Source organism: Geomonas limicola (assembly GCF_014193675.1).
In the GTDB taxonomy this organism is placed as follows: Bacteria; Desulfobacterota; Desulfuromonadia; order Geobacterales; family Geobacteraceae; genus Geomonas; species Geomonas limicola.
On record NZ_BLXZ01000011.1, the window covers coordinates 114,037 to 170,969 of the forward strand.

The following is a 56,933-nucleotide window of genomic DNA, read 5'->3' on the forward strand; positions in this document are numbered from 1 at the left end:
CGGTGACGATTACCCGGCGCCGTTCGGTGATGCGAACCTGGCCGATGGCGATACCGGCCGAGGCGCCCATCCCCTGGAATTGTCTGGCTTCACTCTTCACCAAATCCATTGCGGATCAGTTCCCCGATTGCCTCGAAGGCCTCGGCTTCATCCGGCCCCTCGACCTTAAGCGTCACGACGCTCCCTTTGCCGGCCGCCAGCATCATGATCCCCATGATGCTCTTGCCGTTCACCTCGACACCCTCGCGCTCGATCTTGATCTCCGAGCCGAAGCGGCTCGCGGTCTTCACCAACAATGCGCTGGCCCGGGCATGCAGTCCGAGCTTGTTGGGTATCACGAATTCACCTTGATTCATATGCCTCTCTTCGTATCCTGTCGGCTTGGGGCCGGTGTCGGCCCCGGCCGCTACCTTTTCAGGTAGTCTCCGGCCACCGAGATCCCCTCGCGGCCGCTCTCCTTGAGTTTCAAGGCCAACTCGCCCACCGCCAACCGGTTGCGGTCCTGGGTGAACCGGATCAGCATCGGGAGGTTCACCCCAGTCAGCACCTCGACCCTCCCCTCCTCCAGGAAGGAGAGGCTCATGTTGGACGGCGTGCCGCCGAACATGTCGGTCATGATAATGGCGCCGGCGCCGGAGACCCGGCCCACCGCCTCCTTGATGGAAGCCATCACCGTCGCAGCCTGGGTGTCCGGGGCGATTCCCACCACCTCCACCAGCTCCAGTTTCCCGACGATCATCTCCGCCGCAGCGAGCAGCTCGGCTGCCACCCCCGCATGCGTTACTACAACCAGTCCTATCATCCCTGCCCCTTGTCGATATCCCTGTGGGTGATCTTGATATTTACGTTTCTCTGCCTGAAATACTGGTACAGCTCTTCTGCGATGGCGACCGAACGGTGCCGACCGCCGGTGCAGCCAATCGAGACGGAAAGGTACGACTTACCCTCCCGCCGGTAACCGGGGAGCAGGTGCTCCAAAAGACCCCGAAAGCGCTCCAGGAAGACCTCGGTCTCCTTCTGGCCCAGGACGTAGTCGCGCACCCCCTGCTCGAGCCCCGAGAACGGGCGCAGCGCCGGGACGAAGTAGGGGTTCGGGAGAAAGCGGACGTCCATGACCAGATCGCTCTCGAGCGGGATGCCGTAACGAAACCCGAAGGACTGCAGGTTCACCTGCATCTCCAGGGCGCTCTCGCTCCCCTTGATGCTGGAGATCACCACCTCCTTCAGGCGGTGCACGTTCATCTCGGAGGTGTCGATGATGGCGGTCGCAATGCGTCTGAGGCCCGCCAGCTGGTCGCGCTCGAAGCGGATCCCCTCGGGGACCGTGCCGCCGTCCAGGGCCGGGTGCCGGCGCCTGGTCTCGGAGAAGCGGCGGATCAGCACCTCGTCGCTGGAGTCGAAGAAGAAGATCTTCAGGATGTGACCGGCGTGGGTCAGGTTCCTGAACACCTCGTCATACCCTTTCATGAAGTCGCGGCTGCGGATGTCCATCACCAGCGCCACGTCCTTGATATCCTCGCGCGAGTGCTCTACCAGGTCGATGAAGGTGGAGACCAGGGAGACCGGGAGGTTGTCCAGGCAGAAGAATCCTTCGTCCTCGAGGGCACGAACCGCGGTGGATTTTCCCGAGCCGGAGAGCCCGGTGATGATCACGATGCGCATTTCACTCCACCTCGTTGCCCAGGGGCCTCACCTCGAGGCGGGCCAGGAGCTTTTCGTGGAACTCCTTCGCCGAGTGGTACCCCATCCCCTTCAGCAGGAAGTTGCGGGCCGCCACCTCGATGATGGAGGTGAGGTTTCTGCCCGGCCGGACCGGTACCTGCAGGTGCGGCAGGTCCACGCCGAGGATGGTCTTCACCTGCTCGTCGATCCCCAGGCGGTCGTACTCCTGGCTGGCATCCCACTCCATGAGCTCCAGCACCAGGTCGATGATCTTCTTCTCGCGGATCGAGGAGACCCCGTAGAGGTCCTTGATGTTGATGATCCCCAGGCCGCGGATTTCCATGTGGTGCTGGATCGATTCTCCCGCCTGTCCCACCAGGGCCGCAGGCATCTTCTTCTTGATGTGGATGATGTCGTCTGCCACCAACCGGTGTCCGCGGATCACCAGGTCCAGGGCGCACTCGCTCTTGCCGATGCCGCTTTTACCCAAAAGCAGGACACCCACGCCCAAAACGTCCACCAGAACGCCGTGGATGTGGGTCGAGGGGAGCAGGCTCTCTTCCAGGAACTTGGTGACCAGGGAGATGAAGGTGGAGGACTGGTGGTGCGACACCAGAAGCGGTATCCCCGCCCCCTCGGCGGAGGTCTTCAGGAACTCGGGAGGATCCAGCCCCTTGGTGACGATGAAGCAGGCGATCGGGAAGCTGCACAGGGTTTCGATGTGCTTGCGCCCGACCGCGTCGGGAATCTGTCGTAGGTAGGAGATCTCGGTATTGCCCAGGACCTGGACCCGGTCCGGATGCAGGTGTTCCGTGTACCCGGTGAGCGCCAGACCCGGTTTCTGGATGCGGGAACTGTAGAGGCGGTTGGTGAGCCCGACCGCCCCGCCGATGAGCTTCAAGTCGAGCCCGTAGGCCTTGTCCTCGAGAAGGTCCTTGATGCTGAGGCTCATGTTGTTCACTGCTACCGACCTTTCCCCGCTCAAAAAAAGCGGTTCTGCGTTCCAGGTTCTACGTTGTCCGAGTCAAGGGTGGGTAACGTAGAAGCTAAACGTAGAACGGGTTTTAGGTTAGCGGTTCCGCGCTCTACGCTCTACGCAGTCCCCCTTGGGTTTCAACGTAGAGCGCAGAACGTGGAACTGGTTTTTACATCTCTGGCGCCGTTATACGTTTTCCGGTGCGATCAACCCGTAGTTGCCGTCTTTGCGACGGTACACCACGTTGATGGTCTCGGTCGAGGACTCGGTGTAGACCAGGAAGTCCTTGTGCAGCAGTTCCATCTGCATGACGGCCTCTTCCACGCTCATCGGCTTCATGGAGAAGCTCTTGGTCTTGATCACCACCGGGGCGGCGCTGGCCTCCTCGATGCTCTGGGCCTCGACGATGGATTTCTGGACCTGGCGCTCGCGGGCGTCCGAGGCAGGTTTGTGTGCTTTGATGCGCTCCTTGAAACGGCGCAGCTGGCGCTCGATCTTGTCAGAGACCGCGTCCAGCGAGGCGTACATGTCGTTGGTTTCCTCAGCGGCCTTGATCGTGATCCCTTTAGCGGTGATAGTCACCTCGGCCATGTGACGGATCTTCTCGACGGTAAGGAAAACCTGGACGACAATCGGCTCGTCGATGTACTTCTTGACCCTCTCCAGCTTCTCTTCAGCGTAGCTCTTCAGGGCTTCGCTTGCTTCCATGTGCCTAAATGTCGTCGTTATCTGCATGACTTGGTACCTCCCTTTATTGTAATACACGCCGGCTGCCGCCCATGGCCAGGCGGGGACGGACGTTTAGAAATGCTTCTTGCGCTCCGAGGACGAACCGATGCGGAGCATTTCGCGGTACTTGGTGACGGTGCGCCGCGCGATGACGATGTTGTGGGTGGAGAGCATCTCGGCCAGGCGCTGGTCCGAATAGGGGCGCTTGGGGTCTTCCGCGTCGACCAGCTCCTTGATCTTGCTCTTCACGCTCTCCGAGGCGATGAAGTCCCCCTCGCCGGTGGAGATGCCCGAGTTGAAGAAGTACTTGAGCTCGAAGAGCCCCTGCGGCGTCTGCATGTACTTCGCGGTGGTGACGCGGCTGATGGTCGACTCGTGCATGCCGATGTCCTCGGCGATGTCGCGCAGGACCAACGGTTTCAGGTACTCGATGCCGCGGTCCAGGAACTCGCGCTGGAACTTCACCAGGCTCTTGGCCACCTTGAAGATGGTGCGCTGGCGCTGCTGGATGCTCTTGATGAGCCAGATGGCCGAGCGCATCTTCTCGCCGATGTACTCCTCGCACTTCTTGTCCACCGGGCGGGACGCCTTGGTGTCGGGTGCGTAGAGCGGGTTGATCCTCAGGTTGGGCATCCCCTCGTCGTTCAGCATCACCACGTACTCGTCGCCCACCTTGTGCACGAAGATGTCGGCGGAAATGTACTGGACGTCGTCGGAACCGTAGACGCGGCCCGGTTTCGGGTCGAGTTCGGCGATGATCTTCGAGGCGGCCAGGATGTCATCCACCTCGACCCCGAGAACCTTGGCGGCCTGCTTGTAGCGGCGGCTTTCCAGGTCCTTCAGGTGGTCGCGCAAAAGCGCCTCCACGATGGTCCCGCCCATTCCCAGGCTCGCCACCTGCAAAAGCAGGCACTCGCGCAGGTCGCGCGCCGCGACGCCGACCGGGTCGAACTCCTGGATCCGTTTCAGCACCTGCTCGGACAAGGGGACCAGCACCGTCTCGGCGAAGCCCTGGCTCGCCTCCTCCTTCTGGCCGGCATCGGCGTCGGGGCCAAGCCCCGCCCACTCCAGGAGCTCCTCCTGGAAGGGTGACACCTGCACACAGGCCTCGGCCACGTCGGACAAGGTGGCGCGCAGGTAGCCGTCTTCATCGATGTTGCCGATGATCTCGGCGCCGAGCACCATCTCGCGCTCGGTGAACCGGGTCAGGCTCAATTGCCAGAGCAGGTGATCGCCCAGGGTGGATTTCTTGGTCAGGAGGTTTTCGAAAGAGGGGCGATCTTCGTCGTCGTAGTACTGCTCGCCGGAGCTGTAGTTGTAGCCGTCGATGTAGGAATCCCAGTCGGCCTCCCGGGTCTCCTCACCGGTGCGCACCTCCTGGAAATCGGAGGCGGGGCTCTCGGGCTCCACCTCCCGCTCCCGCAGTTCCAGCTGTTCGGGCTCCCGGACCTCTTCCTGCTCGATCGCCTCGTCCAGGATCGGGTTCTCTTCCAGTTCCTGGCGTACCACGTCTTGCAGCTCCAAGCGGGAGAGCTGGAGAAGCTTTATCGCCTGCTGCAACTGGGGGGTCATCACCAGTTGCTGACTCATCTTCATCTGCTGGCGCATCTCAATAGCCATAAATCCTCTTTGAAACCCTACTGAATTCTTCGGTGAACTCTGGAGCTGCCGGGTACCGAGGCAGTCTCATTGGAATTCCCCCCTAAGTGAAGAATACACCGAAAGGGGCTCATGTGCACGGAAACGCTGGTGCTTTTCTTCGGCCCTGCCGCATTGCCGATTTTTTTAGAGACGGAACTTGTCCCCCAGGTAGATCTCGCGCGCCTTCTTGCTCTGGGAGATCTGCACCGGGTCGCCGCATTCGAGCACCTCGCCGGCACTCATGATATAGGCCTTGTCGCAGACCCCCAGGGTCTCCCGCACGTTGTGGTCCGAGATCAGGACGCCGAGACCGCGCTCCTTCAACTCGGTGATGATGTTCTGGATGTCGATGACCGCGATCGGGTCGATCCCGGCAAACGGCTCGTCCAGGAGGATGAAGGCCGGATCGGTGGCAAGCGCCCGGGCGATCTCCACCCGGCGTCTCTCGCCACCCGAGAGGGCGAAGCCGCGGCTCCCCGCGATGTGCTCGATGCGGAACTCGCTCAAAAGCTCCTCGACCCGCTCGCGCCTTCTTACCTGCGGAAGCGGCATGGTCTCGAGGACCGCCAGGAGGTTCTCCCGCACCGTCAAGCGCCGGAACACCGAGGGCTCCTGCGGCAGGTAGCTGATGCCGCGCCGGGCCCTCAGGTACATCGGGAGCTCGGTGATCGGGTCGCCGTCCAGGAAGACCTCCCCCTGGTCCGGCTTGGCGAGCCCCACCACCATGTAGAAGGTGGTGGTCTTGCCGGCGCCGTTGGGGCCCAAGAGCCCCACCACCTCGCCGGAGCTCACGGAGATGTCCACCCCGTTTACCACCATGCGCCGGTTGAATCCCTTGGCGAGCCCCCTGGTGCTCAGGGTGCTACGGTTTGACATCTTTCCCCCCGCCGGGATGGATCACCGCGTTCACGCGCTCGCCGGGACCGCCGGTCACCTCGCTGCGCTGCTCGTTCACGTAGTAGGTGATCAGCTTGCCGGTGATGACGTCACCACCCTGGGTCACCTTGGGGGAGCCGTCCAGGACGATGCGGGCCAGCTTGGGATCGTACACCGCGTGGGCTCCGGTCGCCTGCCGGGGTCCCTGCAGGATCCGGACGTTGCCGAAGGCCTCGGCGCGGCTCAGGTCCTTGCCGTCGCCCGAGTAGCTGATCACCAGGCGATCGGCGTACAGGGTGAGATCCCCCTGGCGCGCCACCACTTTCCCTTCGAAGGTGGCGGTCTTCTTGTCGTTATCGGCACGCAGCGTGTCCGACTTGATAGTTAATGGTTCCCGGCTGGCGACCGGTGTGGCCTGCGCCGTGGCAACCAGAACAATCAGTAGCAGAAACGGAAGGAACCCGCGCATCAGCGTACCCCCTGCGGCCGGTACACCGCGCTTACGTCCTTCATTACCTTAAGCCTCCGTGCCTGGGTCTGAAACTCCATCCCGGTCCCCTTGAGTTCGAAACCGCCATCCTTGAACTGCACCGGCTGGTCCGTCTCCAACTGCGAGCGGGCCGCTACGTAGGTGATCCGCGAGGTGGAGAACTCGAGCCCCGAAGCGCTGCGCCCGAGCACCTTCCCGGAGAGGGTGACGTCGCGGGTTGCGTTGCGGTACTCGGCCCGCTCCGCGGTCACCTCCAGGTCACCGGTGGAGCCGCTGCCCGCTACCACCAGCTTCACTCCGATAAGGGTCGTGGAGTCGGCCTCCTTGTTGTACTCCGCACGCTCCGCGGAAAGGTCCCAACGCTTGACCCCTTTTTTCGTCTCGGTGTAATGGACCCGCTGCAGGGAAACATCGACCTTGAGAGGAAGTTTGGGGACCTTGCGTGAGGGCGCTCCTTCCTGGTGCATCCGGTACGCGATGGTGCCGACCACGCAAAGGGTGACAACTGATGCCAGCATGACGAGAAATCGCCTGATATTATTGACTTTATGCATGATTTCGGACCAAAGTATAGCATCATAAAAAATGGGTGTAAAGCCTATTTTATTAAAAAGCGGGAGTTTGGCACAGAGATTGTAAAAGGGCGTAAACACAGCAAATGTTTTACGGTTTAAAACAGTGAGCTACAGGAGGGAACACCGGGAAGGGGAAGAACTCCGGCCGGAAGGCGCCGGGTGAAAAAAGGGGTGCGGGCTGCCGAAAACCGGCACCCGCACCCCTTGTGGGTTTAACCTTTGGCGCGCTGCTCGCGCTCGGCAAGTTTCAGGTCCCAGTCGGTCATCATCTCGACCAGTTGCGGGAAGCTGGTCTTGACCTCCCACCCCAGCTCGCGGCGGGCCTTGGCGGGGTCGCCTAACAGGAGGTCCACCTCAGCCGGGCGGAAGTAGCGCGGGTCGATCTCGATGACCGTCTTGCCCGAGGTACTGTCGATACCCTTTTCGGCCTCACCGTGCCCCTGCCACTCGATCGGCATCCCCAGGCGGGCGAAGACCAGCTCGGCGAACTCGCGCACGCTGTGGGTCTCGCCGGTTGCCACCACGTAGTCGTCCGGCGTGTCGGCCTGCAGCATGCGCCACATCGCCTCCACGTAGTCGCCGGCAAAGCCCCAGTCACGCTTGGCATCCAGGTTCCCCAGGTAGAGGCGGTCCTGCAGCCCCAGCTTGATGCGGGCGGCGGCGCGGGTGATCTTGCGGGTTACGAAGGTTTCGCCGCGGCGCGGGGACTCGTGGTTGAAGAGGATCCCGTTGCAGGCGAACATGTTGTAGCTCTCGCGGTAGTTAAGCGTGATGTAGAAGGCGTAGGCCTTGGCGCAGGCATACGGGGAGCGCGGGTAGAAGGGGGTGGTCTCCTTCTGCGGGGTCTCCACCACCTTGCCGTAGAGCTCGGAGGAGGAAGCCTGGTAGAAGCGGGTATCGAGCCCGGTCTCCTGGATCCCCTCGAGGATGCGCACCGCGCCCAGGGCGTCGATCTCCGCGGTGTATTCCGGGACGTCGAACGAGACGCGCACGTGGCTTTGCGCACCCAGGTTGTAGATCTCGTCCGGGCGGACCTCGCGCAACAGCCGGTTGATGGAGCTTGCGTCATTCAGGTCGCCGTAGTGCAGGAAGAGCTTGGTGTCCTCCTCGTGCGGGTCGCGGTAGATGTGGTTGATCCGGCCCGTATTGAAGGACGAGGAACGGCGGATCATGCCGTGGACCTCGTACCCCTTCGAGAGGAGCAGTTCGGTGAGATAGGAGCCGTCCTGCCCGGTAATGCCGGTGATAAATGCTTTCTTCATGGGTCCTCCGAAAACGCGTAATTTTCAAATTAACAAAAATACCCGACCGCAGCCGTCAACGCAAGCAGGATCGGGAAAAGGCCTCAATAGGAGGCCAAAATCTTTTCGATGATGCGGCTGGTGGACCTGCCGTCCACGAACTGGACCAGCTCGACCCGCCCGCCGCGGGCTTCGACGATCTCGCGCCCTACCACCTGGTCCAGGGAGTAATCGCCCCCCTTCACCAGGACGTCGGGCTGCACCCCCTCGATCACCCGCACCGGTGTGTCCTCGTCGAAGAGGACCACGAAGTCGATGCAGTCGAGTGCGGCGAGGATGTGCGCCCGCTCGGACTCCTCGATGAGCGGCCGGCGTTCCCCCTTCAGGCGCCGTACCGAGGCGTCGGAGTTGAGCCCCACCACCAGCAGGTCGCCGAACTGGCGGGCCTTCTGCAGGTACTTCACGTGCCCCACGTGCAGGAGGTCGAAACAGCCGTTGGTGAAGACGATCTTCTTGCCGCGGGAGCGCTCGCCGGCGATCAGGTGGGCCAGCACGTCGAGGTTCTTGATCTTGGTATCGGCGTCCTTCTGGCTGTGCCCCACCTCGGCCACGATCTCCTGGGGGAGCACCACCGAGGTGCCGAGCTTGCCGACCGCGATCCCTGCCGCCACGTTGGCCACCCAGGCGGCTTCCGGGAGCTCGAGGCCGCAGGCAAGTCCCAGCGAGAGGACCGAGATTACCGTGTCGCCGGCGCCGGTCACGTCGTATACCTCGCGCGCCACGGTCGGGATGTGCACGGCGGAGAGTCCGCCGCGGAACAGCGACATGCCGGCCTCGGACCGGGTGATGAGAAGGGCGTCGAGTTCCAGAGAACCCAGGAGGCGCTCGGCGGCGAGTTCCAGGCTCTGCTGGTCCACGATGGCGACACCCGAGGCGATCTCCGCCTCCTTGCGGTTGGGGGTGAGCAGCGTGGCTCCCCGGTACTTGCCGTAGTCACTCCCCTTGGGATCGACCACCACCGGGATCCCGAGGTCGCGCCCGGCCTGGCAGACCGCCGCCAGGACATCCGGGGTGAGCACACCTTTCAGGTAGTCCGAGACGACGATGACGTTGAAACGGCCTGCGTTCTCCTTGAGGTAGCTGAGCATCGCCTGCTGGCTCGCCTCCGCCACTTCGCTGCGGCTTTCCCGGTCGATCCGGACGATCTGCTGGTTGGCGGCGATGACCCGGGTCTTCTTGCTGGTCTTGCGTTCGGCTTCCTCGAAGAGGCCGGCGAGTTCCACCCCCTGGTTCTGAAACGCCTGGCGCAGCAGCGCACCGTTCGGGTCCGCGCCGATCACCGAGCAGATCGAGACGCTGGCGCCTAGGGCCACCAGGTTGTGCACCACGTTGCCGGCGCCCCCCAGCCGCAGGTCCTCGCGCACCACCTCAACCACCTGCACCGGGGCCTCCGGCGAGATACGCTCCGCCCGCCCCCACAGGTACTCGTCCAGCATCAGGTCGCCCAGGACCAGCACCCGGACCTGCGTCGCTTTTTCAAAAAAGGATTCGACTTCTCTGCGTTCCATGAAAGCTCCAGTTCCGCCCGAACGTTGTCGCCCAGCCGGCGGGAATCGTCATTGCCCAGCCTATTTGTGCCCCTTGGCGAGGCGGTCCAGCACACCAGCGGCGAAAAGCGGCAGCATGATCTCGTGGTGACCGGTTAGGGTATAGCCGTGGCTCTTCCCCGAGGTCGGACGCTTCACCACGTTGGTGAGCGGGCGGTAGTGCTGCTGCATGTCGAAGTTGGCGGTGGTGAAGTGATCGACGTGGTGCCCCAGGTTCTGGGCGATGGAAAGCGCCTTCAGAAACACCTCGGGAAGCAGCACGGCGCTGCCGATGTTGAGGTACACCCCGCCATCCCCCAGTTCGGAGACGACGGAGGTGAGGATCCGGAAATCGGTGTAGCTCGCCTGACCGATGACGGCCCCATCCGCCGTGGGATGCTGGTGGGTGATGTCGGTTCCCACCGCCACGTGCACGGTCACCGGGATGCCGCGCTCGGCGCAGATGGCCTGCAGGCTCTCGCTTTTGAAGGGGAGCTCGCGCTCGTTGATCATCCGGCCGATCGACTCGCCGTACCCAAGCCCCTTGGCCACACCGGCCTTGAGCGCGGCGTTGATCTGGAACCCGGTCTCCTCGGCCATGCCGAAGGTGCCGGCGTGCAAGACGGCCCCCACGTCCTCGCTGGTCGCGCCGATCAGGGCGATCTCGAAGTCATGGATCGATCCGGCACCGTTTAAGGCCACCGCGGTAATGACGTCCGCCTCGATGAGCGAGCGCAACACCGGCTGCAGCCCGCACTTGATCACGTGCCCCCCCATGGCGAGCACCACCGGCTTCCCCTTGTGCCGCGCGGCGACCACCGCGTCGATTACCTTGTTCAGGGCCTGGGAGCCGAGCTGCTTGGGGAGCGCGGCCAAAAGGTCCGCGACGCTCATCCCGGCCCTGACCGGCTTGGCAAAGTCATGGGCCACCGAGACCTTGTTCTTGCGCTCGGCGATGGGGTAGGTGCTGACACCCGAGATATCCAACGGTTCATATCGTTTCATGCGGGATCCTTTCTGCTTCAGTAGTCCGGGGCGCCGCTTACAGCCCGGCGTAGCGGCTGTAGAGGTACTGCATGTAGGCCTGTGCATCCTTGAGCGTCTCGACCTGGCGGGCTTCGGGGAGCTCAGGGCCGGTCCTCAGCACCACCTTGCGCGAGACGTTGTCGAAGACCGTGGTCTGCTCCGGAGTGCGCAGGGCAAACCCGGTATAGGAGTTGTAGAAGGCGTAGTTGTTGCGGTGCCGGTTGAACAGGTTGTTGCTCCAGGTAAAGCCGTCGTGGGAGAGCCCCAACTGGGCGAGGACGGTCGCCGCAATGTCGGATTGCGCCCCGATCTCGGCGCGGCGCACACCTCGGTAGGAGGGTTTTATCACCTCGCCGTAGAGCAAAAGCGGGATGTGGTAACGCTCCGGAACGATGTCGCTGCGGTGCAGCGGCAGGGAGTGCCCGTGGTCCGCCACGAAGATGAACAGGGTGTTGGCGTACCAGCTCTGTTTTCTCGCCTGCTCGAAGAACCCCTTGAGGCTGCGATCCGAGTAGTGCACCGAGTTCTTGAACAGCGATATCTCGTCGCGTCCCGGAAAAACCGGCTGCATCGGCACCTCGAACGGCTCGTGGCTGCTCAAGGTAAACATGGCGCTGAAAAACGGGGTGCGCTCGCTGTTCAGATCGTCGATCACCCGCTTGAACAGGACGTGGTCCTGGGCACCCCACTTCGAGTTCATATCCTCCTTGCGGAAGGAGTCGCGGTTCACGATCTTCTGGAACCCGGAGTGCACGAAGAAGGCGTGCATGTCGTCGAAGCGGTCGTCGCCGCCGTAGTGGAACTGGGTGGCGTAGCCGGCCTGGGCGAGGCTCCCCCCCAGGGTCGGCAGCCGCTCCATCTTGAGCGGGTGGTTCAAGACGCTCCCCTCGGGAGTGGAGGGGAACCCGGAGAGCACCGCGGCGATGCCATAGGAGCTGCGGTAGCCGTTGGCGTAGAAATCGGTGAAGAGCATCCCGTCCTTGGCGAGCTCGTCGAAGAACGGGGCGACCCCTTTCTCGCCCCCCAAAGAGCCGATCAGGTCGGCGGTCCAGCTCTCCAGGATAAAGAGGACGATGTTGGGGCGCTTGGTGGTAAGCACCTCCTCGGTGTCGTTGGAGGCCCCGCGCCCCATGATCCGCTCCACCCGGCCCTTCGCCTCGTCCTCGGCGAGATAGACGAAGCTGTTCCCCTTGTGACGCAGGTAGTACTTGACGTCGTAGAGGAGGTTCCAGCTCGCGTTCAGTGCCGCGTGGTTAGCGAACTGGTGTTGCGAGAAGTAGACGAAGCTCGGGTTCATGGGGGCGACCCCCACGCTGCCGCGGATCCCCAGGAAGATGAACCCGGCGCCGAGGATGCCCAGGCCCGCGCGGAGCACTCCCGCCCGCACTCCGCGGCCGCCGCGCTCCGAGTAGAGCCCGGTACACAGGGTGCGCTGCAACAGGACGCCGGCCACCACCAAGAGACCGGCCAGGCCAAAGAGCAGCACCAGGGGGGAGGAGGAGATCGAGGCGAGCGCCTCTTTGGGGTAGCGCAGGTAGGCTACCGTCTGGGCGTTCAGCTTGGCGCCGTACTCCTGGTAGGACTGCAGGTCGCCGCCGGTGATGAGCGCGGCCAGCACGAAGCAGCACCAGGTGTAGATCTTCGCCAGGCTCGCCGCCTTGGGGATCGGGTAGTAGCGGTTCGCCAGCCAGAGCAGGTACGGGACGGCCACCAGGTAGCAGGAGCTGGAGAGATCGATGTAGAGGCCGTAGCCGAATATGCCGGCCAGGGTGGCGGCATCCAGGCCGCGCAACTTGTCGAAGTGGTAGCCGACGAAGGCGATGCGGCAGAGCAGGAAAAAGACCAGCCAGGTGATGCCGTAGCGCAGCAGGAATCCGGCAAAGGCCTTTACTTCGGGGAGAAACCCTTCAGGCGCGCGTGACGCCTTGGAGAAATCGTTCATGCGTTGTTGGTTCCAAGTGCTCTCGTCCGGCCGGTGTCCCGGAAGGGGCTGCCGCCGGCGGTGTACGGGCCGCCCGTGAGGGTGTTGGCCCGAGAAATCAGGGTGCTCGTCCCGGGCCGGTCAGGGGATCTCGGCCAGGTAGGAGACGGTGAAGCGTTCCCGCTCGACGCGGTCCGCGCGGGACATCAGGTGAAACAGCGGCTTGTTGCCGTAAAAGGAGCTCCACTGCGAAAAGGTGCTCATGGGGCCGAGGATCAGGTCGCACCCCGCCAGTGCCGTCAGATCCCCCACCGGCGTGCCGGGTCCGAAACCGACCGTGAGACCGGGGAACTCCGCCGGGGTACGTTGTTCGTCGCTGCAGATCAGAAAGGCGAGCCGCTGCCCCGGGAATTGCTCGGCGAGTTCGTGCATCCACTCGGCGTAGCGGCTGGTGGGGTAGTAGAACTGGCCGCCGTTCAGGGTCGGGTAGTCGCCATGGCGCACGTGCACCCCGACCACCAGGTCGGCCTCGCGCCTAAGGGGCTGGACCGAGCGCTCGGCAGCCTCCTCGAAGGCGGCCACCGGGCGGAAGTAGTCCCGGATCACCCCGGCGTGACGTTCCACCCACTCAGGGGCACGGAAGCGCCACCCCTGCACCAGCACCAGGCGCGCCGGGTCCAGGACCGCATCGACCGCCGGGGAATCGAGCCAGGTCACCTCGGCTCCAGGCTCTTCCAGAAGGGTCACCAGCGCGTTTCCGGCGAGCGGCAGCTTCCGGTTCAGCCAGTTGAGCCCGCGCACCGTCTGGTAGGGAAGCCGCGTCTTCTTGAGAAAACCGGCCACCGGCGCACAATCGAGAAGGCTCGAACGCTCAGGAACCGGGTACTGGCAGAAGACGTCCTTGCGGGTGGTCTCAAAGAAGTCGGCATAGGAGTGGAAGCTGAAGTTCACCACGCGGTGCCCCCGCTCCTCGGCAAAGGCCAGGAAGTTGGCGAACAGCACCAACCGGTTGGCCATCCGCCCGCTGCGCGAGGCTATCACGAATGTCTTGGCTGTACCGGCCATCGGTTACCCCTTCACCCGGCGAAAATGGTTCTTGGCAAAATCGATCCCGAAGAGCCTCTCCAGCACCATGAGCACCTTGTGGCGCCGCTCCCGCCAGGTGAGCCGGTAGCCCGGCTGGGTCTGGAACAGGCCGGTGACCTCTTCTCGCAACAGCGGCTGGATGATCTTCGGGTGGGTCCCGGTGAACGGGCGTAGCGAGTCGGGATCGACCTTTTCGTAGACGTCCTTCTTGTTCTGCCCCCCCTGGTGCAGTGCATCGCTGCGCACCCAGCCGTAGTGGTACATCTTGGCCCCGCTGACCACCGCATTCAGGTACCGGGCACGTCTGCTGGTTTTCAAAAGCACGGCGAAGAGCCCGTCCGAGGGGAACATGAGCCTCAGGTTGTTCCGGAAGACGCGCACCTCGCGGCGGTACCAGCGCGGGCTCCAAGCCTGGGTGTTGTGGTTGCCGTAGAAGTGGACGTAGTCAAAGGCGAGCCCTTCCACCTTCGGGTTGTCCAGGTGCTGGTGCATCAGGTCCAGGAGGCGCTGCTGATCCTCCTCGTGCAGGATCTCGTCACCCTGGATGTAGAACGCCCAGTCGCCGGTGCAACTGTAGTAGGCCACGTTGGTCTGCTGGGCCAATACGAAGTTGCCGACCTTGTAGTTCCAACAGCTCCGGAAGATCTTGATCTTCGGCTCGTTGAGCGCGGCCACCGCCTCTGCGGTACCGTCCTCTACCTCCCCGACGACGACGATGAACTCGTCGCACAAGGGGAGCGCCGAGCGAATCGACTCGCGAAAGGGGTAGCCTAGCGTGACCGCCCGGTTGAGAAAAGTGAAACCACTGACTTTCATGTCCGCCCCTCTAGGCTCCATAGTAACTGCGGTACCACTCCACGAAGCGCGGGATCCCCTCTTCGATGCTGGTGGCCGGGCGGAACCCGGTGTCCCGCATCAGGTCGTCGACGTCCGCCCAGGTGACCGGCACGTCGCCGGGCTGGAGGGGGAGCAGGTTCTTCTGCGCCGTCGTGCCCAGGGCCTTTTCCAGCACCTCGATCAGGTGCAAAAGTTCCACCGGCTGGTTGTTGCCGATGTTATAGATCCGGTACGGCGCGAAGCTGGTCCCCGGGTCCGGTGCGCAGCCGCTCCAGGCGGGGTCGCCCCCCGGCACCCGCTCGAGCACCTGGCAGACCCCTTCCACGATGTCCTCCACGTAGGTGAAGTCGCGCTGCATCTTCCCGTAGTTGAAGACGTCGATGGGCCGCCCCTCGAGGATCGCCTTGGTGAACATGAACAGCGCCATGTCCGGCCTTCCCCAGGGTCCGTACACGGTGAAAAAGCGCAGCCCCGTGGTCGGGATGCCGTAGAGCGCGGCGTAGCTGTGGGCCATGAGCTCGTTGGCCTTCTTGGTCGCGGCGTAGAGCGAGACCGGGTGGTCCACGTTCTGGTGCACCGAGAACGGCATCGCGGTGTTGGCGCCGTACACCGAACTGGACGAGGCGTAGACCAGGTGCCCCACCCCGGTGTGCCGGCACCCCTCCAGGACGTTCAGGAACCCGGTCAGGTTGCTGTCGGTGTAGGCATGCGGGTTCACCAGCGAATAGCGTACGCCGGCCTGGGCCGCCAGGTGCGCCACCTGGTCGAAACGCTCCTCGGCAAAGAGGGTCTCCATCCCGACGCGGTCCGCCAGGTTCAGCCGCACGAAGCGGAACCCCGGGGTCGCCTCGAGCCGCTCCAGCCGGGCCCTTTTCAGGGTGGCGTCGTAGTAGTCGTTCAGGTTGTCCAGACCGACGACCTCAGCCCCTTGGTCGAGGAGCCGGGTGGCCAGGTGGAAGCCGATGAACCCCGCGGCTCCGGTTACCAGGATCTTCTTCATATCCCCTCCTCGTGCGGCCACGGTTCGCGTTGCTGCCCCGCCTGCCGACCGCCGATCAGCCTCCTGCCACGATGAAAGCGTCCGGGTCGACCGGGTCCTGCACCGACCTCACCACGAAAAGCGGCACCGAGCCGTAGAACGAGGCCCACAGCGTGTAGGTGCTCGGGGGGCCGAGCAAGAGGTCGCACTGGGCGAAGGAGTACATGTCCTCGAACTGGTGGTTGTTTCCGAAGATGACGTCGAGCCCCGCAAAGTCCTCTTTAGGCTGCGCCTCGTTGGAGCAGATCAGGAACCTGACCCGCTTGCCGGGGTGCTGCCCGACAAAGCGCCGCATCAGCGCGGCGTACTCGTCGCTGCGGTAGTAGTAGCGCCCCTGCTCCCAGGTCTTGTAGTCCCCCTGGCGGATGTGCACCCCCACCAGGAGGTCGCAGTCCTGCCGCGCCTTTTCGATGAGGCGCGCGATGTTCTCGGCGTGCCTGGGGGCCGGGGTGAAGTAGTCCCGGATCAGTGCGGCGTGCTTGTCGAAGAGGGGGGGATCCCTAAACAGCCACCCCTTCACGAACAGGTAGCGGGTCGATTCGCGCAGCCTGAGGTACTCCGGGCTGGACAGGCTGTAGAGCTCGGCTCCCCGCTTGGGGAGGCTCATCACCTTGAAGAGCGCGTTACCGACACCGAGAGCCTTGCAGACCGAAAAGCCCGTCTTGAGCGCCTTGAAGTAGGCGGCGTGCAGGCGCTTGCCGACGGTTTTGCCTGAGTTGCGGCGGGGAAAGCCGCAGAAATAATCCGTCTCGATGTTTGCGAAGTAGTGCGCGTAGTCGAAGAAGCTCGGGTTGGAGATTTCGTAGCCGTACTCCTGCGCATTGGCGATGAAGTGGGCAAAGACGAAGAGCCGGTTGCCCAGTTGGCCCGACTTGTTGCTGATGATTACCATCTACTCCCTCTGAAAAACTGTTGACGGGTCCGGATCCGGTTACAGGGAACCGGTCATCTTGGCCAGGCGGCGGCAGATCTTGCACCAGATCCGCGCGGGCACGATCGGCCAGTTGATGGCCGGGTAGATGAAGAACCAGTAACTGGGATAGGACCTGAAAATCGGCTGCAGGATCTCGGTGAAATCCTCTTTGAGGTAGCTTTTGTAGTCCTCGCGGGCCGACATGATGTACTTGGACAGGTGTTTCTTGAGAATCAGCCGGTTGATGACCTTGAAGCTCTCGGGGTCGAAGCCGTACTGTGAGGTCAACAGGTCGAAGACCCGGTTCAGCTTCCTGCCAAACACCTCGCAGAACCGGTAGCCGCCGGAGTTCTCGTTCTGCGCCGCCACCAGGTACTCGCGGAAGTAGGCGTTCTCTTCCGCCCGGAACACGGGGGGGAGCGTCCAGCCGAGCTGCTGCAGGTTGGTCGCCCCGAACTCCTCCTGCCGGATCGCAGGGTCAACCAGCGTCTTGTTGATCACGTTGCTGGAGATGAAGGTGAACCAGATGTTGACGTCCTTGACGAATCGGGCGCGGTCCCGGTAGACCTTGAGGCCGCGCTGCGGCCGGCGCGGGCGCTCCGCCAGGTGATCCTTCAGGAAAAAGTAGGGTTCGAGGTAGACCACCCCGTACTCGCCATCCCGAAGCGCCGGGACCAGCTTGTCCAGGGCGCCGTCGAGCAGGATGTCGTCGTCCGAGAAGAGCAGGAAGTACTTCCCCCGCGCGGCCCGAAAGCAGCTCAGGAAGTTGCCATCGGCCCCCAGGTTCTCCGGGTGCACCGTGAAACTGATGGGGTGGCCGGCAGCCTGAAGCGAGGCCACCACCTGCGCCGTGTCGTCGCTGGAGCAGTTGTCGAAGACCAGCAGTTCAACGAGGTCCCGGTGCCGGTCGAGCTGCCCCAGGATGCTCTGAAGCGAGCGCCGTAAGAAAGAGGACCGGTTATAGGTCGGCACCGCGATGGTCAAAAGCGGCGTGTTGATCGAATTCATGCCTTAATCCAGGGGAAAATGTCGTAGCCAGCGGGCCAGTTCCGGTAGCCCCGGGGCTGGACGTCCCAGGTGCGGCGTACCCGGCGCGGCAGATTGCGCCGGAACTGACGCACTATACGTAAAACGGCGAGATTTTGCAACGAAAGCCGCGGTTTGTCACCCGAACAGCCTGCGCACCGGCTGCTTCAGGTAGCGCTTGAAGAGCGCGTTGACCCGCTTGATCAGGATGTAGTGCGGCTGGCCGACCTCCCGGTACATCCGGTCCTGCTCGGCCTGCCACTCGGCCGGCGAGGACTGCATGCTGAAGCCGTCCTCGTAGTAGTTGACCAGGGTCGCCTCTAGGAAGCGGGTGTCGGCGAGGCCGCGCTCGCGCACCAGGCGGTAGGTGAGCAGCCTGTCGCTCATGATCCGGAAGCTGATGTCGTAGTGGGGCATCAGGTCGCGGCGGTACAGGATGGCCTGGTGACAAAGCGGCATCCCCTTCAAGAAACGCCGCACCGACTTGAGCCGTTTCCCCTTCACGTAGCTGAGCGTTCCATCCGGGTTCAGCATGTTGGCCCTGCCGTAGAGCAGCGCCTCGCCGTTTCCTGCCGCGGCGAGCCCGGCGACGTCGGCCAGAAGCTCGTCGCCGGCGTTCAGGAACATGAGGTAGCGCCCGCGTCCCAGTCCGGTCCCCTTGTTCATGGCGTCGTAGATGCCCCGGTCCGGCTCGCTCACGAAGCGGTCCACCAGCCCCTGGTGCGCCTCGATGGTCGCCAGGGTACCGTCGGTCGAGCCGCCGTCAACCACCAGGTACTCGACCCGGTCGTTCTTGTGGCGCGCCACGCTCTCGAAGGTGCGCTTGAGACGCTCGGCGTCGTTGCGCACCACGGTGACGATGCTCACCTCGAACCTGGAATCAGTCATGACGCCCCTTGCTGGTACGGTTCATCTCGATCGCCTTGCTGTACTTGTAGAAGGTGTAGTGGGAGTAGAGCTTGGAGAGGATGAAGCCGGTGTACCCTTCCAAAAATCCCCGTCGCAGCACAAACATCTTGAAGAAGGTGAAGGCCGGCTTGTAGACGAGTTGCGGCAGGCTGGGGCGCTTCCCCGCCTTTACCAGTTCCTCGGCGGCGAGGGTGGAGTAGCGGTCCATGCGCTTTAGGTAATCGGCGATCCCGGTGTAGGTGCGGTGCACCAGGTTCCCCTGAAGCGTCCCCACCTCCCCCGGGCAGACCAGCGCCTCGTGCACCTGCCGCTCGCTGAAGGCGCAGCGGGTGCGGTCGTACAGGCGCATGTTGTAGTCGGGATACCAGCCGCAGTGTTTGATCCAGCGCTCCCCGAAGTAGTTCTCGCGCGCCACCTTGAAGCAGGCGGTGCTGCCGGGTTCCGCGGCGAGGATGGACTCCTTCAGGCGCGGGGTAACCCGCTCGTCGGCATCGATGTTGAAGACCCAGTCATTCACGGCCAGCGAGGCCGCCAGGTTCTTCTGCTTGCCGAAGCCGAGCCAGGCGTGCTCGACGAAGCGGACGCGGTCGTGGGCGCGGCAGATCTCGGCGGTGCGGTCCGTGCTCCCGGAGTCGACCACGACGATCTCGTCGGCGAAGTCGAGGCTGGCGAGGCACGCGCCGATGTTGGCCGCTTCGTTCAGGGTGATGATGGTGGCGCTTATCTTGGTCACGGTATGTTGAGGAGTTGCGCGATGCCGGAGAGCACCTGTTCCGCTTTGATGCTCTCGGAGCAGGGACCGTCCTGGTCGCACTGTTTGCGCTTGCACTTGGTGCAGTGCATGGGTGATTGGATGGTGAGGTTACCCTCGCCCCGGGGACCGGTGAGCTTGCCGTCGGTGACCCGGAACAGCGAGACCGTCGGCGTCCCGACTGCGGCAGCGATGTGTACGGGCCCGGTGTCGCCGGCAACCACCAGGTCGACCTTCTTGAGGAGCGCGGTGAGAGCCTTGAGCGGGTAGCGGTCCACCACGCGCGCACCGGGACCGATCCCCCGGGCGATCTCCGCGGAACGCTCGCGCTCCCCCTGGTCGCCCCAGGTCAAAAGGATCGAGGCCTCCGGGTAGCGCTCCAGTACCTGGCGCCCGAGTTCGATCCAGCACTTGGCGGACCAGAGCTTGGTCTGCCACGAGGTGCCGCAGTGGAACAGGAAGACCAGCCCGTCCGACAGCGTGGACAGGAGGGCCGCCGCGTTGGCGTCGTCCTCCGGCGCAGTCGAGATCGTCGAGGCGAGCCGCATGGTCCGGAAGTCCTTACCGAAGGGGACGCTGATCAGGCGCAAGTACTTGTCGGTGACGTGGTAATCGAGCTGGCGCAACGGCACCTTGCGGGTGGTGAACCAGAGGTTCGGCCACTCGCGCACCGCGTCCTTGGTGAAGCCGATGCGTTGTTCGGCACCGGTGGCCCAGGTAACCAGGCCGCTCTTCAGGTTCCCCTGGATGTCGAACACGAAGTCGTAGTTGCGCTCGCGCAAAGTTTCGCGCAGGGCCGCGATCTCGCGCCAGGTGTCGGGCGCGAAGGGGCGCTTGCGCCAGACCTTGGTGCGCACGGTGTGCAGCATGCTCACGAGCGGGTTACCTTCCAGGATCTGGCGGAAGGGCTCTTCCACCACCCAGTCGACCTCGATCCCCGGCACCACCTGGTGCAGGTAATCGAGAGCCGGGAGAGCATGGATGATGTCACCCAGGGCGGATGCTTTTACGATGAGTACGCGCATTATTAGAACCAATTGATAATTGGCAATGGACAATTGACGATTAAAGTCAGTTGCCTACTGGCATTGGTAGTTGTTGTTAAGCTCTTGCTTCAAGTGGCTACTGTTTGATTGCAGTTCATCGTCAATCGTCAATTGTCAATCGTCAATTGCTTCTGCAGTTCTACCGCGGCCGTTACTACATCCTCCGCCGTCACCTGTTTCATGCAACGGTGGTCGGTGGGACACTCGCGCTTGAGGCAGGGGGCACAGTCGACCTCCTTGCGCACCACCACGGCTTTCTCCGACCAGGGGTAGGTGGTGCGGTGGTCGGTCGAGCCGAATACCGCAACCAGCGGGACCCCGAAGGCGGCCGCGATGTGCATGGGGCCGGAATCGTTGCTGATGAAGAAGTTACAGCGCGCGATGCTCGCCATCAGCTCACGCACCGTGAGGGTCCCCGCCAGGTTCAGGCAGTGTCCCTCGAGCGCGGCTTCGATGTCGCGAGCGATGGCAACCTCGCCCGGGCCGCCGAAAACCACCAGCTTGGCGCCCCAGCGGCGCGCCAACTCGGCTCCTGCAGCCGCAAAGCGCTCCGGATACCAGCGCTTGGCCGAACCGTAGGCGGCGCCGGGGTTGATCCCAATCACGAAATCATCGGGGGTAATGCCACCCTCTGTAAAACGTGCCCTGACCGCCTCACGTTCCGCGTCGGTCAGGCAGAGGAGCTGGTGCTTCTGGGTCGACCGGATCCCGAAGTACCGCAACATCTCGAGGTAGTAGTCCACGTGGTGCAGCCGGGGGTTGAGGCTTTTCTGGTTGAAGCCGTGGGTCAGCAAGAAGCCGCGCCCGTCGGTCCGGGTCCCCATGCGGCGCGGAATCCCCGCCAGCGTGGCGATGAGTGCCGCATCGATGGCGTTTTGCAGCAGGATGGCCAGATCGAAACGGCGCGGGCGCAGCTCGCCGGCCAGGCGCAGCCGGCCGCGGATCCCCTGGTGCCGCCCTTTACGGTCGTAGATCAGCACCTCGTCCACCCACTGGTGCGGGGTGAACAGTTCGGCCACGGCGGGGATCACCAAAAGGGTGATCCGGGCCTGCGGGAAGGTCTCGCGGATGGCGCCCAGTGCCGGGGTGTTCATCACGGCGTCGCCCAGCCAGTTGGTGCCGCGCACCAGGATGTTGCGTACCCGGGTGGGATCGAGGGGGGTACTCATAGGGGCTTGGCCGCCTCCAGCAGCAGGACCGGGATCCCGTCGCACACCGGGAAGCTGAGCCGGCAGGCCGGGCAGCACAGGGCCTCAGGCGCCTGTTCCAGGGGGCCCTGGCAGGCCGGACAGGCCAAAATCGGCACGAGGTTTTCCAGATTCGACATCAACCGCTCCACACAAAAAAACGCCGGTTCCACCTTGGTGGTCCGGTTACCTGCCGGTTGCGCCTGAAGCCGCCGCGACCACTCGCCGCCCGGTTCGCTGCTGCACCGGCAGCAGGCAGCATTCTGCCACAAATGAGAAAGCTTAACCACGTTTTTTCATCTTAGGGATAAAAAAGAGGTTCAGATCGGGAAGGTGCTCAATTACCAATGGGTGGGTCACACCACGTGGAATATAGGGGCGTCTGATCATTCGCCCGACCTCTCCCGCAAGGGAGAGGCTCCCGGTGGTCGGCACGCATGCCGAGGCGGCACGGGCAGATCATCCGCGCCTGGCGGCGCGTCGGGCGAATGATATTCGCCCCACCGAGCACGAGCCAGTTGACCCGGTTCAGACGAATCGATCCAGGGCCTGCCGCAGGGCGCTCCCCTCCAGGAGGTCGAGCTCGAGCTGGGCGACGAAGCAAGGCCCCAGCCGCCCGGCAAACGGCGCGAGTTTCACCGCGTCCTTCGCGGTGGTGATCAGGAACTCGGCACCCGAGGTCTCCTTCAACCGGCACAGGGTATCGACCTCGGCGGCACCGTAGTTCACGTGGTCCGGAAGGCCGAGCGTCGCGGTCAGCGTCACCCCCTCCCCTTCGAGGAGCGTGAAGAAGGAGGCCGGCGAGGCGATCCCGGAAAACGCCGCCACCCGAACACCCTGGAAGAACTGGAAACCAAGCTGGTCGCCACCTTCCAAGGGGCGCACCCCGGTGAGCCGGTGAGCCGCCCAGCAGCTGGGAATTTCGGGGAAAAGGTTCGGCACCCCTGGGTGGGCGGCGCGGGTGTAGAGCACCAGGTCCGCGCGTCGCGCCGCGTCTATCCCTTCGCGCAGCATCCCGGCGGGCAAGGTGTAGCCGGTGGCGAAGGGGCGTGCCGCGTCCAGCAAAAGCACGTCGAGATCGCGCCTTAAACGCAGGTGCTGGAAGCCATCGTCCAGGATGAAGATGTCCGGGTTGAGCTCTCTCAGTGCGAGTTCACCTGCGCGATAGCGATCGGCGCCGGTCACCACCAAGAGCCCCGGCAGCTGCCGGGCGAGAAGGTACGGCTCGTCGCCGCACTGCTCGGGTGTCGACAGCAACGTGCTGCCATCGGAGACGACGAGGGGCTCGCCCATGGCGGAGCCGCCGTAGCCGCGGGAGAGGACGGCGACCCGCTTGCCGCGACTCATGAGATACTGGGCGATCCAGGCGACGGTCGGTGTCTTGCCGGTGCCGCCCAAACCGATGTTCCCCACCGAGATTACCGGGCGGGGGAGCCGGTAGGAACGCAAAAGGCCCTGACGGTAGCCGAAGGCGCGCAGGGCCAAGAGGTGGCGGTAGGGGTGCGAAACGGCCTGCAAGGTGCCGAGCAGAAGCCGGTCGCCCAGCCCCCGGCGCTTGCCGTCGACCAGTTCGGTGAAGTAGTGCGCGAGCCCGCTCACCGGCGGCCCCCCGGCGCGGCAGTACCCGGTGCATGAGCGAGCAGGGCGGCCGCAAGATCGAGTGTCCTGCCGGTTGCCCCGGAACACTCTTCCAGAAGCGCCCTCCCCTTTTCACCGATGGCGCGGCGCGCGGCGTGGTCGCCGGCAAGCCGCAGGACCTCGGCTGCGAGTCCGGCAGCGTCGGGGACCTGGAGGCCGGCCCCGGCGTCCAGAAAGAAACTGGCGATCTCCCGGAAGTTCTCCATGTGCGGCCCGAAGAGTACCGCGACGCCGCACGCGGCCGGTTCGAGCGGGTTGTGGCCGCCGGTCGGGACCAGGCTCCCCCCTACGAAAACCAGGTCGCTCACGCTGTAGAGCCGGGCCAGCTCACCGACCGTGTCGAGGAGCAGCACCGATCCCGGGGCAAGCTCGGCGGGGCTTTCGGAAAGCCGGGAGCGCAGGGTGCAGGAAAGGCCGCGCCGGGCCACCAGTTCGGCAACCGCAGCGGCGCGCTCGGGGTGGCGCGGAGCCAGGATCAGGAAGGAACCGGCATCCTTTGCGAGAAGCCGTTGGTAGGCATCCAGGGCCGGTTCATCCTCACCCTCGTGGGTACTGGCGACGGTGAAGACGAAGCCCTGGGCGGGGATCCCGTAGCGCCTCTTGAGAGCGCCGAGTTCCTCGGCACTCGGGTGCTGCAGCGGGATGTCGTACTTCAGGTTGCCAGTCACCCGCACGGTCTCCGGACGGGCTCCGATGGCTGCGATCCGCTCGGCATCCACCGCGGTCTGCATTCCGAGGCCGGAGAGCTGGCGCAACACCGGCCCGAAGAACCAGGCCAGGCGCAGGTAGCGGCCGAAGGAGCGGTCCGAGATGCGGCCGTTGGCGAGCAGGACTGGAATCTCGAGTTCCGCGGCTGCCCTGATGAAGTTGGGCCAGAGCTCGGTCTCCATGAGGACAATCAGCTCGGGGTTCACCTGGCGCAGCAGGGAGCGCACCGCGAACAGGTAGTCGAAGGGGAGGTAGAGGCAGCGATCGGCGAGGTTACTCTTGAGCGCCACCGCGCGGCCGGTTTCGGTCACGTTGGTGAGCACCAGCTTGTGCCCGGGGTAGCGGGAGCGCAGCCCCTTTAAAAGCGGGAAGGAGGCGATGGTCTCGCCCACCGATACCGCGTGCACCAGGATGACCCGCTCGCCGCGCAGCACCGCCAGATCCTCCTGCGGGATCACCCCGAACCGCTCGGAGAGCGCCGAGCGCCGGCCACGGCTTTTGGAGCGGTACCAGTGGTAGGCAACGATCCCTGGGAGCGCCAGGAAAAGGATGAGGTTGTAGAGCAGGCGGATCACGCGGTCTCTCCGGGGACGGGTAGCACGGGTGCACCCGGCTCGTCCAGGCGCAACAGGTAGTACAGGGCGAGCCCCACCAGGTACACGATGCCACCGGCCCACAGGACGTCAGTCGGGAAATGCCCCCCCTGCGCCATACGCGCCACACCCATGATCGCGCCGTAGCAAAGACCGGCGGCGAGCGCCAGGAGGGCCCGGCGCCGGTCGCGCGCCCGCAGCACGAAGTAGGGAGCAATCAGGTAGAAACCGGCCGAGGCGTGCCCCGACGGGAAGGAACGTCCGGCTCCGTCGATACCGCGCTCCCAGGGCTGGTGGAACGGCCGGTCGCCCCCGAAAAGCTGCATCTGGCGCGGCCTGGGCCGGCCCCAGTGGTCCTTGAATACCGCATTGACCAGAAGACCGGGCCCGAGCAGCATGAGCAGCACCATGAAGAGCGCACTCTTGCGGAAAAGCAGTGCCTTTGCCGAGAAAAACCCGGCCACCAGGAGCACGAGCGCCCCGGAACTCAGCAGGTAGGAGGGCCAGATGCCGAAGCGGTAGAGAAAACGCCAGGGGTCGAGGTTGCCGATCCCCCAGTTGGGCGCGGCCAGGTAGAAGCGCTGTTCCAGACCGAGGTCGAGCCCGGTGGCGGCGCAGAGTGCGGTCGCGCCGACCAGAACGACCAGGACCAGCAGGAATTCGCGCATGATGGTGTTACGGCGCATCGCTTCCTCCGGGCACCGGGGCGCTCAGGCCGTCGGTGTTCTTCCAGCGCTTGTGGATCCAGTACCACTCGGTAGGGTGCTCCACGATGTAGCGCTCGATGCAGCGGTTCAACGCCTGGACGTCCTCGGCCGCCGCCCGCTCCGGGTCGCTTGCCGTCGACGGGATCAGCTCGGGGTAGCTGGTCATCACGTGGTGGTTCCCTTCGCGGTGGATGAAAGCGGGAACCATGGGGGTACCGGCTTTCTTGGCGATGTAGGCGGGAAGCTTGGTGGCCCAGGCCGGCCGCCCCAGGAACTCGATCAGGATCCCCTCGTCGGCCCCCACCGCTTGGTCGATCAGCATCCCGACGGTCTCTCCGCGTTTGAAAGCCCCCAGCATGGCGCGCAGCGCGCTCGACTTGTAGAAAACCCGGTTGCCGTAGGCCTTGCGGATCCGCTCCAGCACGTCGTTCAGGTGCGGGTTATCCTGGCGCCTGGCCACCACGGTGAGCTCCTGGATCCGGGCCCCGAAGGCAAGCGCCATAAGGTCCCAGTTGCCGCAGTGCGCGGTGATGAAGGCGACCCCTTTCCCCTTTTCCCGGGCACGCTCGAAGTGCTCCTGCCCCCGGAACTCTACGGTATCGATCAAGCGGCGGCCGTGACCGTGGTAGATCTTGCAGTCCTCCAGGAGCGAGCGCCCCAGGTTCTCGAAGGTCTCGCGAGCGAGCTCGTGCGGCGTGCGGCGCACCCAGCCGGGCTGGGCCTCCAGAAACGGCAGGGCCCGCTCGATGTTTTCCAGCGCTATCCGGCGGCGCTCCTTCAGGAGAAAAAAGAAAAGGCGCCCCAGCCGACGCCCCACCCAGTCCGCACTCCGGCCGGGAAGCCAGGAGATGACCAGGGAGAGCGCCAGAAACAGCGCCAGTTCCAAATACCAACGAATCTCTTTCAGCACCTGCTCTCCAACGATTGACCGTCCAGGTCGTGTAAATTAGTTGCCGCGGTGTTACTCAGCGGCCGGCTGCTCGCCGAACTGCAGCGCGTGCAGACGGCTGTAGGTGCCGCCGTTTGCGATGAGCGCGTCGTGGTTGCCGGTCTCGACGATCTCCCCCTTCTCCAGCACCAGGATCCGGTCGGCATGGGTGATGGTGGAGAGCCGGTGGGCGATCACGAAGGTGGTGCGGTTGGCCATCAGGTTGTTGAGCGCCGCCTGCACCATCTGTTCGCTCTCGGTGTCGAGTGCACTGGTCGCCTCGTCCAGGATGAGGATCGGGGCGTCCTTCAGGATGGCGCGCGCGATGCAGATGCGCTGGCGCTGCCCGCCGGAGAGCCGCACGCCGCGGTCGCCGATGTTGGTCTGGTAGCCGTCGGGGAGCTGGCTGATGAAGTCGTGGGCGAAGGCGGCCTGGGCGGCGCGCTCCACCTCTTCGTCGCTTGCATCGGTCTTCCCGTAGCGGATGTTGTTCGCGATGGTGTCGTTGAACAGGATGGTCTCCTGGTCCACCAGGGCGACCTGGGCCATCAGGCTCTTCAGGGTCAGCTGACGGATGTCGTGCCCGTCGATGAGGATGGCGCCCTCGGTCGGGTCGTAGAACCGGTTGATCAGCGAGACCAGCGTGGTCTTGCCACCCCCGGAGGGACCCACCAGCGCCAGCACCTCGCCGCGGTTCGCCTTGAGGCTCACCCGGTTCAGCACGTTCTCATCCTCGTAGCGGAAGGAGACCCCGCGGAACTCCACCTCGCCCTTGGAGCGCCCCATCTCGTGGGCGTCCGGAGCGTCGGCGATCTGGGGGATCTGGTCGATCACCTCGAAGACCCGCTCGGCAGCACCCATGGCACGCTGCAGCGTGTTGTAGGAGGCGATCAGGCGCTTGACCGGGGTGTAGACCAGCAACATCGCGGTGATGAAGGAGAAGAACTCGGGGGCGCTCATGGTCCCCTTCATGACCGAACGACCGCCCACCCAGATCACCACGGCGATGCCGAGCGAGGTGATGGACTCCATGAGCGGCGTGGAGATGGCCTCGTACTTGATGTTGCGCCGGGTGAACGAGTAGAGCTCGAGGTTGGTCGCCTCGAAGCGCTCAATCTCGCGCGACTCCAGTCCGAAGGCCTTGATGACCTTGATGCCGGAGAAGGTCTCCTGCAGTATCGAAGAGATGTCCCCCATCTTCCCCTGCCCCTGGCGCGCCAGGTTCTTGATGCGCCGGCCGATCTTCTGCGCCGGGACCACCGACAGCGGGATTACCGTGAAGGAGATGATGGCCAGCTGCCAGTTGCGGTAGAAGATGAGCCCCAAGAGCGAGGCCGCCGAGATCCCGTCGCGAAACAGGCCGGTGATGACATTCCCCATCCCCTCCTGCATCATCCCCACGTCGTTCAAGATGCGGGACATGAGCGAACCGGTCGGGTGCTGGTTGAAGAACCCCATGCTGAGCCGGATATTTTTGCGGTAGATGGCGTTGCGCACGTCCTGGACCGCAAGCTGGCCGGCGGTGCGCAGGAAGTAGTCGTTCATGAAGCGGCAGCCGCCGCGCACGGCGTAGAGCACCATGATCCCCACCGGGAGGAACACGAAGATCTGCATATCCTTGCCGGAGAAGATCCGCTTCAACACCGGCTCCACCAAGTAGGCGAGAGCGCCGTCCATCCCGCCGACCGCGAGGGAACCCAACACGGCGAGGACGATGCGCCACCAGTAGGGGCGGCAATAGTTAATGAGTCGTGCAAAGGCATTCATTTAAACAGCGTCCTTTTCCATCATCTGCCGGGCAAGCAGTGCCAGACGCCGTAACGCGCCGCCGCTCCCCAGCTTTTCGCGCACCCCGGCCAGGTCTCGTGCGACCTGCGCCGCGTAGGGGGCGTCGTTTAACAGCGCGTCGACCTCCGCGGCAATCGCCTGCGGGTTCGCCTCGTGCTGAATCAGTTCCTTGATAATCCGCTTCCCGGCGACGATGTTGCAGATCCCGATGTGCGGCACGTTGATCACCCGCTTCCCTATCTGGTAGGTAAGGGGCGAGACCTTGTAGATGAGTACCGTCGGCACCCCGACCAGGGCAAGCTCCATGATGACCGTCCCGGAGACCGAGATGGCGGCGTCGCAGGCGGACATGAGCTCGTGGTTTTTGCCGGAAATCACGGCGACCTCGAGTCCCGAGGCGGAGAGTTCCGGTTCCAGGTCCGCCGGGCGCAGGGTGGCAGCCAGGGGGAGCACGAACTGCAGCTCGGGCATGCTCTTTTTAAGGAGCGCCGCCGCCTCGAGTACCGTCGGCAAGAGGCGCTTCAGGACCCCTTTACGGCTTCCGGGAAAGAGCCCCACGGTGCGCCGGTCGGGGTCGAGCCCCAGGACCTGCCTGGCCTCGCGCCGGTCCAGGGCGGGCGGCACCATGTCGACCAGCGGGTGCCCCACGAAGCTCACCGGGACCTGGGCCTTCTCGTAGAAGGGGACCTCGAAGGGGAAGAGGACTGCCATCATGTCCACGACCTTCCTGATCTGGTGCACCCTGCCGCTGCGCCAGGCCCAAACCGTGGGGCTTATGAAAAAGAGCACCGTGATTCCGGCCTGCTTGGCTACCTTGGCGAGCCGCTGATTGAAATCCTGGTAGTCGATGAGGACCAAAAGCCGGGGCGGCTCGCTCAAAAGGCGCTTCTTGAGGACCGAGAACCCCTTCGCGATGGTGGGGAGGTGACCGATCACCTCGACGAGCCCCATGACCGCCATGTCGTTGGCATCGACCAGCGTCTCGACCCCGGCCGCGCGCATCCGGTCGCCCCCCATGCCGATCAGGCGGGTGCCGGGAGCCAGGGCGACGAGTTCACGGGCAAGTTCCGCCCCGTACAGGTCGCCGGACGCCTCACCGGCTACGATCATGACTGAGTCGCTTTTCTGGGACAACGGGTGAACCTCGAAAAAGTGGACTTCGGGAAGAGCAGGCCCCTCAGAAACAGCACGAGGTCAAGGCTGAGGGGGGAAGACGGCACTGTACCGTTTCTCGACCTCAACCTTAACCTCAACCTGCAGTTACTTGCATACCCCGCGCGGGGAGGACTCGATGAAGGAGATGAAGTGGTCGACCTCCGGACAGGACGGGATCTCCGTCTTCATCCGCTCGATCGCCTCGACCTGCCGCAGTCCCGACATGGTCAACAGCTTGTAGGCTTTTTTGAGCGAGGCGATGGTCTCGGCGGAGAAGTTGCGGCGCTTGAGCCCCACAAGGTTCAGCCCCCGCAGGCGTGCGTCGCGGTTGTCGCCGGTTACGATGGTGTAGGGCGGCACGTCGAGCGCCACCGGGGTCGCACCGCCCACCATGACATGGGCACCGATCCTGGTGAACTGCAGGACACAGCAGAGGCCGCCCAAGATGGCGAAGTCCTCGACCCTCACGTGACCGGCCAAGGTGGCGGCATTTGCCATCACCACATGGTTGCCGATGTGGCAGTCGTGGGCCACGTGCGAGTAGGCCATGAAGAGGTTGTCATCACCCACCGTGGTCTCGCCGTCGCCGGTGATCGTGCCCAGGTGCAGGCTGGCGAACTCCCGGATGGTGTTGCCGTTGCCGATGCGCAGGTAGGTCTCTTCGCCACGGTACTTGAGGTCTTGCGGGACGGCCCCAACCGAGGCCATGTGGAAGATGGTGTTGTTCTCCCCGATCTCGGTCCAGCCGTCGATCACCGCGTGCGGTCCGACCTTGGTGCCACGGCCGATCTTGACGTGTTCTCCGATCACGACGTACGGGCCTATTTCTGCCTCCGGGTGAATTTGCGCGCCCGGTTGAATGATTGCGGTTGGGTGGATCATGTGTTCTCCAGTACTGCGGGGACTAGGGACCAGGGACTGGGGACTCGTGGATCCGAATGGGGACCTGAACCGGGGAAGTTTCACTCCCCCCTAGTCCCTGCCGTTCTCACTTGTCTGCCAGTGTTGCCTTCAATTCGGCCTCGGTCACCAGGGTGTCGCCGACGTAGGTCTTGCCGGCCACGCTCCAGATGCCGCGTTTGTAAAAGAGGGTCTCGATCTCGATCCTCAGGGTGTCGCCCGGCTTCACCGGCTTGCGGAACCGTGCGTTGTCGATGGCCATGAAGTAGCTCACCTTGTCCTTCTCGTTGTCGTCGGTGGCAAGGTACGCCATGATCGCCGCCACTTGGGCCATGGCCTCGATGATCAGGACCCCCGGCATGACCGGGTGCCCCGGGAAGTGCCCCTGAAAAAAGGGTTCGTTCATGGTGACGTTCTTGATGGCCACGACCCGCTTACCCGGTTCGATCTCGAGCACCCTGTCTACCATGAGGAACGGGTAGCGGTGCGGCAGAATCTCCATGATCTGAGTAATATCAAGCATGCCAGCTCCTAGTACTGCGAATAAGAATTTCGCGCCGTAGGCTACCCGGCGCGCGATCAAAAAACGGTACGACTGCGAAAACGGGGGCTTTTAATAGGTTTCCCCGTCGGACGGCTAAGCCTCGGGCTCGGCAGGGACCAGCCTGGCCACCAGGGCCTCCAACTCGGCCACCCGTTTCTCGAGGGTGCTCAGGTTCTTCTTCATCTCCGGCAGTTTCGGGAAGACGCCGGATGCCTTGAGCCACTCCCGGTGCGGGATGCAGGGGGTGCCGCTTACCGTCTGGTTCGGGGCCACGTTCCCCGGGACGCCCGACTTGGCCCCCAGCATCACGTTGTCGCCGATCTTCAGGTGACCGGCCACACCCACCTGGCCGCCCATAATAACATGGTTGCCCACCTGGGTGCTACCGGAGATACCCACCTGCGAAACGATCATGCAATCCTCGCCGATGATGCAGTTATGGGCGATCTGGACCAGGTTGTCGATCTTGGTGCCGCGCCGGATGCGGGTCACCTCGAGGGCGGCCCGGTCGATGACCGTGTTGGAGCCGATCTCGACGTCGTCCTCGATGACCACGATGCCGATCTGCGGGATCTTGTACCAGTTCTTGCCGTCCGGCGCGTAGCCGAAGCCGTCCGAGCCGATCACGGTACCGTCGTGGATGGTGACCCGGTTGCCGATGCGGCACCCCGAGCGCACGCTCACGTTGGCATGCAGGGTGACGTCGTCACCCAGGGTGACCCCCGGGTAGAGCACCACGCCGGGATAGAGCACCACGCGGTTTCCCAGGGTAACCCCGGGAGCGACCGAGGCGCCGGGGTGGATGGTGCAGTCGGCACCCATCCTGACCCCTTCGGCCACCTGGGCGCCGGGGAGAACACCGGCCGGGGCCGGAGCGCTTACGTAGAAGAGGGTAAGCAGCTTCGCGAAGGCCAGGTAAGGGTTGGCGTGGAAGATGGCGTTACGCCCGTGCGGCTCGGCCCCCTCCGGGAGCAGGACCCCCGAGGCGCGGGTGGTGGCCACCTTGCCGGCGTACTTCGGGTTGGCCAGGAAGGTGAGCTGCCCTTCGCCGGCGTCGTCGAGCGTGGCCAGGCCGCCGATCAGCACCTCGCCGTCGCCGGACACCCTGCCGCCCAGGTGCTGGGCGATTTCGTTGAGCGATTTTTTCATAAAAACCCCACAGAAGGCAGTTCTAGGTTCTTCGTTCCAAGTTCTACGTCGAGAGAAAGGAGCACAGGCACCGGACCGGGCAGGTTCCCAAGGGTGCCCTGTACCCGGATCGACGCCTGTTACCCGTCCCCGCGTTTGCCAGGGCGAGAGCCAAAAGAGGCAGATCCCCTAGCCCCCAGTACCCAGTCCCTAGCCCCTGTCCTTTACTTCTTGCGCGCGGCGTTGAAGGACTTCAGCACTTCCTCGGTGACGTCGGCGCTGGGGTCCAGGTAGATGATGCTTTCGCTCTTCACGAAGATGGCGGTGTAGCCGTTCTGGCGGCCGTAGGCCTGGGCCACCCTGACAACCTCGTCCACGATCTTGCCGGTGAACTCGTCATTCTTCGCCTGCAGGTCGTCCTGGGCGTCCTTCAGGAAGCGCTGGTACTCCTTGAGGCGCTGCTGGTAGTCGCGCTCCTTGGCGCCGCGGGCGCTTTCGGAGAGAACGAGCCCCTGTTTCTCAAGTTCGCCCTTGAGCCTTTTCAGCTCGTCTTCCTTGGAGGTCTTCTCGGCTTCGTACTTGGCCGCCTTCTGGCTCAACTGCTCCTTGGCCTCCTTGCCGGCCTCGGACATCAGGAGAACCTTCTGGATATCGACCGACCCCACCTTGGCCCCCTCGGCTGCCGAAGCGGCGCAGGGAACAGCTGCCATCAGGAAAAACGCGAGGATGAAACGTTTCATGTCGTGCTCCTTGTCGAACTAGGAAATTAGAAAATACTGCCGATCGAGAATTCGAGTTTTCCACCGGAGTTGTCGATCCCCGGACGGGGTTTCAGCGGGATGCCGTACTCAAGCCGCAAGGGGCCGATCGGCGAGAACCAGCGGAAGCCGAAACCGTAGCTGGTCAGTATGGTGCCGAAGGTGTCCTTGAGGCTGTTCTGGCAGTTGCCGGCATCGAAGAAGAGGACCCCTTTGAGCCCCGCGTCCTTCAGAAGCGGGAAGGTGAACTCGGCGTTGGCGACAGCTTCGATCTCGCCACCCAGGAACACGTGGTTCACCACGTCGGTCCCGATACCCCCGCCGGACTGGCTGGTGTGCGGCACCGCCCGGTACGGCGAGACGGTGCGCCCGGCGTAGCCGCGCAGGGAACTGATCCCCCCGAGGTAGAACTTCTCGTCGATGGGGATCGTTTTCCCCAGCCCCTGGATGTACCCGAGCGTGCCGCGCAAGGAGGCGACGGTCCCGAGACCGACCGGGTAGAAGGCGCTGTGCTCGGTCAGGTAGCGTATGAAGCGGTTGGTGCCGCCCAGGCCGGCGAACTCGATCGAGAGGGTGTCGATGAATCCGGACGAGGGATCGATACGGTAGTCGGTCGTGTTGCTGGTCAGGCTCCCGGTGACCGAACTGGTGGAGGAGTGCCGGTCCGGGGCGATGATGGAGCCGTTGTGAATGCTCTCGGCAAGGCCGGCGGATTCGTCGAAGATCTCCTTCTCCTCGTACTTGTAGAGCCAGAAGGTGCTCAGGTTGTCCGAAAGGCTGTAGCCCGCCTTGATGTCGCCGCCGGTGGCGCGCCTGGTGTAGTCCAGGTACTGCCGCTCGGTCCGGTAGACGTCGGCACCGACCGTCCACTTGGTGTCCATGAAGTACGGGTCGGTGAGCCCCAGGTTGTAGGTCTGCGACTTGCTGCCGAAGGATACCGCGGCGGTGGCCTTGAGCCCGAGGCCCAGGAAGTTCGCCTGCTGCACGGAACCCTGGCCGATGACGCCGTCCAGCGAGCTGTAACCGGCGCCGACGCTGAAGGTCCCGGTCGGCTTCTCCTTCACCTCGACGTTGAGGTCGAGCAGGTCCGGCCGGCTCCCCTTCACGGTGGTGAGGCTGGCGTCCTCGAAGAAGCCGGTGTTCATCAGGTTCTGCTTGCTGCGCTTAAGGCCCGAGGCACTGTAGAGTTCCCCCTCCTCGAGTCGCAGCTCGCGGCGCAGCACCTTGTCGCGGCTTTTGGTGTTGCCGGCGATGTTGATCCGGTCGATGTGCACCAGCTGCCCCTTCTCCATCTCGAAGGTGATGTCGACGGTGCGGTCCTCCGGGTTGATGTGCAACCCCGGCGAGGCGTTGGCGAAGGCATACCCCTTGTCGGCGTAGAGATCGGTGAGGCCGACCACGTCGGTCCTGAGCGCGCTGCGGCTGAAGAGCTGGCCGGTCTTGGTGGTGAGCTTCTTCATGAGCACGTCGCGGGTCTCCAGGAGATCACCGCCGAAGGCGAGCTTGCCGATCTTGTACGGTTCCCCCTCGGAGATCCCGATGTTCACGGTAAGCCCCGACTTGTCCGGCAAGAGGTCGACCTTCGGCTCGCCGATCTTCACGTTGACGTAGCCGTTGTTCATGTAGAACTCGGTCAAGAGCTGCACGTCGTTTTTGAGCACCTCTTCCTTGTAGGTGCCGGCTCCGGTCAACCAGGAGAACATCCACTTCTCACCGGTCTCCATGGCCTTTTTCAGTTTCCGGTTGCTGAAGGCGTGGTTCCCGGTGAAGTTGATGGTGCGGATCAGGACCTTGTCCCCTTCCTTTACCTTGACCAGGAGGTTCAGTTCGCTGTCGGAGCGCGGCGTGGTGCTGGTCTCCACCTCTGCCAGGTAGTAGCCGTCGTCGGTGTAGAGCTTCTTGACCTTCTTGACCCCTTGCTGCAGCTCCTTTGCCGAGAAGATGGTGTTCGGCTTGATCCCGAGGGCCTCACGCACCTTGTCGGTACTGAGCTCCTTGGTCCCTTCGATCTTCACCTCGCGGAGCACCGGCTTTTCCTGCACCACGTAGAAAAGCGCCACCCCACCGTCGGCCTTCTCCACCTCGGCGCGCACGTCGCGGAAGTGCCCGAGCTTGTAGATGGCCCGCAGGTCGAGGTCGACCTGGCCCTGGTCCAGGGGCTCGCCCGGCTTCAGGTGCAGCGCCGGCATGATGGCCGCGGTCTCGATGCGCCGGTTCCCCTTGATCTGCACCGAAACGATCTTGGCGCCCGCCAAGTCGAGCTTTGCGGCTTCCGCGACCTTGGGCGCCGGACTCTGCTCCGCGGCCTTCTCGGCGGTGGCAGCGGCAGGAGGCGCCGTCTTGCCGACTGCGGCAGTGTCGGTGCCGGCAAATGCCAGTGCGGAGCTGACGGTGAGCTGTGCGACGATGATGGCAGATACGTTTTTGCGGAGCAAATTTCCCCCAAGAGCGCAGTGCGCGGATAAAGAACATTACAAACAGGATGCGGCGTGCCGCTCGGTCGATCAGGACCCGCCGGCTGCGGCACAACGGTATTCGGGGAGGCGCCAGGCCCTAGACGATGCGCCCGTCCACGATCCTGATGGTGCGCCCCATCCCGGCTGCGAGCTTCTCGTTGTGGGTCACGATGACCAGCGAGATGCCGGTGGAGCGCTGGATGGTGTCGAGCAAGAGGTGAATCTCGTCGCTGGTCTTCATGTCCAGGTTGCCGGTCGGCTCGTCCGCCAAAAGCAGGCGCGGCTCGCGCACCAGGGCGCGCGCGATGGCCACCCGCTGCTGCTCGCCGCCGGAGAGCTCCCCGGGCCGGTGCGTGATCCGGTGCGACAGCCCCACGTCGTCCAGAAGCCGGCGTGCCGGGACCTCCGCCTTGCTGCGGCTGGTGCCCCCGATCAAAAGCGGCATCATCACGTTTTCCAGTGCGGTGAACTCGGGAAGCAGGTGGTGGAACTGGAAGACGAAGCCGATGGAGCGGTTGCGGAACGAGGCCAGGGGCTGCTCCGCCAGGGTGAAGATGTTCTGCCCGTCGAAGAGCACCTCTCCCTTGGTGGGACGGTCGATGGTCCCCAGCATGTGCAACAGCGTACTCTTGCCGGCCCCCGAGGGGCCCACCAGGGCCACCGTGTCGCCGGCCTCGATGCTGAGGTCGATCCCCTTGAGGACGTCGACCGCCTGGGAGCCGCTGCCGTAGCTTTTGTGCAGGTTGCGGACCTCGAGAAGGCTACTCATAGCGCAGCGCCTCCGCAGGGGAGAGCCGCGAGGCGGCCCAGGACGGGTACAAGGTGGCGATGAACGAGATCGCCACGGCCGTCACGCTGATGAGGATGACGTCCGAGGGGATCACCAGGGACGGGAAGTGGTCCAGGTAGTAGACGTCCTTGCTGAAGAGCTCGAAACCGGTGACCTTCTGGATCGCGCCGACGATCGGCTCCAGGTTGAGCGCGATCAAAAGGCCGCTTAAGACCCCGATGACCGTGCCGAACACGCCGATGATCACCCCTTCGAAGACGAAGATCCTCATGATGGAGCGGCTGGTCGCCCCCATGGACTTCAGGATGGCGATGTCGCGGGTCTTTTCCATGACCACCATGAAGAGGGTCGAGGCGATGCCGAAGGCCGCCACCAGGACGATGAGCGTCAGGATGATGAACATGACGCTCTTCTCGGTCTTCAGCGCGAAGAGGATGTTCTTGTTCATCTGCATCCAGTCGCGGGCGTGGTAGCGCACGCCGAGCGTCTGGTCGATCTTCTGTGCCAGTTCGCCGGTCTTGTAGACGTCGCGCACCTTGAGCTGGATCCCGGTCACCGCGTCCCCCAGGTCGAGGAACTGCTGGGCCTCGGCTAGGTTCACGTAGGCGAGCGTCGAGTCGTACTCGAACATCCCGGTGTTGAAGATCCCCACCACCTTGAAGCGGCGCAGCTTGGGCATCATCCCGAGCGGGGTGATGTTCCCCATGGGGGAGATGACGTCGACCATATCGCCGGCGATCAACCCGAGGTTCTTGGCGAGTTCCTTGCCGATCACCAGCCCCGGTTTCTCACCTTTGGCATCGAGGTCGTCGAGACTTCCCTGCACCATCGACTTCTTCAGGTTGGTAACCTTGACGTCGGTGGCCACCTCGATGCCGCGCAACACCACCCCGGAGACGTTGCGGCCGCTGGAGAGCATCACCTGGTTGTAGATGAACGGTGTCGCGGCGACCACGCCGTCCATCCCCTGCAGGCGCTTGACGATCGCCTGGTAGTTCTCCATCGGCCCGCCGCCGCTCAAGACCACGATGTGCGCGTTGGTCCCCAGGATCTTGTCCTTGAGGTCCTCTTCGAATCCGGTCATCACCGCGAGCACGATGATGAGCGCCATCACCCCGAGCGCCACCCCGGCAACCGAGATGAGCGTGATCAGCGAGATGAAGGTCGACTTGCGCTTTGCCTTCAGGTAGCGCAGCCCGATCAGGAGCTCGAAAGGCATCTACTTCGCCTCTTTTCTCAGCTGCGGGAACAAGATGACGTCGCGGATCGACGGGGAGTCGGTAAGGAGCATGACCAGGCGGTCAATGCCGATACCCTCGCCGGCAGTCGGCGGGAGCCCGTACTCCAGGGCGCGGATGTAATCCTCGTCCATGTAGTGGGCCTCCTCGTCGCCCTTGGCCTTGGCGGCCACCTGGGCCAGGAAGCGCTCCTTCTGGTCGCGCGGGTCGTTCAGCTCGGAGAAGGCGTTGGCCATCTCGCGGCCGGCGCAGAAGAACTCGAAGCGGTCCACGTAGTCCGGATCGTGGTCGTTCTTGCGGGAGAGCGGCGAGACTTCCGTCGGGTAGTTGGTGATGAAGGTCGGCTGGATCAGCTTCGTCTCGGCGACTTCCTCGAAGATCTCGGTGATCAGGCGGCCGTAGCCGACGTCCTCGGGGAGCTCGAGTCCCAGGCGCTGCGCGTAGGCGTAGGCCAGGTCGCGGTCCTCGAGGCTCTTGGCGTCGATGTCGCCGTAGTGCAGGATCGCCTCCTTGACGGTGAAGCGCTGCCAGGGGCGCTGGAAGCTGATCGGCTGGCCCCCGTAGCTGAAGTCGAGGGTCCCCAGGACCTCCTGTGCCACGTGGCACAAAAGCTCCTCGGTGAAGTTCATCAGGTCCTCGAAGGTCGCGTAGGCCTGGTAGAACTCCATCATGGTGAACTCGGGGTTGTGGCGTACCGAGATCCCCTCGTTTCTGAAGTTGCGGTTGATCTCGAAGACGCGGTCCAGGCCGCCCACCACCAGGCGCTTCAGGTAAAGCTCCGGGGCGATGCGCAGGTAGAGGTCCATGTCCAGCGCGTTGTGGTGGGTGATGAACGGCTTCGCGGTGGCGCCCCCCGGGATCTGCTGCATCATCGGGGTTTCCACCTCGAGGAAGTCACGGTTGGTCATGAATTCGCGGATCAGGGAGACGATGCGGGAGCGCTTGAAGAAGACCTCGCGCACCTCTGGAGAGACGATGAGGTCGACGTAGCGCTGGCGGTAACGGGTTTCCACGTCGGTCAAGCCGTGGAACTTCTCCGGCAGCGGCAAAAGCGCCTTGGTGAGCAGGCGGATCTCGGTGACGGCGAGGGAGAGCTCGCCGGTCTTGGTCCGGAACGGGGTGCCGACGGCGCCCACGATGTCGCCCAGGTCGTAGTCCTCGAACTCGGCGAAGAGGTCGTCGCCCAGGACGTCCTTTTTCAGGTAGAGCTGGATGCGGCCCTTGCGGTCCTGCATCTGCACGAAGGCAGCCTTGCCGAAGGAGCGGCGCATCAGGATGCGGCCTGCCACCACGAAGGTCTGCGGATTTTCCTCTATGACCTCGACAGCACCGTAGGCGTCACGCACGTCCGCCGAGGTGTGCTGCGGTTTGAAATCGTTGGGGTACGGGTTGATCCCGGCCTCCCACAAAGCATCGACCTTGCGTCTTCTCTGCAACAGCAGTTCGCTCAACTCTTCCATAATCGTAGGTAACCTTTCTGAAAACTGAAGCTGAAAAAGCAATCTGTCAAACTAACTATTTCCCAAATGCAAGTCAAGGGAAAAGGGGAACTTGCCGAAGGGGCGCGGGTACGGCAAAGCTGCGCCCCAGCGGCGGAAAGTTCGCTAGAAGCCGTTGACCAGGGTCGGCTGGAGCAGGTATCCGATGGAGCTTGTGGCGATCGGATTGCCGAGCTGGCCGTTACCGTTGTCGCCCCAGCCGTACCAGGTGCCGGGGTTATCCCCCTTCCGGGCCAGGGAGTGGTTGCCAAAGGCCATGATCTGGGTGACCCCGGTGAGCTTGGTGCTGGTAGCAGAATTGGCGTAGACGGGGACGGGCAGGTAGTTGTACCTGATGCTGGTGTTGGCACCGGTGGTGCCGTTACCCACTTGGGCGTACTCGTTGAAGCCCCAGCCCACGACGGTCCCGTCGTTCAGCAGTGCCAGCACGTGATCCCAGCCAGCGGAGATGGCGACAGCCGGCAAGGGGAGCACAACCTGAATCGGGGTGTAGCGGAAGAGTCCCGAATTGCCGCCGTTCCAGGTGGTCGTGGTGGGATCCTGCCCCAACTGTCCCATGCCGTTGTAGCCCCAGGCATAGACATCACCGTTGGACAACAAGGCGTAGCTCGTGCTGCCGCCTGCGGCGATCTGAGATATCGTGGTGCTCGCAGGTAGGGGAATGGTGACCAGCTGCGGATCGATCGGGTTCACATTGGTACCGTTAGAAGGGACTGCAGGGTTGCTGCCCAGCTCGCCATAGGTGTTGTCACCCCAGGCGTACAGGTTACCGTCGCTGGTCAAGGCCAGCGAGTGAATCGCGCCGGCGGCAATCTGCGTCACGTGGGCAAGCTCGCTGCCGCCCAGGAGCACCTGCTTCGGCGCTTGCGAATCGCCGTAGCTCCTGTCGAGGTAGCGGGCACCCAGCTGGCCGTAGGTGTTGTTACCCCAGCTGAACACGGTCCCGTCGACAATAGCCATCGAGTGGTACCAGCCGGCGGACACGGCGCTAACCTGGCCGGTGACCAGGGCAGCGTGTTGGGCATTGTGCAGCCGGATCCGTACCGGGACCTTGCTGTAAGCCTGCAACCCGCTCGTGGTGATATTCGTGGCAGCGTGGGCAGGATCAGTATCGGCGCCCAACTGGCCATGGTAGTTGGATCCCCAGGTGTAGACCGAGCTGTAGTCGTTGAACTTGTAGGCGATGGAGTGCACGCCGCCGGCTGCCACGCCGCTGATCTTGCCGATACTGGTCACCGGAGTGGCCACGGACTGGGTGGTCAGGCTGTTGATGCCGAGCTGGCCAAAGGCGTTGTAACCCGTAACATACAGAGTGCTATGGTTATTGAAAACACTGTGAGCGAAAAAGATGGTGGCAGTCGAGGGGATCGAAGTGTTACTGGACGACCCGCACCCTGAAACCAGTGCGGCAGTGAGCAGCAGGCAGCCGAGCAGAGCTTTGGAATTGCTTGTTTTCATGGAGTGAGTCCCCTCGTCAGAGTATTTGAACCTGCGGATTTAACTATACCTAGTGGAGAAAGTCAAGGATCGACTTGTTAAGATTCCCCTGTTGACACAGCGCCCTGCAAGCATGTAAGAATGGGAAATCTAAATTAAAAACGGAGGCGACGAGACTGCATGGCCATAGATCCGAACAAGGTTATCTACTCCATGATCGGAGTGAGCAAATTCTACGACAAGAAACCCGTCCTTAAAGACATCTACCTCTCCTACTTCTACGGCGCGAAGATCGGCGTCTTGGGCCTGAACGGCTCCGGCAAGAGCTCCCTTTTGCGCATCCTCGCCGGCGTGGACAAGGAGTTCAACGGCAAGACCATCCTCTCCCCGGGCTACACGGTCGGCTATCTCGAGCAGGAGCCGCAGCTCGACCCGTCCAAGACCGTGCGCCAGTGCGTCGAGGAAGGGGTCCAGGAAGTCGTGGACCTGGTCAACGAATTCAACGAGATCAACATGAAGTTCGGCGAGGAGATGAGCGACGCCGAGATGGAGAAGCTCTGCGACCGCCAGGCGAAGGTACAGGAGAAGCTGGACCACCTGGACGCCTGGGACCTGGACAGCCGACTCGAACTCGCCATGGACGCCCTGCGCTGCCCGCCCCCCGAGACCAACGTGGCGAACCTCTCCGGCGGTGAAAAGCGCCGCGTCGCCCTGTGCCGCCTGCTCTTGCAGAAGCCGGACATCCTGCTTCTCGACGAGCCGACCAACCACCTGGACGCCGAGTCGGTCGCCTGGCTCGAGCAGCACCTCCAGCGCTACGCCGGCACCATCATCGCCGTTACCCACGACCGCTACTTCCTGGACAACGTGGCCGGCTGGATCCTCGAACTGGACCGCGGTCAGGGGATTCCCTGGCAGGGGAACTACTCCTCGTGGCTCGAGCAGAAGGAGAAGCGCCTGGCCCAGGAAGAGAAGACCGAAAGCGATCGCCAGAAGACCCTCAAGCGCGAGCTGGAGTGGATCCGGATGTCGCCCAAGGGGCGCCACGCCAAAGGGAAGGCGCGTATCACCGCCTACGAGGATATGCTCAACGACACCAGCGACAAACTGGCCCGCGAGCTGGAGATCTTCATCCCGGCCGGTCCGCGCCTGGGTGGCGTGGTGGTCGAGGCGAGCAACGTCGACAAGGCCTATGGCGACAAGCTCCTCATGGAAGGGATGGAGTTCCGTCTGCCGCCGGGCGGCATCGTCGGCGTGATCGGCCCCAACGGTGCCGGCAAAACCACCTTGTTCCGGATGATCACCGGGCAGGAGCAGCCGGATTCCGGCGCCTTCAAGGTCGGTGAGACCGTGAAGCTTGCCTACGTGGACCAGAGCAGGGAGTCGCTCGATCCCGAGAAGAGCATCTGGGAAGTCATCTCCGACGGGCAGGAACAGATCCAGCTCGGCAAGCAGTTGGTGAACTCCCGCGCCTACGTGGCCCGCTTCAACTTCTCCGGTTCCGACCAGCAGAAGAAAGTGGGGATGCTCTCCGGTGGCGAGAGAAACCGCGTGCACCTGGCGAAGATGCTGAAGGAAGGCGGCAACGTCATCCTGCTCGACGAACCGACCAACGACCTGGACGTTAACACCATGCGCGCCCTCGAGGAGGCGCTGGAAAACTTCGCCGGCTGCGCCGTGGTCATCTCCCACGATCGCTGGTTCCTGGACCGCATCGCCACCCACATCCTCGCCTTCGAGGGTGACAGCAAGGTGGTCTGGTTCGAGGGGAACTACTCCGAGTACGAGGAAGACCGCCACGCCCGACTGGGGACTGCGGCCGACCAGCCGCACCGCATCCACTACCGCCAGCTGACCCGCGCGTAAGCGAAGATCGCAGGATTCCATCCCACTGACGCAAAAGGGGCACCTTCGATCGAAGGCGCCCCTTTTTACGTTATGCGTTATGCCGGAAAAATCAGAAAAACCGTATCCCCCCTCCCTTGACGGGAAGGGGCAGGGGGGTGGGTGAAGCTGCCATCTGCGATAAGGTGCCGCCTTGCCCCTCACCCTGTCCCTCTCCCGCAAGGGGAGAGGGGACGTACCTGGACCGTTTACCGGAATTCCGGGATCAAGCCTTTTTCCTTTCGTCTGTCCCTACTTCACTCCCCAGCCGTACACCACCTCATACGTCGCCGAGATGCCGTCCTGATCTCCGTACTCCCGCCGGTACTCATCCATCATGTCGAGCATGATGCGACGCTCCGAGAGCCCCCGCGATGCCGCCGGCGCCGTGCTTCCCGCGCCGATCCTCTTCAGCGAGCGGAGCAGGTCGGGAACGTCAGCGTGCCGTTCCACCTCCAACTCGACCCGAACCGAGGCGTCCCGGAACCCCGCCCGCTGCAACGCGGCCAGCACCTCCTGCTGCGGCAGAAAGTTGTGGGTGCGGTCGGGGCCTCCCTTTAAGACTTTCCGGTACGAGTCACGCAGCTCGAAAAGTGTCCGAGCCCCGAAGAGGGCGAAACGGAAAGTCCCCGCGGGCGCAAGCACCCTCAGGACTTCACCAAAGGCCTGGTCCAGGGATGGGAGCCATTGGTAGGTGGAAGACGAAAGCACCAGATCAAAGGCCCCCTCCGCAAAGGGAAGCCGCTCGGCATCGGCGTTAACCAGCAGCGCATCGGAGCCGGAGAGGTTGGCCGCCGCGGCCTGGCACATACCGAAGGCAAGGTCGGCTCCCACCGCGAGTGCGCTGGGGTAGAGGCGGCAGAGCGCGCCCAGGAGCCTTCCGGTCCCGGCGCCCACGTCGAGGAGCCGCCCCGGGTGCAGGTCCTGGGACATCAGCTCCTGCGTAAGCTTCTCCACAACCCGGCCCTGCACCAGCGCGTGGCTGTCGTAATTGCCGGCCTGCCGGTGGAACGAGCTCTGCACCTTGTTTCTGTCTATATTGGTAACCATCAATATCCTGTTAGCCCTCGGTCTGCGGAAGGGGGGACTGGCTCCGCAGGTGCCTGTCGCCTTAGGGGCACCTCCGCCTCTCTCCCCTTCTCCCTACCCCAGCCGCGCCAGAAAATCCAGCAACACGCCGTTGAACTCGTCCGGTCGTGTCATGAACGGCGCATGGCCGCACCCTTCCATCACCTTCAACTCCACCTGGGGCAGACGCTGCGCCATGTACTGCGACGCCCCTACCGGGCAGATGCCATCCTCCGCGCCGTGCACCAAGAGCACCGGCCGGTCGATTCCCGCCAGCTCCTCGCGCTGATCGGCAACGGAGAGGATCTGCAGCGCCAGCTGGGCCGCCTCGTGATCCGGCGACTTGCCACCCATGACGATCTCGTGCACGATCCGCTGGTACTGCGCCGGATCCGTCTCGTCTTCGGCAAACATGCCCCGGAAGAAATCCCCCATGGTCTTCTGGTAATCGCGCCGCAGCCGCAGCCCGAGCCCCTTCACCTCGACCGGAGGCTTGCCGTGCGGATAGTCGTCGCAGGAGGTAAAGCGCGGAGTCCCGCCGACCAGCACCAGGCCGGCCAGCCGTTCGCGCAGCTGGGGAAAGGCCTCCAGCACCACCTGCACCCCCATCGACCAGCCGACCAGCACCGCACCCTGCACATCCAGGTGTTCGACGAACGAGACGAGGTCCCCGGAAAAGTCGGCAAGCCCGTAGCCGTTGCCGGTACTCGAATGCCCGTGCCCCCGCTGGTCCAGGAAGATGAGCCGGTGTGACTGGGCCAGGGTGTGCTGGAATCTCCAAACCCGCCCGGACATGGCCCAGCCGTGCACAAAGATCACCGGACGGCCGGTGCCCATCTCATCATAGTGCAGGCTTACGCCGCTATCGATTTCCACATCTGGCATCTTTTCCTCTTACCGCCTTCTCGTTCCCACGCTCCACGTGGGATGCTGCCGGGGTCGCGGACGCTCCAGGGTCCCAACGTGCGACCAGCGTCTGCGCCGCAGCCAATCCTAGATAACCCCAAGCTGGCGCCCTACCGCGGCAATGGTATCCGCCGCCTCCAGCAGGTCAGCAGGTTCATGCGTCGCCATCACCGTGCAGCGCAGCCGGCAGCTGCCAGCCGGCACCGTAGGTGGCCGAATCCCCTGCACGAAGATGCCGCGCTCCAAAAGTACCCGGCTGAATTCCATGGTCGTCTCGGCGGGCCCCACGAAGATCGGGACAATCTGGGTCTCGCTTCCCATGGTGTCGAATCCCGCTTCGGCCAGCCTCTTCTTGAAGAGCGTGGTGTTGGCACTCAGCCGCTCGCGCAATTGAGCCCCCTCGGGCGAATCCACCAGGTCGACCGACGCCAGCGAGGCCGCCAACACGGCGGGAGGGAGCGAGGTGGAGAAGATGAAACTGCGCGAGGTATTCACCAGGTACTCGCAGATCTCCGCAGAGGCCGCCGCATAGGCGCCGAAACTGCCGAACCCTTTACCCAGCGTCCCCATCTGGATGTCGATCCCCCTTTGGACGCCGTAGCGTTCGGCGCTGCCGCGGCCAGTAGCCCCCAGGACTCCGCAGCCGTGGGCGTCGTCCACCATCAGGAGGGCATCGTAGCGCCGTGCCAGGGCGACCAGCCGGTCCAGCGGCGCGATGTCGCCGTCCATGCTGAACACGCCGTCGGTGACGATGAGGCGCCTCCCCTTCCCCCTTTTCTCTTCGAGCAGCTTCTCGAGGGCGGCGAGGTCGAGGTGCGGGTAGCGATAAAGGTTCGCGCGGGAGAGCAGCGCACCGTCCACGATGCTGGCATGGTTCAGCCGGTCCGAGAAGATGGCATCGCCCCGCCCTACCAAGGCAGAGATGATGCCGGTGTTCGCAGCGTAGCCCGAGTTGAAAAGCAGCACCCGCTCGGTCCCCTTGAACTTTGCCAGGCGCGCCTCCAGGCGCTCGTGCAGCTCCATGGTTCCTGAGACCAGCCGGGAGGCCCCGCTGCTGGTTCCCAGCTCGGCCCCCTCGACTGCCGCCCTCTTCAAGGAGGGGTGGTCCGCAAGTCCCAGGTAGTTGTTGGAGCACAAAAGCAGCACCGGCCGGCCGTCGAGCTCCACCCGGCTCCCCATGGCGCCATGTATCACCCGCATGCTCCGGTACAACCCTTGAGCACGAAGCTGTTCCAGTTCTTCCGTGAAACTCTGCACGTCGCCTCCTCCGATTGCCCCGCGAAACGTGGGGGAAATCCGGAAGTCACCTTCTTAACACAGGTGCCGCCACTCGTCAACCAAGGAGAGCTGTACGGTTGACAACAGTGCAGGAGTGACAACGTTCGGTTACGAGGATGCTTTCGCCCGCGGCTCCCTCCCCTTGAAGGGGGAGGGACCTGAGGAAAAGACCTCTCGTTGAATTTGCGGCAGGACCTTGCCAATCGGGGAATGAACGGGTACCAGAAGAGCTTCAAAAGCTAGGTGAGCTAATGTCCTTGGGGAGGGTGCGCCAGGAACATGGAACCTGCTGCGGGACCGGAAACCAAGCCGGGTCCTGCAGCACCCGGATCGCCCCTAGCGCGTTTCGGACGAAACGATGTCGAAGACGGTCACTTCGGGCGGGGCGAAGACCCGTATCGGCGGCCCCCAGGTTCCGGTTCCCCGGCTTACGTAGAGATGGGATCCTGCTCCCGCCTCGGAAAGCCCCAGCTTGGCCGGGTACACGAAGTGCGTGATGAGGTTGAAGGGAAAGATTTGCCCCTTGTGCACGTGCCCCGAAAGCTGCAGATCGAAGCGGCCTTGCGAGGCCTCTTCCACCTTGGGACGGTGCTTGAGCAACAGCACGAAGCGCCCCTGGGGGACTGCGGCAAGCAGGCGCGCTTCGGCCCCCTTGTCACCACCTCCCGGCAGGGCGGGATCGTCCACACCGGCGAGCGCCAGACGATCGCCCACCGGCAGCCACTCGTTACGCAACAGCCTGAACCCGGCCTGTTCGGTAAAGGCAATCGAATGATCCAGACCGGCTATCACCTCGTGGTTGCCGAGCACCGCGAACTTGCCAAGTGTCAGCTGCAGCGCACTGAGCTCCTGGTCCCGGTCCTGCAGACCATCCCGCTGGCCGTCCACCAGGTCCCCCGTCGAGACCAGCAGGTCCGGTTTCTCGGCCCGAACCAGGGCAAGTATTCGTGCCAGACGCTTTTCGCCGACCATCAGCCCCAGGTGCACGTCGGAGACCTGCACGATACGCAGCCTCTCTCCTGCCGGCAGCTTGGAGCTCTTCAGGGTCACGCGCTCTACCCTGATCTGCCGCGCCTCGAAGTAGCCGTACAGCGATCCGGCCAGGGCGAGCAGCAACGCGGCCCCCAAAAGTTGTGGTTCGCCAGGGACCAGGTTGCGCTCGGTCAGCCAGCCGGTCCAGGCCAGCAGCAGGCGCAGCACGTCGAGACCGATGGTGGCGCTCAGAAAAAGGAAGAAGAATCCCATCCAGAGGTAGCCCAGATACGCCACGATCTTTGCCGGCACCTCCAGGTGCCGATGTTCCAGGATGCGCACCAGGATGGGCGCCGCGACCATGAAGACGCCCAGTGCCGTAAGTGCCGCAGGAACCGGTGCACCCAACCCGAAGCAGCGCACCACCCGCAAGAGCAGCCAGGCATGGGCTCCGCCATAAATGGCAAGATAGCAAAGCAGAAACAACAACATAGCTCCTCCAGCCGGGATACTTCGGCACTCTGTTTCATCCGCTGTTGCAGGTGCGACAAAGGCCGCTATACTGTTAAAAATTTTTCATACAGAGTCAAAAGGCGAAAGTGCGTCTGGGCTATGACAGCGGGAGGGCCAGCCCACACTTCCGCTCTTTTTGCTCTTAGGCATAGGGGCCTCCTATCTTTCCCTTCGAAACTGCCGTTTGTCAACCTGTCACAGCGTTGGAGATCATCTATGTCGTACCTCTCGGCGCATCACGGCTACCAGCTACTGATCGATCGGCTAAACAGATACCCACAGGGCGCTCCACACTCCGAGCTGTTCATGAAGATACTTGCGCTCCTGTTCACGGAAAAAGAGGCGCGTCTGGTGAGCCAGGTCCCCTTCGGCCCCTTTTCTTCGGCACGGATGGCGCTCTTGTGGCAGGTGCGCGAGGTGGAAGCGGCCCGCATCCTGGACGGTCTGGCGGACCGCGCCCTCATGCTCGACCTGGAGCGGGACAACGGCGAGAAGCTCTACCTGCTGCCGCCGCCTCTCCACGGTTTTCTCAAGTACGCCCTGATGCGGGTCAAAGGGGACGCCTCGCAGGAGGCGCTGAGCGAGTTGCTCAAGCAGTATCTCAACGTGGAAGATGAGTTCGTGAAATCGCTGCTCGGCGTGGGGAGCACCCGTTTGGGGCGCATCATGGTAGACGAGGAACAGGTCCCGTCCCAGCAGGTGACTCGGGTCTTCGACTACGAGCGCTCCAGTGCAGCCATCCGCGCCGCGCGTGCCATCGCCGTCGGGACCTGCGCCTGTCGGCACCGGCAAATCAACCTGGGACGCGGTTGCAACGCCGAACTGGAGACCTGTCTGGTATTCGATTCGGTTGCCGATTCGCTGGTCCGGCACGGTAACGCCCGGCAGATCGATGCGCCGGAAGGTTTGGATATCCTGCAGCGCTCGCGCGAGCAAGGGCTGGTGCAGTTCGCCGAGAACACCCAAAACGGTATCAGCTTCTTGTGCAACTGCTGCAGTTGCTGCTGCGATCACCTGGCGGCGGCCCGCAAGTTCTGCCACCTGCGCCCGGTGGCCACCAGCAACTTCCTGGCCCGCATCAAGCGCGACCAGTGCAGCGGCTGCGGTAAGTGCGTCGACGCCTGCCCGGTGGAGGCCATCGGTCTGGTATCGGCCCACGATCCGCTGTACCGCTGGCAACGCCGTGCGGTACTCGCTCCGGCACGCTGCCTTGGGTGTGGCGTCTGTGTGCGTGCCTGCGGTGACGCTGCCCTGTTCCTGGTCCCCCGCGCGGAGCGGCTCATCACTCCGGTGGACAGCGCGCACCGGGCGGTGCAGATGGCAATCGAGGAGGGAAAGCTCCAGCACCTGGTCTGGGACAATCAGGCCCTCACCAGCCACCGGGCCCTGGCAGCCATCCTCGGGGTCATCCTAAGGCTACCCTCCCTGCAGCGCTCCCTGGCCGGCAGCCAATTGGGCTCGCGCTACGTCGACGCGCTGGTCCGCAGACAGGCAACCCGGGTCGAGCGGGAACTGGCCATGGTGGAGCGGGCGGCCCGACTGCGGGACTAGCCGGCGAGCGTAGAGCGGGGGATGGAGAGCGGTCCGCGCAGGGGAGCCCGAGCGCTGCGCATCTTTTGGAAAGGGAGCAGGAGGGTCTTTCCCAGGGTGAGTTCGGCCGCGTTCTGGTAGGGGGCGACGCCGATGGTGACCGACTGCTGCGGCACGTTGAGACGCAGGGTACCGTGCAGGTAGTCCGGCCAGGAGAAGATGGTGGACCAGTTGGAGTCGGTTTCACGGCGCACGATGGAGTGGTGAATGCCGTGCATGCGCGGGGTCACGATGATACGACAGAGCCGGCGCTCCAGGCCAAGCGGCAGCCGGAGGTTCGAGTGGTGGAACAGGATCTCCATGAGGGTGAGCGTCTGCCACAGGGCGAGCGGGAACGGAGCGATGCCGAGCAGGCGCACCTGGAACGCACGCCAGGGAACCGAGAGCAGCAGCTCCCCGGGATGAAAGCGCAGGGCCGTCGAAGCATCCAGGTCCAGGTCGACGTGGTGTGCCAGGTGGAAGCGCCACAGGAAGGGGACCTTGTGGGTGAGGTAGTGCCAGATGAAGAGGGTGTAGTCGAGCAGCAGCACCGCAAGGCATACCTCGAGCGGCACCGGGAGGCGGACCAGTTTCAAGAGCCCCTGCTCGCGCCTTTGCACCCTTTTGGCGAGAGGACTCACCACCGGACCTTCGGCGAGTGCCACGGTCCCCGCCGCCAGCAGGGCCACCGCGAGGTTTCTGCGGTCCCGGCTCAGCTTGCTTTGTCGTGGCACCCGCAGCGGGCGCTTGAGCTCCATGAGGGCTATCGCCGTCATCGTCCCGACGATGAGCAACCTGTTGAGCCAGGACGGGAGTTCCCCTGAGAGTGTGCGCGATCGCGAACCCATTGCCGACTCCTTTGGCCCCGAAGCGGCGGCCGCTCTGGCACCGATCAGCGCTTACCCGCGAGCCGGTGCACCATTTCGGAAACTGCGGTCCAGGTGATGTGGTTCCCCAACTCCTTCAGACTCGGCTGCCAGGGTATCCGGGTGAGCGGGGGGGATACCCCGAGCAGCGGTGCGATGCAGCCGTCGCAGGCGAAGAAGAAGGGAACGGCGAAGGGGAGTCCCGCCAGGCGGGTAAGCCGCGGGAAACGGCGCCTGAGGCGGCCGTGCAGCAGCCCCCACCCCAAACCGTAGGCGACGCTGAAGGCGAGTTTGGCCCGTTTCTCGCCGCCCCTGCTGAGGCGGTGTCCCAGCAACTTCTTGGCGAAGTAGGGACCGGCAATCTCGTGCGGCGAGCCTTTACGGACCTTGCGTTCCCGCCGCTTGTGGGCGTCGCTCACCAGGAGTCCCAGCAGCCGGTCGGTACGCCCGGTGACCATCCCTGCGATGAGTCCCGCTGCCGCCCCTACCAACAGAGGATGCCTCGCTACCAGTGAGCTCTTCTCTGCCTGTGACATGGCCGCCTCCTTTGGCAGGACTGACGGTTGCGGAGCTTCCTTCGGCGCCGTCCGCCGTTCCACATTGTAGCGGCGCCTCGGAGTGTGTCAATTTTTTCTAATGCTGGTGCGTACTGCCACAACTTGCGTGGGAAACCGCTCGCAGACAGTCGGGAGGGTACTGTTTGAGGACGGTACTTGACCGAGCGACGCAGAACACTATAATTAGCATTCTGTCATCATACCTGATCGAGCGGAGATTAGCTGTACGAAATGCCCATGTGCCCGTCATCTTTGTCGAAGAGCATAAGGAGGGAGTTCATGTTCATCAAGACCCTGACCACGCTGGTCCATGCCGAGCACGACACGCTGTGGAACCTGCTTCTGGATCGGCTGCAAAACCCGGAGCGCTTCACTCCCGGAGTCACCGAATCAAGGATCGTCGAAAAGAACGGCAACGTCTGCATCAGGGAGCTCATGCTGCACGGCGAGCGGGTAAGGGAGAGGATCACCGTGTACCCTTACGAAAGCCAGATCCAGCACGAATTGCTGGAGCACCCCCAGTTCACCGGGACGATCGTGACCAAGGTGGTGCGCACCGCCCGGCAGAGCCCGGTTGCCCCCCAGAACCTGGAGTACGACATCGACGTGAGCCCCAAGTCGCGCATCATCAAGGGGGTGCTCTACGGCGAGGCCGAAATCGTCGCCGACCTGGAAACCGAGATGCAGCGCCTGAAGTCCCAGGCCGAAGAGATCGAGTCGCGGGCCTGAATCGAGAGGCCGGAGCTTGTGCCGGCAGGGGAGGTAACCATGGTGAACCAAATAGCGAGGTGGGTGGGTAGTGTACTGGCAGCAGCAGCGATTCTGACGACGGGTGCCGCCTGGGCCGCAGCGCCGGACTGGGTGCTCCTCGACGAGAACCAGGACTCGCGCTTCTACTACGACCAAAGCGGCCCCAAGCCGCACGAGGGGATGACGCAGGTGCGCACCCGGGTGGTCTACAGCGACGAGGGGAAGGCCGATGCGGTCAAGATTCTGGGGAATCAGAAGAAATACCAGGCGCTCTTCGAGTCGCACTACCAGCACCAGGTGGACTGCACCGAGGGGCGCAGCCGGCTTCTGGAGGCGACCCACCTGGACGAGCAGGGGGCGGTCCTGAACCGCAGCGACCTCTCCGGGGTGACCAGTTGGGAACAGGTCCCCGCAGGGGAGCGCATGTCGCTGGTGCTGGAAAAGGTCTGTACCCCGGTGGCACCCGGGAAGAAGTAGTCGAGGCCGGGAAAGTTCGGGGCCTCCCATAAAAAAAACCTCTCCGCAATCTGGGAGAGGTTTTTTCGTTTCAGCCTTTGCGGAACTCCTGCCTCAGCAAAAGATCCATCAGCACCAGGGCGGCCATGCTCTCGACCACCGGCACGGCCCGCGGCACGATGCACGGGTCGTGGCGCCCCTTGGCCTCGAGGTCGGTTTGGACGCCGTCGAAGCCCGCGGTACGCTGCTTGAGCCCGATGGTCGCGGGTGGCTTGAAGGCAACCCGGAAATAGATGGTCTCACCGTTGGAGATCCCCCCTTGAACCCCGCCGCTGTGGTTGGTCAGGGTCCCCAGGCGTCCCCCCTTGGCCACGAACGGATCGTTGTGCTCGCTTCCCAGCATCCGGCTGCCGGTGAATCCGGAGCCGATCTCGAACCCCTTGGAGGCCGGCAGGGAGAGCATGGCGTGGGCCAAAAGCGCCTCCAGTTTGTCGAAGACCGGCTCGCCCAAGCCCGCCGGAACGTTGCGACAGACGCAGGCGACCACGCCGCCGATCGAGTCCTTGTTGTCCTTCACCTCGGTAATCAACTCCACCATGGCCTGGGCCGCCTCCGGGTCCGGGCAGCGCACCGGGCTTTGGTCCACGTCCTGCCGGGTCAGGGTCTCCCGGTCCACCCGTCCGGCCGCGAGTCCCCCGACACCCTCAACCCAGGCGACGATCTCGATGCCGTGCTGTTGCGCCAGGTACTTCTCGGCGATGGCCCCTGCCGCCACCCGGCCGATGGTCTCGCGGGCGCTGGCGCGGCCACCGCCGCTTTGCGCCCGCACCCCGTACTTCACCTGGTAGGTGTAGTCGGCGTGCGAGGGACGCGGCACCTCCGCCATCTCCTGGTAGTCCTCCGGGTGCTGGTCCGCGTTGGGGACCAACAGCCCGATCGTGGTCCCGAGGGTGACCCCGTTTTCCACCCCGGAGAGGATGGAGACCGGATCGGCCTCGCTGCGCGGCGTGGAGAGCGCACTCTGCCCCGGCCGGCGCCGGTCCAGTTGCACCTGGATGTCGGCTGCGCCGAGGGCGATCCCGGCAGGGCAGCCGTCCACGATGGCCCCCACGGCCGCACAGTGACTTTCTCCGAAGGTGGTGACTTTAAAAAGGGTCCCGAAGCTTGAAGACATGCCTACTCCTTTTCGTTACGTGGTGCGTATCCAAATTTTTAGCGAATGCGGGTCAGGACCTCTCGAGAGTCTGCCGCGTTTTTTGCCAGCGGGCATCGAGACCTGCTACGGGGCGAGGGCGACCAGGACCACCAGTGAGCGGCCGACCAGGCGGTAGCTTCCGTTGGCAACCGGGGTGAGTGCGTCCCACGGTGCGATGTCCTCCGGTGCCTCCCGGGAGGTATCGATCCAGCGATACCAGGTGCCGCCCGGCATCTTGCGCGGCGAGGGGAGTGCGAAGCTGAGCGGTTTCCAGAACGCGTTGATCATGTAGTGGAACACCACCCGACGCGAGGCGCTCCAGGCGGTGAGTGCGATACTGTGCGACTCGTGGCTCCAGTCCGGCGCCCCCAGGCGCACGCCGTGCCACTCGAGCTTGGCCTGCCGCAAGAGCTGGTTCAGGGTGAGCGATTCCATCAGGGTGGTGTCGTCGCGCATCAGGCGCGCCGCGATGAGGAGCCTGGTGAAGCGGTGGATATCGGCGTGGCGCTCCAGCAGGCTCCAGTCGAACCAGCCGATCTCGTTGTCCTGGCAATAGGCGTTGTTGTTCCCCAGCTGGGTGCGACGCGCCTCGTCACCCATGAGCAGCATGGGAGTTCCCAGGGCCAAAAGGGTCACCGCGAGGAAGTTCTTCACCTGGCGCTGACGCAGCTCCTCGATCGCCTGGTTCTGGGTCGGCCCCTCGACGCCGCAGTTCCAGCTCAGGTTCAGGTCGGCGCCGTCGCGGTTCTGCTCACCGTTGGCCTCGTTGTGCTTGCGGTCATAGGAGACCAGGTCGTTCAGGGTGAAGCCGTCGTGGCAGGTGATGAAGTTGATGCTCTGCTCCGGCTCGCGTTCCTGATGGCCGTAGATGTCCGGGCTCGCCAGAAGCCGCGACACGAAACGGGAGATCGAGCCGTTATCCCCCTTGATGAAGCGGCGCACGTCGTCGCGGAACTCGCCGTTCCACTCCTTCCAGCTGTCGCCGATGAAGCTTCCCACCTGGTAGAGGCCGCCGGCGTCCCAGGCCTCGGCGATCAGCTTGATCCCCGCCAGTGCCGGATCGGACTCGATATCCCAGAGGATGGGCGGGTTTTTCAGCGGATGCCCAGCGCTGTCCCGGGACAGGATGGAGGCGAGGTCGAAGCGGAAGCCGTCGACGTGCATCTCCTTTACCCAGTAGTGCAGGCTGTCGATGATGAGCCGGCGCACCACGTGGTGGTTCGCGTTGAAGGTGTTGCCGCAGCCGGAGTGGTCGATGGGGCTGCCATCCTCGGCCAGCATGTAGTAGACGTCGTTGCCGAAGCCGCGAAAACTGAAGGTGGGGCCGTCGTGGCTCCCCTCGGAGGTGTGGTTGAAAACCACGTCCAGGATCACCTCGATGCCTGCCTTGTGCAGTGCCTTTACCATGTCGCGGAACTCGTCGAGCGGCCCCAGCGGGTCGCGCCGCGAGCTATAGGCGGCATGGGGGGCGAAGAAAGAGACCGGGCTGTAGCCCCAGAAGTTGTAGAGGCCGAAGGGGGCGTCGTGCGGGTCGAACTGGAAGACCGGCAAAAGCTCCACCGCGGTGATGCCGAGCTCTTTCAGGTAGGGGATCTTTTCGATGAGCCCGGCATAGGTGCCGCGCCGCTCCGGTGCCACCGCCGACGAGGGGTGCTTGGTGAAAGCGGCCACGTGCATCTCGTAGATGATGGTCCGCGAGTAGGGACGCTTGAGCGGCTGGTCGCCTTCCCAGTCGTAGCCACGCGGGTCGGCAACGACGCTCTTCATGGCGCAGGCCAGGTTGGCGCCGGGGCGGCAGGCGACGCCGCGGTCATAGCCGGCGGGAACCGCCACGGCACGGCCATAAGGGTCGACGAGCAGCTTTTCGGGATCGAAGCGCAGCCCGCGCTCCGGGGCGAAGGGACCGGTGACCCGGTAGCCGTAGAGCTGGCCGGAGCCGATGCCGGGTACGAAGGTGTGCCAGTAGTGATAGGTACGGTTGTACTTCGGATCGAGCTGGATGACCCGCGAGGGGTGCGCCGCGTCGACGTGATCGAAGAGCAAGAGTTCGACGCTGGTGCAGTCTCGGGAAAAGACGCTGAAGTTCACCCCGCCATGGTAGACAGTCGCACCAAGAGGTGAGGTGTTTCCTTTATTGAGCTCGCAAAAAAGCTCGGTTGTTTCTGGCAGAGTGGTCATCGTATCCCTTGTGGGTCTGAACGGAGGTCGATCCGCTTGAGTCTCTGTCCGTACTCTCAGAAAGAACCCCTGGAACGATAAAAAGCTGATTCCCTGTCTTGAAAGAACGTAGTGCCGCTGAGTCAGGAACTATAGTCGATTATCCCCTGCTGTCAAACCTGAGGGAACCCTGATCATTACATGAAGAACCAGTTAGTGTCCCCGCTCACTCAATGCCGTTTCTTGGCTGGATGCGCTCGACGGTGCGCCACAAGCCCGTCATCCTCAGCGGTCCCAGGCGCGCCGTCACCCCCCGATCCCTTCCTTGCCATGCTGAGAGCCTGACCGATACACCACGCGGTTAGCAGGATGCAGAGCCAGCCCAAGAGGTCGCCGTAGCGGGCGTAGACCGTCGTTCCCTGCAGCATGGGGACCCGGCTCACCAAAGTCTCCTTGGTCCAGATTCCGGTGCGGCTCACGATGCGGCCAACCGGGTCGACCACAGCCGAAATGCCGGTGTTGGTGACCCGTACCAGGGCGCGGCGGTTCTCGATGGAACGGAAGCTGGCCAGGGCAAGGTGCTCCATCGGCTCGGTAGACTTGCCGTACCAGGAGTCGTTGGTCAGGTTGAACATCACGTCGGGCCGGCGCCCCTCGCGACCGCCGCGCATCAAGGACCTGATTTTTTGGGGAAAGATGTCCTCGTAGCAGATGCTCACCGAGAGCCGGTGCTTGCCCAGGGTAAGCGGTTCTTCGCTCTCACCGGGCCAGAACCTGCTGGTGTAGGGGGACCAGGAGTAAAGGCGCGGGAAGATGTCCCCGAAGGGGATGTATTCCCCGAAGGGGACCAGGACGCTCTTGTCGTAGGTTCCCAGGATGCGCCCCGCGGGGTCGGTGAGCACCGAGGTATTGCGGTATTTCTCGGAGGTGGGCCCCACCTCCTTCAGCACGGCGCCCCACAGGATCGGCGTCTTCATGCTGGCAAATGCCGGTACCTGACCCTCTCGGGATAAGGCGAGGGCTATCTCGCAGATCCCCTCGGGCCAGACCGTGAGGTCCAGCGGCTGGACCTGGGCCAGCGCCACGGTCATCGCTTTGTGCTCCCGGAAGAGGGCGTCCGGATCGTAGTACTTGGACGTCCCCCCCTGGTTGGTCTGGATCAGCCCGACGCTCATGTGCTCGGCTGCGGCCACCTGGCGCTCGACCGACTGGATCCTCAAGGCGCCGTAACCCAGCACGGCAACGAGGACGGCTACCAGTGCAGCCGCCGGGCGCCAGACAAAGCGTCGCGACTCCAGCCAGCCAGTGAGGACGCTCCAGAGCGCCGCGTTGATGAACACCACCAGGAAACTCACCCCGAGGATGCCGACCAGGTCGGCAACCTGGGTCAACCAAGGGAGTTGGTACTGGCTTGCGCCCAGGTAGTTGGGGAAGATCTCTGGCCAGAACTTTTCGAGGGCGGTCCAGATAACCGGTGCCACCCAGACCACGTTCCAGCGTGTTCTCAGAACAATGAGGCGGACGGCCCAGGCCCATACCCCCATGAGCAGACCGTTGGCAGCGGCCAGAGCCAGTAGTCCCAGGGCGGCCACGGGCCAGGGGAGGCCGGCGAAGACCTGGAACATCCCGATCACCCAGTAAAAGCCTCCAGCGTGCCCCACGAGGCCGGTGCACCACCCAAGCCATAGGGCTTGCCGAGGCTGCTGGTCGCGGATCGCCCAGAACAGCGGCAGCAAGAAGACCCATTCCAGATAGAACTGGTCAAACCCGGCATACCCCACAAAAAACAAGATGCCGCCCAAAACGGCGGCACAAAACGGCAGCGCTTTACCAATGGTCATAGGCTATTCCTGCAAAGGTCCCCTTTTTTCCGATCCTTACCACAGCAGCTCGCTGCAGGGTGCGTCGTGCAGCCAGGGCGAACCTAACACATCGGCTTTCTGTGTTCAAATTAATTCACTACCGGTCAACGACCCGGTGCCGGGTAGTAATCGGGCGGCACCGCATAGTCATAACCCGGCGGGGGTGGCGGCGGTGGTGCCGTGGCCCTGCGCGGCGATCGACGCACCACGCCCGGGATCTGGTTCCCCTTGGCGTACATGCACTGCACGTAGGTGTTGTCATAGTTCCGCTGCGACTCGTAGCCGGATGACTCGCCCGAGCTGGCACCCGCCGCGGTTCCGAAGAGCAGGCCGGTACCGGCCCCGATCGCAGCACCGGCACCCGCGTGGCCGCCCGCGGCACCGAGGGCCGCACCCAGTCCGCCACCGATGACGGTACCAGCCACAGCACCGGTTGCGGTGTTCTGATCGGCACGTTCCTGGGGCGATATGCCGACCTGGCGTTCGGCCCACTGGCGACAGATGGCATCGTCGGTCTGGAATTCCTCAAAGCTTTTCCCCGGCGCGGGCAATACCCGGACCGACGGTCCTGTTGGCATGGTGGCGCACCCCGCCAGTACCAGCAGGACACCCAGTAACCATAGCGAAAGAGAGCGCGTCCTCATGGCCCTTCCTCCCCTGCTGGCGGCGAGGGAACAACTTTGATCCACCCGCCCGGACAGCGTTTCACGTAGGGGTAGTACCCCTTAGCATCCTGGCAGTAGTACCAGTACCCGGTATCCTGGGATCGGGTCTCGGGCACCACGTATTCCTGGGGCTGCTGGATCACCACCTGGGGCTGGTTGTAGTAGGGATAGGACGAGTAGTACGGATAGTAGAAGGGATCCCACCACCAGCTGGGGCCGAACCAGACGTTGAAGTTCCCGCCGCCGTGCCCGCGGTACCCTCCATGCCAGCCACCACCTCCGCCGTGCCACCCACCGCCTCCGCCACGCCAGTCACTGCCTCCCCTCCCGACGCCGGTATGTACCCCGTGCGGTGCGGCCTCTGCGACTTGCAAACTCTGGCCGATCCAGTCGCCGGACAGCAGGAAGGCGGCTGCAAGGACTATGATGACGACTTTTTTCATGGGTCACC

Annotated in this window: 54 protein-coding genes (1 of these 54 running past the window's edge); 4 read left to right on the top strand and 50 right to left on the bottom strand. The window is 63.8% G+C overall.

The features are described 5' to 3' along the window. The 39 genes from ptsP to H7688_RS21660 all read right to left on the bottom strand — a co-directional run. On the bottom strand, positions 1–109 hold the 5' portion of the coding sequence (gene ptsP, locus H7688_RS21470; protein WP_183363300.1) for a phosphoenolpyruvate--protein phosphotransferase. Its footprint begins 1,652 nt before the window's first position; only the first 109 of its 1,761 coding nucleotides appear in the window; the start codon lies at positions 107–109; its stop codon lies off the left edge, out of view. After that, complete coding sequence (locus H7688_RS21475) at positions 90–356, bottom strand: HPr family phosphocarrier protein (RefSeq protein ID WP_183363301.1); 267 nt, start codon at positions 354–356, stop codon at positions 90–92. Before H7688_RS21475 ends, ptsP begins: the two co-directional genes overlap by 20 nt. Positions 357–406: 50 nt before the next feature. After that, entirely contained in the window at positions 407–802 is a 396-nt protein-coding gene (locus H7688_RS21480; RefSeq protein WP_183363302.1) for a PTS sugar transporter subunit IIA, read from the bottom strand. Beyond that, positions 799–1,662, bottom strand: a complete 864-nt coding sequence (rapZ, locus tag H7688_RS21485) for an RNase adapter RapZ (protein ID WP_183363303.1) — start codon at positions 1,660–1,662, stop codon at positions 799–801. The genes H7688_RS21480 and rapZ overlap by 4 nt, the downstream gene beginning before the upstream one ends. 1 nt (position 1,663) lies before the next feature. Then, complete coding sequence (gene hprK / locus H7688_RS21490; RefSeq protein ID WP_183363304.1) at positions 1,664–2,614, bottom strand: HPr(Ser) kinase/phosphatase; 951 nt, start codon at positions 2,612–2,614, stop codon at positions 1,664–1,666. A gap of 210 nt (positions 2,615–2,824) precedes the next feature. After that, positions 2,825–3,373: a ribosome hibernation-promoting factor, HPF/YfiA family gene (gene hpf, locus H7688_RS21495; protein ID WP_183363305.1), complete on the bottom strand. Its 549-nt coding sequence runs from the start codon at positions 3,371–3,373 to the stop codon at positions 2,825–2,827. Positions 3,374–3,439: 66 nt separating this feature from the next. Next, positions 3,440–4,987 (bottom strand): RNA polymerase factor sigma-54, encoded by a 1,548-nt coding sequence (gene rpoN / locus H7688_RS21500; protein ID WP_183363306.1) that lies wholly within the window; start codon positions 4,985–4,987, stop codon positions 3,440–3,442. A gap of 165 nt (positions 4,988–5,152) precedes the next feature. Further along, a complete protein-coding gene (gene lptB / locus H7688_RS21505) occupies positions 5,153–5,884 on the bottom strand; it encodes an LPS export ABC transporter ATP-binding protein (RefSeq protein WP_183363307.1) in 732 nt (243 codons plus the stop codon). Then, positions 5,871–6,353, bottom strand: a complete 483-nt coding sequence (gene lptA / locus H7688_RS21510; protein ID WP_183363308.1) for a lipopolysaccharide transport periplasmic protein LptA — start codon at positions 6,351–6,353, stop codon at positions 5,871–5,873. Before lptA ends, lptB begins: the two co-directional genes overlap by 14 nt. After that, on the bottom strand, positions 6,353–6,892 hold the full coding sequence (gene lptC, locus H7688_RS21515) for an LPS export ABC transporter periplasmic protein LptC (RefSeq protein WP_246329918.1): 540 nt from the start codon (positions 6,890–6,892) through the stop codon (positions 6,353–6,355). Before lptC ends, lptA begins: the two co-directional genes overlap by 1 nt. A gap of 269 nt (positions 6,893–7,161) precedes the next feature. Continuing rightward, on the bottom strand, positions 7,162–8,211 hold the full coding sequence (gmd, locus tag H7688_RS21520; protein WP_183363310.1) for a GDP-mannose 4,6-dehydratase: 1,050 nt from the start codon (positions 8,209–8,211) through the stop codon (positions 7,162–7,164). Positions 8,212–8,294: 83 nt separating this feature from the next. After that, positions 8,295–9,758: a bifunctional D-glycero-beta-D-manno-heptose-7-phosphate kinase/D-glycero-beta-D-manno-heptose 1-phosphate adenylyltransferase HldE gene (gene hldE, locus H7688_RS21525; RefSeq protein ID WP_183363311.1), complete on the bottom strand. Its 1,464-nt coding sequence runs from the start codon at positions 9,756–9,758 to the stop codon at positions 8,295–8,297. A gap of 60 nt (positions 9,759–9,818) precedes the next feature. Continuing rightward, positions 9,819–10,781, bottom strand: a complete 963-nt coding sequence (locus H7688_RS21530) for a GSU2086 family protein (RefSeq protein WP_183363312.1) — start codon at positions 10,779–10,781, stop codon at positions 9,819–9,821. A 37-nt stretch (positions 10,782–10,818) separates the two neighbouring features. Next, the gene (locus H7688_RS21535; protein WP_183363313.1) at positions 10,819–12,744 is read right to left on the bottom strand and encodes an LTA synthase family protein; all 1,926 of its coding nucleotides are present in this window, start codon (positions 12,742–12,744) and stop codon (positions 10,819–10,821) included. A 120-nt stretch (positions 12,745–12,864) separates the two neighbouring features. Then, positions 12,865–13,788: an O-fucosyltransferase family protein gene (locus H7688_RS21540; protein ID WP_183363314.1), complete on the bottom strand. Its 924-nt coding sequence runs from the start codon at positions 13,786–13,788 to the stop codon at positions 12,865–12,867. A 3-nt stretch (positions 13,789–13,791) separates the two neighbouring features. Beyond that, a complete protein-coding gene (locus H7688_RS21545; protein ID WP_183363315.1) occupies positions 13,792–14,625 on the bottom strand; it encodes a glycosyltransferase family protein in 834 nt (277 codons plus the stop codon). Positions 14,626–14,635: 10 nt separating this feature from the next. Beyond that, positions 14,636–15,646 carry an NAD-dependent epimerase gene (locus H7688_RS21550; RefSeq protein ID WP_183363316.1) on the bottom strand — a complete coding sequence of 337 codons (1,011 nt, stop codon included), beginning with the start codon at positions 15,644–15,646 and terminating at the stop codon, positions 14,636–14,638. A 55-nt stretch (positions 15,647–15,701) separates the two neighbouring features. After that, entirely contained in the window at positions 15,702–16,577 is an 876-nt protein-coding gene (locus H7688_RS21555) for an O-fucosyltransferase family protein (RefSeq protein ID WP_183363317.1), read from the bottom strand. A gap of 39 nt (positions 16,578–16,616) precedes the next feature. Beyond that, positions 16,617–17,606 (bottom strand): glycosyltransferase family 2 protein, encoded by a 990-nt coding sequence (locus tag H7688_RS21560; RefSeq protein ID WP_183363318.1) that lies wholly within the window; start codon positions 17,604–17,606, stop codon positions 16,617–16,619. 156 nt (positions 17,607–17,762) lie between these two features. Then, positions 17,763–18,512, bottom strand: a complete 750-nt coding sequence (locus tag H7688_RS21565) for a glycosyltransferase family 2 protein (RefSeq protein ID WP_183363319.1) — start codon at positions 18,510–18,512, stop codon at positions 17,763–17,765. Continuing rightward, the gene (locus H7688_RS21570) at positions 18,505–19,266 is read right to left on the bottom strand and encodes a glycosyltransferase family 2 protein (RefSeq protein WP_246329919.1); all 762 of its coding nucleotides are present in this window, start codon (positions 19,264–19,266) and stop codon (positions 18,505–18,507) included. Before H7688_RS21570 ends, H7688_RS21565 begins: the two co-directional genes overlap by 8 nt. Next, positions 19,263–20,309 (bottom strand): lipopolysaccharide heptosyltransferase I, encoded by a 1,047-nt coding sequence (gene waaC, locus H7688_RS21575; RefSeq protein WP_183363320.1) that lies wholly within the window; start codon positions 20,307–20,309, stop codon positions 19,263–19,265. The genes H7688_RS21570 and waaC overlap by 4 nt, the downstream gene beginning before the upstream one ends. A 128-nt stretch (positions 20,310–20,437) precedes the next feature. Continuing rightward, entirely contained in the window at positions 20,438–21,499 is a 1,062-nt protein-coding gene (waaF, locus tag H7688_RS21580) for a lipopolysaccharide heptosyltransferase II (RefSeq protein WP_183363321.1), read from the bottom strand. Further along, on the bottom strand, positions 21,496–21,657 hold the full coding sequence (locus tag H7688_RS21585; protein WP_183363322.1) for a Trm112 family protein: 162 nt from the start codon (positions 21,655–21,657) through the stop codon (positions 21,496–21,498). The genes waaF and H7688_RS21585 overlap by 4 nt, the downstream gene beginning before the upstream one ends. A gap of 388 nt (positions 21,658–22,045) precedes the next feature. After that, entirely contained in the window at positions 22,046–23,116 is a 1,071-nt protein-coding gene (lpxK, locus tag H7688_RS21590) for a tetraacyldisaccharide 4'-kinase (RefSeq protein ID WP_183363323.1), read from the bottom strand. Beyond that, the gene (locus H7688_RS21595) at positions 23,113–24,438 is read right to left on the bottom strand and encodes a 3-deoxy-D-manno-octulosonic acid transferase (RefSeq protein WP_183363324.1); all 1,326 of its coding nucleotides are present in this window, start codon (positions 24,436–24,438) and stop codon (positions 23,113–23,115) included. Before H7688_RS21595 ends, lpxK begins: the two co-directional genes overlap by 4 nt. Further along, positions 24,435–25,142 (bottom strand): phosphatase PAP2 family protein, encoded by a 708-nt coding sequence (locus H7688_RS21600; protein ID WP_183363325.1) that lies wholly within the window; start codon positions 25,140–25,142, stop codon positions 24,435–24,437. The genes H7688_RS21595 and H7688_RS21600 overlap by 4 nt, the downstream gene beginning before the upstream one ends. Next, entirely contained in the window at positions 25,132–26,073 is a 942-nt protein-coding gene (locus H7688_RS21605; protein WP_183363326.1) for a lysophospholipid acyltransferase family protein, read from the bottom strand. The genes H7688_RS21600 and H7688_RS21605 overlap by 11 nt, the downstream gene beginning before the upstream one ends. 51 nt (positions 26,074–26,124) lie before the next feature. Next, complete coding sequence (gene msbA, locus H7688_RS21610; protein ID WP_183363327.1) at positions 26,125–27,858, bottom strand: lipid A export permease/ATP-binding protein MsbA; 1,734 nt, start codon at positions 27,856–27,858, stop codon at positions 26,125–26,127. Then, complete coding sequence (gene lpxB, locus H7688_RS21615) at positions 27,859–29,013, bottom strand: lipid-A-disaccharide synthase (protein WP_281379524.1); 1,155 nt, start codon at positions 29,011–29,013, stop codon at positions 27,859–27,861. It abuts the gene before it with no gap. 126 nt (positions 29,014–29,139) lie between these two features. Then, entirely contained in the window at positions 29,140–29,916 is a 777-nt protein-coding gene (gene lpxA, locus H7688_RS21620) for an acyl-ACP--UDP-N-acetylglucosamine O-acyltransferase (RefSeq protein ID WP_183363329.1), read from the bottom strand. Between the two features lie 106 nt (positions 29,917–30,022). Then, positions 30,023–30,457, bottom strand: a complete 435-nt coding sequence (fabZ, locus tag H7688_RS21625) for a 3-hydroxyacyl-ACP dehydratase FabZ (RefSeq protein ID WP_183363330.1) — start codon at positions 30,455–30,457, stop codon at positions 30,023–30,025. Positions 30,458–30,571: 114 nt separating this feature from the next. Beyond that, positions 30,572–31,627: a UDP-3-O-(3-hydroxymyristoyl)glucosamine N-acyltransferase gene (lpxD, locus tag H7688_RS21630; RefSeq protein WP_183363331.1), complete on the bottom strand. Its 1,056-nt coding sequence runs from the start codon at positions 31,625–31,627 to the stop codon at positions 30,572–30,574. A 203-nt stretch (positions 31,628–31,830) separates the two neighbouring features. Beyond that, positions 31,831–32,346, bottom strand: coding sequence for an OmpH/Skp family outer membrane protein (locus H7688_RS21635; RefSeq protein WP_183363332.1), 516 nt, complete (start codon positions 32,344–32,346; stop codon positions 31,831–31,833). Positions 32,347–32,372: 26 nt separating this feature from the next. Continuing rightward, positions 32,373–34,799 carry an outer membrane protein assembly factor BamA gene (gene bamA, locus H7688_RS21640; protein ID WP_183363333.1) on the bottom strand — a complete coding sequence of 809 codons (2,427 nt, stop codon included), beginning with the start codon at positions 34,797–34,799 and terminating at the stop codon, positions 32,373–32,375. A gap of 118 nt (positions 34,800–34,917) precedes the next feature. Then, positions 34,918–35,589 carry an ABC transporter ATP-binding protein gene (locus tag H7688_RS21645; RefSeq protein WP_183363334.1) on the bottom strand — a complete coding sequence of 224 codons (672 nt, stop codon included), beginning with the start codon at positions 35,587–35,589 and terminating at the stop codon, positions 34,918–34,920. Next, the gene (locus H7688_RS21650; protein ID WP_183363335.1) at positions 35,582–36,829 is read right to left on the bottom strand and encodes a lipoprotein-releasing ABC transporter permease subunit; all 1,248 of its coding nucleotides are present in this window, start codon (positions 36,827–36,829) and stop codon (positions 35,582–35,584) included. The genes H7688_RS21645 and H7688_RS21650 overlap by 8 nt, the downstream gene beginning before the upstream one ends. Further along, positions 36,830–38,308 (bottom strand): lysine--tRNA ligase, encoded by a 1,479-nt coding sequence (gene lysS, locus H7688_RS21655; protein ID WP_183363336.1) that lies wholly within the window; start codon positions 38,306–38,308, stop codon positions 36,830–36,832. A gap of 144 nt (positions 38,309–38,452) precedes the next feature. Further along, positions 38,453–39,805, bottom strand: a complete 1,353-nt coding sequence (locus tag H7688_RS21660) for an RCC1 domain-containing protein (RefSeq protein ID WP_183363337.1) — start codon at positions 39,803–39,805, stop codon at positions 38,453–38,455. A 159-nt stretch (positions 39,806–39,964) separates the two neighbouring features. On the opposite strand from H7688_RS21660, the gene ettA reads away from it, so the two are divergent. Further along, positions 39,965–41,650, top strand: a complete 1,686-nt coding sequence (ettA, locus tag H7688_RS21665) for an energy-dependent translational throttle protein EttA (protein WP_183363338.1) — start codon at positions 39,965–39,967, stop codon at positions 41,648–41,650. Positions 41,651–41,920: 270 nt separating this feature from the next. On the opposite strand, the gene H7688_RS21670 is transcribed toward ettA, so the two are convergent. The 4 genes from H7688_RS21670 to H7688_RS21685 form a co-directional block, all read right to left on the bottom strand. Beyond that, positions 41,921–42,718, bottom strand: coding sequence for a methyltransferase domain-containing protein (locus H7688_RS21670; protein ID WP_183363339.1), 798 nt, complete (start codon positions 42,716–42,718; stop codon positions 41,921–41,923). A 93-nt stretch (positions 42,719–42,811) separates the two neighbouring features. Further along, entirely contained in the window at positions 42,812–43,621 is an 810-nt protein-coding gene (locus H7688_RS21675) for an alpha/beta fold hydrolase (protein WP_183363340.1), read from the bottom strand. 108 nt (positions 43,622–43,729) lie between these two features. After that, positions 43,730–44,899, bottom strand: coding sequence for an 8-amino-7-oxononanoate synthase (gene bioF, locus H7688_RS21680; RefSeq protein ID WP_183363341.1), 1,170 nt, complete (start codon positions 44,897–44,899; stop codon positions 43,730–43,732). A 357-nt stretch (positions 44,900–45,256) separates the two neighbouring features. Beyond that, complete coding sequence (locus H7688_RS21685) at positions 45,257–46,384, bottom strand: metallophosphoesterase (protein WP_183363342.1); 1,128 nt, start codon at positions 46,382–46,384, stop codon at positions 45,257–45,259. Positions 46,385–46,711: 327 nt separating this feature from the next. Between H7688_RS21685 and H7688_RS21690 the strand changes: the two genes are divergently transcribed. Next, a complete protein-coding gene (locus tag H7688_RS21690) occupies positions 46,712–47,956 on the top strand; it encodes a 4Fe-4S binding protein (RefSeq protein ID WP_246329920.1) in 1,245 nt (414 codons plus the stop codon). On the opposite strand, the gene H7688_RS21695 is transcribed toward H7688_RS21690, so the two are convergent. Together H7688_RS21695 and H7688_RS21700 are read right to left on the bottom strand one after the other, a co-directional pair. After that, on the bottom strand, positions 47,953–48,822 hold the full coding sequence (locus H7688_RS21695) for a sterol desaturase family protein (protein WP_183363344.1): 870 nt from the start codon (positions 48,820–48,822) through the stop codon (positions 47,953–47,955). The genes H7688_RS21690 and H7688_RS21695 overlap by 4 nt on opposite strands. Before the next feature lie 44 nt (positions 48,823–48,866). After that, positions 48,867–49,376, bottom strand: a complete 510-nt coding sequence (locus tag H7688_RS21700) for a DUF1440 domain-containing protein (protein WP_183363345.1) — start codon at positions 49,374–49,376, stop codon at positions 48,867–48,869. 300 nt (positions 49,377–49,676) lie between these two features. Here H7688_RS21700 and H7688_RS21705 point away from each other — a divergent pair, with 300 nt between their 5' ends. Both H7688_RS21705 and H7688_RS21710 read left to right on the top strand, forming a co-directional pair. Beyond that, positions 49,677–50,126, top strand: coding sequence for an AtaL-like protein (locus H7688_RS21705; protein ID WP_183363346.1), 450 nt, complete (start codon positions 49,677–49,679; stop codon positions 50,124–50,126). Positions 50,127–50,165: 39 nt separating this feature from the next. Then, entirely contained in the window at positions 50,166–50,624 is a 459-nt protein-coding gene (locus H7688_RS21710; protein ID WP_183363347.1) for a surface-adhesin E family protein, read from the top strand. A gap of 70 nt (positions 50,625–50,694) precedes the next feature. Here H7688_RS21710 and aroC read toward each other — a convergent pair whose 3' ends face one another. The 5 genes from aroC to H7688_RS21735 all read right to left on the bottom strand — a co-directional run bounded on the left by aroC (position 50,695) and on the right by H7688_RS21735 (position 56,925). Continuing rightward, on the bottom strand, positions 50,695–51,777 hold the full coding sequence (aroC, locus tag H7688_RS21715; protein ID WP_183363348.1) for a chorismate synthase: 1,083 nt from the start codon (positions 51,775–51,777) through the stop codon (positions 50,695–50,697). A 105-nt stretch (positions 51,778–51,882) separates the two neighbouring features. After that, complete coding sequence (gene glgX / locus H7688_RS21720) at positions 51,883–53,976, bottom strand: glycogen debranching protein GlgX (RefSeq protein ID WP_183363349.1); 2,094 nt, start codon at positions 53,974–53,976, stop codon at positions 51,883–51,885. 209 nt (positions 53,977–54,185) lie between these two features. Further along, positions 54,186–55,796, bottom strand: a complete 1,611-nt coding sequence (gene lnt, locus H7688_RS21725) for an apolipoprotein N-acyltransferase (RefSeq protein ID WP_183363350.1) — start codon at positions 55,794–55,796, stop codon at positions 54,186–54,188. Positions 55,797–55,921: 125 nt separating this feature from the next. Next, positions 55,922–56,461, bottom strand: a complete 540-nt coding sequence (locus H7688_RS21730; protein ID WP_183363351.1) for a glycine zipper family protein — start codon at positions 56,459–56,461, stop codon at positions 55,922–55,924. After that, on the bottom strand, positions 56,458–56,925 hold the full coding sequence (locus H7688_RS21735; protein WP_183363352.1) for a hypothetical protein: 468 nt from the start codon (positions 56,923–56,925) through the stop codon (positions 56,458–56,460). The genes H7688_RS21730 and H7688_RS21735 overlap by 4 nt, the downstream gene beginning before the upstream one ends. Between the last annotated feature and the right edge of the window lie 8 nt (positions 56,926–56,933).

Coding starts and splice junctions, on each gene's coding strand:
- H7688_RS21475 (WP_183363301.1), bottom strand. CDS start 356: ATGAATCAAGGTGAATTCGTGATACCCAACAAGCTCGGACTGCATGCC.
- H7688_RS21480 (WP_183363302.1), bottom strand. CDS start 802: ATGATAGGACTGGTTGTAGTAACGCATGCGGGGGTGGCAGCCGAGCTG.
- rapZ (WP_183363303.1), bottom strand. CDS start 1,662: ATGCGCATCGTGATCATCACCGGGCTCTCCGGCTCGGGAAAATCCACC.
- hprK (WP_183363304.1), bottom strand. CDS start 2,614: ATGAGCCTCAGCATCAAGGACCTTCTCGAGGACAAGGCCTACGGGCTC.
- hpf (WP_183363305.1), bottom strand. CDS start 3,373: ATGCAGATAACGACGACATTTAGGCACATGGAAGCAAGCGAAGCCCTG.
- rpoN (WP_183363306.1), bottom strand. CDS start 4,987: ATGGCTATTGAGATGCGCCAGCAGATGAAGATGAGTCAGCAACTGGTG.
- lptB (WP_183363307.1), bottom strand. CDS start 5,884: ATGTCAAACCGTAGCACCCTGAGCACCAGGGGGCTCGCCAAGGGATTC.
- lptA (WP_183363308.1), bottom strand. CDS start 6,353: ATGCGCGGGTTCCTTCCGTTTCTGCTACTGATTGTTCTGGTTGCCACG.
- lptC (WP_246329918.1), bottom strand. CDS start 6,892: ATGCTGGCATCAGTTGTCACCCTTTGCGTGGTCGGCACCATCGCGTAC.
- gmd (WP_183363310.1), bottom strand. CDS start 8,211: ATGAAGAAAGCATTTATCACCGGCATTACCGGGCAGGACGGCTCCTAT.
- hldE (WP_183363311.1), bottom strand. CDS start 9,758: ATGGAACGCAGAGAAGTCGAATCCTTTTTTGAAAAAGCGACGCAGGTC.
- H7688_RS21530 (WP_183363312.1), bottom strand. CDS start 10,781: ATGAAACGATATGAACCGTTGGATATCTCGGGTGTCAGCACCTACCCC.
- H7688_RS21535 (WP_183363313.1), bottom strand. CDS start 12,744: ATGAACGATTTCTCCAAGGCGTCACGCGCGCCTGAAGGGTTTCTCCCC.
- H7688_RS21540 (WP_183363314.1), bottom strand. CDS start 13,788: ATGGCCGGTACAGCCAAGACATTCGTGATAGCCTCGCGCAGCGGGCGG.
- H7688_RS21545 (WP_183363315.1), bottom strand. CDS start 14,625: ATGAAAGTCAGTGGTTTCACTTTTCTCAACCGGGCGGTCACGCTAGGC.
- H7688_RS21550 (WP_183363316.1), bottom strand. CDS start 15,646: ATGAAGAAGATCCTGGTAACCGGAGCCGCGGGGTTCATCGGCTTCCAC.
- H7688_RS21555 (WP_183363317.1), bottom strand. CDS start 16,577: ATGGTAATCATCAGCAACAAGTCGGGCCAACTGGGCAACCGGCTCTTC.
- H7688_RS21560 (WP_183363318.1), bottom strand. CDS start 17,606: ATGAATTCGATCAACACGCCGCTTTTGACCATCGCGGTGCCGACCTAT.
- H7688_RS21565 (WP_183363319.1), bottom strand. CDS start 18,512: ATGACTGATTCCAGGTTCGAGGTGAGCATCGTCACCGTGGTGCGCAAC.
- waaC (WP_183363320.1), bottom strand. CDS start 20,309: ATGCGCGTACTCATCGTAAAAGCATCCGCCCTGGGTGACATCATCCAT.
- waaF (WP_183363321.1), bottom strand. CDS start 21,499: ATGAGTACCCCCCTCGATCCCACCCGGGTACGCAACATCCTGGTGCGC.
- H7688_RS21585 (WP_183363322.1), bottom strand. CDS start 21,657: ATGTCGAATCTGGAAAACCTCGTGCCGATTTTGGCCTGTCCGGCCTGC.
- H7688_RS21600 (WP_183363325.1), bottom strand. CDS start 25,142: ATGCGCCGTAACACCATCATGCGCGAATTCCTGCTGGTCCTGGTCGTT.
- msbA (WP_183363327.1), bottom strand. CDS start 27,858: ATGAATGCCTTTGCACGACTCATTAACTATTGCCGCCCCTACTGGTGG.
- lpxA (WP_183363329.1), bottom strand. CDS start 29,916: ATGATCCACCCAACCGCAATCATTCAACCGGGCGCGCAAATTCACCCG.
- fabZ (WP_183363330.1), bottom strand. CDS start 30,457: ATGCTTGATATTACTCAGATCATGGAGATTCTGCCGCACCGCTACCCG.
- lpxD (WP_183363331.1), bottom strand. CDS start 31,627: ATGAAAAAATCGCTCAACGAAATCGCCCAGCACCTGGGCGGCAGGGTG.
- H7688_RS21635 (WP_183363332.1), bottom strand. CDS start 32,346: ATGAAACGTTTCATCCTCGCGTTTTTCCTGATGGCAGCTGTTCCCTGC.
- H7688_RS21645 (WP_183363334.1), bottom strand. CDS start 35,589: ATGAGTAGCCTTCTCGAGGTCCGCAACCTGCACAAAAGCTACGGCAGC.
- H7688_RS21650 (WP_183363335.1), bottom strand. CDS start 36,829: ATGCCTTTCGAGCTCCTGATCGGGCTGCGCTACCTGAAGGCAAAGCGC.
- lysS (WP_183363336.1), bottom strand. CDS start 38,308: ATGGAAGAGTTGAGCGAACTGCTGTTGCAGAGAAGACGCAAGGTCGAT.
- H7688_RS21660 (WP_183363337.1), bottom strand. CDS start 39,805: ATGAAAACAAGCAATTCCAAAGCTCTGCTCGGCTGCCTGCTGCTCACT.
- ettA (WP_183363338.1), top strand. CDS start 39,965: ATGGCCATAGATCCGAACAAGGTTATCTACTCCATGATCGGAGTGAGC.
- H7688_RS21670 (WP_183363339.1), bottom strand. CDS start 42,718: ATGGTTACCAATATAGACAGAAACAAGGTGCAGAGCTCGTTCCACCGG.
- H7688_RS21675 (WP_183363340.1), bottom strand. CDS start 43,621: ATGCCAGATGTGGAAATCGATAGCGGCGTAAGCCTGCACTATGATGAG.
- H7688_RS21685 (WP_183363342.1), bottom strand. CDS start 46,384: ATGTTGTTGTTTCTGCTTTGCTATCTTGCCATTTATGGCGGAGCCCAT.
- H7688_RS21690 (WP_246329920.1), top strand. CDS start 46,712: ATGAAGATACTTGCGCTCCTGTTCACGGAAAAAGAGGCGCGTCTGGTG.
- H7688_RS21695 (WP_183363344.1), bottom strand. CDS start 48,822: ATGGGTTCGCGATCGCGCACACTCTCAGGGGAACTCCCGTCCTGGCTC.
- H7688_RS21700 (WP_183363345.1), bottom strand. CDS start 49,376: ATGTCACAGGCAGAGAAGAGCTCACTGGTAGCGAGGCATCCTCTGTTG.
- H7688_RS21705 (WP_183363346.1), top strand. CDS start 49,677: ATGTTCATCAAGACCCTGACCACGCTGGTCCATGCCGAGCACGACACG.
- H7688_RS21710 (WP_183363347.1), top strand. CDS start 50,166: ATGGTGAACCAAATAGCGAGGTGGGTGGGTAGTGTACTGGCAGCAGCA.
- aroC (WP_183363348.1), bottom strand. CDS start 51,777: ATGTCTTCAAGCTTCGGGACCCTTTTTAAAGTCACCACCTTCGGAGAA.
- glgX (WP_183363349.1), bottom strand. CDS start 53,976: ATGACCACTCTGCCAGAAACAACCGAGCTTTTTTGCGAGCTCAATAAA.
- lnt (WP_183363350.1), bottom strand. CDS start 55,796: ATGACCATTGGTAAAGCGCTGCCGTTTTGTGCCGCCGTTTTGGGCGGC.
- H7688_RS21730 (WP_183363351.1), bottom strand. CDS start 56,461: ATGAGGACGCGCTCTCTTTCGCTATGGTTACTGGGTGTCCTGCTGGTA.
- H7688_RS21735 (WP_183363352.1), bottom strand. CDS start 56,925: ATGAAAAAAGTCGTCATCATAGTCCTTGCAGCCGCCTTCCTGCTGTCC.